Below are 57,114 nucleotides of genomic sequence, written 5' to 3' on the forward strand. Positions count from 1 at the left end.
ATCGTGCCAATGTTGACGTGCGGCTTATTCCGCTCAAACTTGCTCTTTGCCATTGAATGCTTCCTGTGAACATAAGAGGTGGACCCGGCGCCCGGGTTTGGTGTCGCCGTTTAAGGCTTTCCATAAGAATGCGCAAGACATAATTGCGACGCGCGGCCGGACAAGGGGAACACGAAAAATCCCCGCAGAACTGCCTCAGGAGCTGGCGATACCGCAACGTCATTCAGGACGCCACATGACAATCGATATTGCCGCCCGGGAAAGCGGGCGTCATGGTCCGACAAAACAACCGCACTTAAAGGGATGCATCGGAGAAGATATGGAGCGGGTAGCGGGAATCGAACCCGCGTATTCAGCTTGGAAGGCTGCTGCTCTACCATTGAGCTATACCCGCGGGGTGGTCCGATCCGGCGACAGAATGGTGGAGGGAGTTGGATTTGAACCAACGTAGGCTGAGCCAACGGATTTACAGTCCGTCCCCTTTAACCACTCGGGCATCCCTCCAGTTTTCCGTCTGGATCTACTGACCAAGCTCGTCAGATCGAGGTGCTTTCGGTGCCCCGCGATCTGCGCCGCGTATATGACTGCCCCGCTCCCGTCTGTCAACACGAGGTTTTTGGAAAAATGACGAAAAAAACGACCGCTATGCACAGGGACCTCGACCACGCGGGGGCTTTGCCGAACGGATCGGCGTCGCTATAAAGCGCCATGAGCAAGGACAGCAAACAAGACAAATCCGGCCGCGACAGCCATTATGCCACGCTGAGGCGCGCCGTGCGCGACGCCAAGCGCGACCGCGGCGAAATCCCGATGCCGCCGCAGAGGCGGCAGAAATCCAACAAGGACTGGAAGCCGCCACAGCTTCAGCCGGATCAGGTCTTTCTTTACGGCCTGCATACCGTGCGCGCCGCGCTCGACAACCCCGAGCGTGAGTTGATCAAGCTGTCGGTAACACAGAACGCGTTCGCTCGTCTCGACATCGGCGAAGCGCCCGCCCTTCCCTTCCCGGTCGAATTCGTCTCGCCGCAGGATATCGACGGGGTGCTTGGCCCGGAGGCCATCCATCAGGGCGTCATGCTGGAAACCCGGCCTTTGCCGCTTCGCAGGCTGGAGGCACTGAAGGATAGCCCGCTGCTTCTCGTTCTCGACCAGGTGACCGACCCGCACAACGTCGGCGCGATCATGCGTTCGGCGGTGGCCTTCGGTGCCGGCGCGGTGATCACCACCCAGAGACATAGCCCGACCGAATCCGGTGTCCTCGCCAAATCGGCGTCCGGCGCGCTCGAACTCATACCTTATATACAGGTGACCAACCTCGCCGATGCGATCGGCGCGCTGCACCAGCTCGGCTTCCGGACGATCGGGCTCGATTCGGAGGGCCCCGCTCCGCTTGAAGACACGTTTGTCGGTGACCGTATTGCACTCGTGCTCGGCTCGGAAGGCAAGGGATTGCGCCAGAAGACCCGCGAGACCGTGTCGGCGCTCGCTAGGCTCGACATGCCCGGCGCAATCAAATCGCTCAACGTCTCCAATGCGGCGGCGATCGCCCTTTATGCCACACGCCAGCACCTCGTCCGACTGTCCGTGAATGGTTCAAACGCTTCGAGGGCGTCGTGATGTCCATGCTGGCTACGTTCGAAAGAGCCGCGTTTCTTGCGGGAAAGGCCATCCTGGATATCTACAGGGCGGGACCGGATACTCGTTACAAGGCCGATCGCTCGCCGGTCACCGAGGCGGACGAGGAAGCCGAGAGGATCATCCTCGCCGAACTCGCCAGGGATTGTCCCGACATTCCGGTGATCGCGGAGGAATCAGTGGCCGCAGGTCGCGTGCCTTCGATCGAAGGGCGCTCCTTCATCCTGGTCGATCCGCTTGATGGGACAAAGGAATTCATCAACAGACACAAGGATTTCACCGTCAACATCGCCCTCATCGAAGAAGGCAAGCCTGTGCTCGGAGTGGTTTATGCTCCCGCTCTGCATGTCGCCTATCTCGGCGGACATGGGAGCGCCATGAAACTCATCGTCGGCGATGACCTGACCAGCAGCCGACAGCGGATTTCGGCCCGGCCCGTCGAAACGCCCCCGGTCTGCGTCGCGAGCCGCTCCCACGGTTCCGTCGAAACAGAGACTTTCCTCAAGCAGTCCGGCGCATCGGATATCCGCTCTATCGGCTCTTCACTGAAATTCTGCCTGCTTGCGGAAGGGGCTGCCGATCTTTATCCCCGCTTTGGACGAACCATGGAATGGGATACGGCGGCCGGCGATGCGGTGCTGCGTGCAGCCGGCGGATCGACCCTGGACCTTAATGGAGAACCGCTCCGCTACGGCAAGACCGGACAACCCGGCATGGCGGATTTTGCCAATCCCGATTTCATCGCCTGGGGCAGACGTCAGAACCCCTGCTAGCCGGTCACGCTTATGAACAACCCGTCGAAGGCTTTCATATCAAAGTCATATAGCCGGTCGATGTCCGGCCAAGGACGTCGCTGCGCCGGCAAATGCAGTTTCAGTTGATCGGCAGGAATCCAAGTGGAATTAATCCTGCTCTGAATGATGCGTTGCAATAAAAGCTGGATGCGGTAGGAAAAGCTTAAAATCAGGGCAGATGTTCTGCTCGACCGTGATGAGGATTGCAAATGCGTATTGTGATGGTTGGTTCGGGTTATGTCGGCCTGGTTTCGGGAGCCTGCTTTGCGGACTTCGGACATGATGTGGTTTGCGTCGACAAAGCCGTGGAAAAAATCGAGGCGCTGAAGAAAGGCGTCATCCCGATCTTCGAGCCCGGATTGGACGCGCTGGTCGAATCGAACGTCAAGGCGGGGCGCCTTTCCTTCACCACCGATCTCGGTCAGGCAGTCGCCGACGCCGACGTCGTCTTCATCGCGGTCGGTACCCCGTCCCGCCGCGGCGACGGCCATGCCGACCTTGGTTACGTCTATGCCGCAGCGCGCGAAATCGCTGCAGCGATGAGGGGTTTCACCGTGGTTGTCACGAAATCCACAGTACCGGTCGGCACCGGCGACGAGGTCGAACGGATCATCCGGGAAACCAATCCGGATGCGGATTTCGCCGTCGTCTCCAATCCGGAATTCCTGCGCGAAGGGGCCGCCATCGAGGATTTCAAGCGCCCGGACCGTATCGTCGTCGGCCTTTCCGACGAGCGCGCCCGTGGGGTGATGACGGAAGTCTACCGGCCGCTCTACCTCAACCAGTCGCCGCTCCTCTTCACCAGCCGCCGCACCTCGGAACTCATCAAATATGCCGCGAACGGGTTCCTGGCGATGAAGATCACCTTCATCAACGAGATGGCGGATCTCTGCGAGCGTGTCGGCGCCGACGTGCAGGATGTCTCCCGCGGCATCGGCCTCGACGGCCGCATCGGCTCGAAGTTCCTGCATGCTGGCCCGGGCTATGGCGGCTCATGCTTCCCGAAGGATACGCTGGCGCTTGCCAAGACCGCGCAGGACTATGACAGCCCTGTCCGCCTGATCGAAACGACGATTGCCATCAACGACAACCGCAAGCGCGCCATGGGCCGCAAGGTGATCGCCGCTGCCGGCGGCGACGTTCGGGGCAAGAAGGTGGCCGTGCTGGGACTGACCTTCAAGCCCAATACGGACGACATGCGCGACAGCCCGGCAATCGCCGTCGTGCAGACGCTCAAGGATGCGGGCGCGATCGTCTCCGGCTACGATCCTGAAGGCATGGAAAACGCCAAACAGCTCATGGAGATCGAGTTTGCGAGCGGTCCGTATCAGGCCGCCGAAGGCGCCGATGTCACGGTTCTCGTCACCGAATGGAACGAATTGCGCGCGCTCGACCTTGAGCGCCTCAAGTCCGTCATGAAGACCCCGATCCTTGTCGACCTGCGCAATGTCTATCGTCGGCCGGAAGTCGAAGCTCACGGCTTCACCTATTCCGGCGTCGGAAAGGTGAAATAGCAGAAGCCTATTTCTTCGGGACGGCCAGTTCCGCCCTAAATTTGTCGCCGCGCTCCCTGATGGCATCGAACATGCCTTGGAGCGCGGCGAAATTTCCCCGCTCCTCGGTGCATACCCGGTCCTGATAGAGCGGCAGGTCCACGAAATCCTGGTCGTTGAACCAGTAGATTTCGGTCTCGCCATTGGAGCGGGACTGTTCGATCGGTCTTTCCCCATCAAGATAGACGTGAGGTTGGAGAATCCGGTGGCGCTCGACTGCGACCTTGATGAACTTGCGCTCGAATGCCTCAGCCGTCTTCATCTTCCAGACGCCGATAGACACCCAGTTCCTGCAGTTGCCAAGCGGTGCAGTGCTCCCGCCCTTGTAGCGCCATCCCTCGATCAGAGAACGAAACCGGTCCTGCCCGCCACCGGAGAACCCGAGTTTGAAGACATATGCCGCAGGGTCGAGAGCATGAGCCTTGCGGGCCACGCATTCGGAAAACAGTACGTAGATGAACGGTCCTGCTAGGTTTGCAAAAGGCGAGGAACTGGTCGCGTATTTGATAAGTTCACATTGTCGGCACGGCATGTCGGGATGGTGAGAATTTTGCCGGCCCTTGTCAATCGACTGCAGAGGTCCCGCCTGAATGCCACGATGTCACTCGGCGGGGACACGATCCATCTGAGAGCCGTAGTAGCGCCTGCCCATCCACAGCGCGAACTGAACGAGGATGATCAGGACCGGCACTTCCACCAATGGACCGATGACAGCGGCGAAGGCCACCGGCGACGCGAGACCGAAGGCCGCGATGGCGACGGCGATCGCCAGTTCGAAGTTGTTTCCGGCTGCGGTGAATGCGACTGCGGTGGTCCGCGGATAATCCGTATTGATCGTCTTCGCCATGAAGAAGCTGACCGTGAACATGACCAGAAAATAGATGGTCAGCGGGATGGCGATCAGCGCGACGTCGAACGGCAGCCGGACGACGTCGCCGCCTTTCAGGCTGAACATCGCAACGATCGTGAAAAGAAGCGCGGCCAGCGTGATCGGGCTGATCTTCGGAAGGAACGCCTTCTCGTACCACTCCCTGCCCCTGACAGCTGTCAGGATGCGTCTCGACAGGTAGCCCGCCAGGAACGGGATGCCGAGATAGATGAGGACGGCTTCTGCGATCGTCCAGAACGAGACGTCGATGACGCTGCCCTCCAGCCCGAACAATGGCGGAAGGAAAGAGAGGAAGAACCACGCGTAGACGCTGAAGAACAGGATCTGGAAGATAGAGTTAAAGGCGACCAGACCCGCGACATACTGGTTGTCGCCGCGCGCGAGCTGGTTCCAGACGAGCACCATGGCAATGCAGCGCGCAAGACCGATCAGGATCAGTCCGGTCATGTATTCCGGGTAGCCGCGCAGGAAGACGACGGCCAGAATGAACATGAGCACCGGACCGATGATCCAGTTCTGGACGAGGGAAAGAAGGAGGATCCGCTTGTCGGCAAAGATCTGATGCAGTTCCTCGTAGCGAACCTTCGCGAGCGGCGGATACATCATCAGGATGAGGCCGATCGCGATCGGAATATTGGTCGTGCCCATGGACATGCTGTTCAGCCAGGCCGGCAGGCCTTCGAAAACCGTGCCGAGGATCAGCCCGAGAGCCATGGCGGCGAATATCCAGACCGTCAGATAGCGGTCGAGGAACGAAAGACGTATCGTAGGGCGAGCGGGCTGCATGGCAAAGCCTCTTTCTGAAAAGTTCGGGGTGACGGCGGCGGGAGCCGGGTCAGGAAACCCTGCGGCCTTCCGCGTCGACGACGGCTTCGCCATCCTCCTTGGCGAACGCCCCTTTTTGAGGCATCGGAAGAATGTCCAGCACGACTTCCGAAGGACGGCAGAGCTTGACACCCATCGGCGATACCACGATCGGGCGGTTGATCAGGATGGGATGCTCCATCATCGCGTCGAGGAGTTGTTCGTCGGTCAGGGTTTCATCCTGGAGCCCCAGCTCGGCATAAGGTGTGCCCTTTTCGCGCAGAAGATCCCGGACAGGGATATCCATTCGCGCGATCAATTGCATCAGCAATGCCCGGCTCGGCGGCGTCTTCAGATATTCGACGACGTGCGGTTCGATGCCGGCGTTCCGGATCATTGCGAGTGTGTTTCGTGACGTCCCGCAATCAGGATTGTGATAGATGACGATGTCGATCGGTTCGGTCATGCGACGTCAGCCCTCTTCGACGTGGAGCCTTCCATCTGGCCGATCTCGCGGAGCTTCGTGGTCAGGCTCATGCGCTCCAGGCTCTCGACCGGAAGCGCGGCAAAGGCTGCGATGCGGAGCTTCATGTAACGGAGGGTCTGGCCGAAGGCGACGCGCTTTTCCGCATCCGTCCCTTCCAGGGCGGCAGGATCTTCCAGCCCCCAATGGGCGGTCATCGGCTGGCCAGGCCATGCCGGGCACGCCTCGCCCGCAGCGTTGTCGCAGACGGTGAAGACGAAATCGAGTTCCGGCGCACCGGGGACTGCGAATTCATCCCAGCTCTTGGAGCGAAGGCCTTCGGTCGGATAGCCATGCCCCTGAAGCGTCTCGATTGCGAGCGGGTGAACCTGCCCCTTCGGATAGCTTCCGGCCGAGTACGCGTTGAACTTTCCCGCACCATCCTTCTTCAGGATGCTTTCAGCGATGATCGAACGGGCGGAGTTTCCGGTGCAAAGGAAAAGCACGTTGAATGTGGTCTTGGTCATGATGACACCTTCTGCGGAGGGCAACAGGGGGAAAGTTCGGCAATCAGCGGTTCGCAGAGTTCAGCCCTGCCGCCGCAGCAGTCCTTGACAAGGTACAAGGTCAGATCGCGCAGCGCGGCGATGTCGGCCCTGTAGACCATCAACCGGCTCCTTCGCTCGGCATGGATGAGGCCGGCACGGGCAAGGACACTCAGATGCGAGGACATGGTGTTCTGCGGCACGGCCAGCATTTTCGCGACGTCGCCGGCAGGAATCCCGAGCGGTTCGTGCTGAACGAGCAGATTGAAGGCCTGAAGCCGCGTCGGCTGGGCCAGCGCCGCAAGGGCGAGAATGGCTTTTTCCTGTTCCATATATCCAGATTACTCGATATATGGATGAAGTCAATGGAATATCGACAAGAGCGGTGCGAAGCTCGCTTCTGTCCAGTTTAACTCCGTCGTCTCTCAGCTGACATGATGTGGGCGATCCTGAGTAAGATCGCAGCTGGCGGCGATACCGCCCCTCGCCGCTTCGCACCATGGATGGGAGGCCATCAAACCTGCCCCTTCAGGCTGCGGTCCGTTCCAGAAACTCCCGTATTGCCGCAACGACAACGCCATTTGCTTCAGCATGCACCGCATGGTTCGCCCCCGGCACTTCGAGAAGCTCGCCCCTGGGGGTCCGCTCGGCGATCAACCGGGAATGGTTGGGAGGGCAGATCCAGTCTTCCGCACCGCAGATAACCAGCGTCGGCACAGGGATGTCCTTGAGGCGATCACGCAGGTCGTAGAGCCGTTCCTTGAAGAGCGCATTATGAGTTTCCGCATGCAGGTGCATGGTGCGGGTCCGTTCCAGCGCGGCATCCGGATCGAACTTCTCATAATAGAGCGGCTGCAGAGCGAGCCAGATGAGACGAAGCTCCGTATCGTCCTTCACCTTGTCGGAAAACATCTTGTCGAGCATCGAAAGCGAGGCGCTCGTCGCCTTGTGGAGGCGCTCCTTGAACACCACCATAGCGTCGTCCTCGTGATGATAGCTCGCCGCCGTGCCGCGCAGGATCAGCCGGGACAGGTTGTGCCCATATTTGACGGCATAGGTCAGCGCGATCATGCCGCCGAAAGAACCTCCCTCCAGGATGATCTTGCGGCCGCCGCACAGGTTCACGCGAAAGGCTTCGACGTCATCTGCCAATTGCTCGAACGTATAGGGCGGCGTCAGGCTGGTCTCGCCGCATCCGCGCTGGTCGTAGGCAATCAGGCGGTAGTTGTCCGACAGCGGCTTGTAGGCGTTGAATTCGCCGCGCCGATCGCCGATGCCGCGTCCGCCATGAAGTGCGATGATGGCTTCCGCATCCGGATCACCGATATCGTCGTAAACGAAGGTGGCGTTGTTCAGGGTCACTGTCGGCATGGATTGTCCTCGATCTGGCAGGAAGGCATCCCGCGCCGTGCAAGCGCGGGATGCCGGATCATCAGTTGGCGGGCTTCATGTCGAAGGCGCGGACCCAATCGTCGCCGCGCGGCGTCCAGGTAATGCGCTTGGAAAGCCCAAAGGTTGCCGGCTGCGTGTAGAGGAAAAGCGCAGGCGCTTCATCGCACATTACCTCGGTCGCCTTCTTGTAGGCCTCCTGGCGCTTGGACTTGTCCATGGTCGAACGGCCGTCCGCCAGCGCCTTGCCGAAATCTGCATTATCCCAATAGGCGTACATGTTGCCCGGCGCGAACAAGGTCAGGAGACCGTCGGCATCGATCGTCGGCCAAGCCTGGCTGAGCAGGCTCAAGGGGGCAAGATCCTTCGTCTTCAGATACTTGTCCATGTAGGCGCTGAACTGCATCTCGACGATCTTTGTCTTGACGCCGATCTCCTCAAGCTGGCTTGCGACGGCCTGCACCACCTCCCCGCCGTTGAGATAGGTTCCGCTCGGAACATCGAACTCGATCGGTTCGGAAGGGGCGCCGCCTGCCTGCTCCAGCAGTTCGGCCGCCTTGTCCGGATCATAGGGATAAGGTTTCAGGTCCGGGTTGAAGCCGAAATAGGTCTTCGACATCACTTCGCAACGGGCGATCTCGGCCTGTTCATCGAAGATGGCCTTGACGATGCCTTCCTTGTCGACGGCGTAATTGAGGGCCTGCCGGAACAGCCTGTTGTCGAGCGGCGGCTTTGTCGTGTTGAACTTGATGAACACGGTGCGCGTGCTCGGCACGGCGCCGGCCTGGGCGCTGCCATTGTCCTTGATGCGCTGGATTTCGGTGGTGGGGATCGAGTTCACGAAGTCGACTTCACCGGCAAGAAGGGCCGCGACGCGGCTCGCCGGTTCGGGGATGACACGGATGACAACCTGATCGAAATCAGGCTTATCGCCCCAGTATTGCGGATTGGCATTGAGCGTGAAGCTTTCGCCCGGCTTGACGGAACTCAGCACGTAAGGACCGCCCGACGCCGCCTCGGTTGCCGGCTTGTGCTCCGCCGCCCATTTCGGCGGAAGCAGGAAGAACATCGAGAGCTGCTCGATCATCGCCGGATAGGGCGCGCTCGTCTTGATCTCCAGCTCCGTCGGGCTGATGACCTTGACGTCGGAGATCAGCGCAAACCACGCCTTGATGCGGGCGTTGAGCGCCGGGTCGCGGACGCGGTCGAAATTCCACTTCACCGCTTCCGCATCGATCTTCTCTCCGTCGTTGAACGTAGCGTCCGACCGCAGCGTGATCCGCCAGGTCAGGTCGTCAACGCTCTTCCATTCGGTGGCCAGCGAGGGCACGATCTTCATGTCCGGCGCGCGCAGCACGAGCGACGGATAGATATGGCTGAGCAGGCTCAGGTCGGTGCCGACCGATGCCGTCATATGCGGATCGAAAGTGTTGATCGTATTGGTAATGCCGATCGTCAGCGTCTTGCCCTCGGCCAGCGCCGTGGTCGACATCAGGGCGCTCAGCGAAAAGGCGGCAATCGCCGCAGATATCATTTTCCTGTCCATGTTCCGTCTCCTTCTGGTTTCTCGAATGTCTTTCTTTTTCATGCCGTTATGTGCATCCGCAAGGAACGGACTTTCCTCTATCGCGTATCCTTGAGAATAAGCGGATCGAACTTGCCCGTATCGAGGAAGGTCTCGATCATCTGCCTGTGCGGCTCGATGTCGATGCCGTTTTCCCTCAGCCAGTCGGGGTTGTAGTAGGTGGAAGTGTAACGGTCACCGCTGTCGCAGATCAGCGAGACCAGCGAGCCCTCCTCCCCGGCCGCCATCATGCAGCCCGCAATCCAGCACAGCCCGAAGAAATTGGTGCCGGTCGAACCGCCAACCCGCCGGAACAGCCGCTCCGACAGGACGTGCATGGCCGCAATCGACGCCGCATCCGGGATCTTGATCATGTGGTCGATGACGCCCGGAATGAAGGACGGTTCGACCCGCGGCCGTCCGATCCCCTCGATGCGCGAGGGCCTCTCGCAGGTAACGTTCACGTCGCCGGAGCAATACGCATCGTAGAAGGCGGAATATTCGACATCCACGACGCAGAGCCTCGTCGGGAAATTCCGGTAGCGGATGTAGCGCCCGATCGTCGCTGAGGTGCCGCCGGTGCCGGCACTCATCACCACCCAGGCCGGATGCGGATGGCGCTCCGCCTGCATCTGCTCGAAGATACTTTCGGCGATGTTGTTGTTGCCGCGCCAGTCGGTCGCCCGCTCCGCATAGGTGAACTGGTCGAGATAATAGCCCTTAGCCTCCTCAGCCAGGCGCTGGGCGACGTGATAGACCTCGCCGGGGCTTTCGACGAAATGGCAGCGCCCGCCGAAGCGCTCGATCGCCTCGATCTTCTGGCTGCTCGTCGAGCGCGGCATCACCGCGATGAAGGGCAGGTCCAGAAGATGCGCGAAATAGGCCTCGCTGACCGCGGTCGAGCCGGACGAGGCTTCCACCAGCGTCGTGCCCTTCCGGATCCGGCCGTTGCAGATGCCGTAGAGGAAGAGCGAACGGGCAAGCCGGTGCTTCAGGCTGCCGGTCGGATGGGTCGACTCGTCCTTCAGGTAGATCGAGATGCTCTTCAACCCCTTGAAGACCGGGTTGACCAAATGGGTGTCGGCCGAGCGGCGGCCGTCGCCCTGCAATATCCCGATCGCGTGCCGCGCCCAGTCGCGATCCTCGCTTTCGGGCAACCGCATCACCGGCGGGCAGGACGGGCAGGATTGCGTATCCGACATGGGTCAGGCCTTTGCAGGAATGGCGATGACGGCTTCGACCTCAACCTTGGCGCCCTTCGGCAGGGCCGAGACCTCGAAGGTGGCGCGCGCCGGATAGGGCGCGGAGAACGCCGCCCCGTAGGCTTCGTTGATCGCCGCGAAACCGGAAAGATCGGTCAGCAGGATCGTGGTCTTGATCGTCTTCGACAGATCAGTGCCGGCCGCTTCGGCTATCGCAGCAATGTTCTTCAGGCATTGCTTCATCTGCTCGACGGCATCGTCGGAATTGAAATTGCCGGTCGACGGATCGATCGGAAGCTGCCCCGAGACGAACAGCAAATCTCCATGTCGGACAGCCTGCGAATAAGGCCCTATCGCGGCTGGGGCATTCTCGGTCGATATGGCGTTCATGGTGTTCTCCTTGTTCATGTTATCGGCCGTCAACCGGCGTGGAATGGCCAAGCGTGTGCATCAGGCGGTTGGCCCAGCCGAAGATCGCTGCGGAATGGATAAGGTCGACGATCTCGGCTTTCGACAAGCCGTGGTCGCGCAGCGTCTGCACCTGATCCTGGCCGACATGCGAGGGCGTCTCCGACAGCGTCCTGCAGAAATCGACGATCGCGTGGATCTTCGGCTCGAACGGACCGTTGAGGCCTCGCATGTAGATTTCCTCGACCACGTCGGAACGGTCGGAAAGCTCCACGTAGCGGCGTGCATGAACGGAGGCACAATAGACGCAGCGGTTGACGGCGGACGCGACCAGCGCGCCGAGTTCCCGTTCGGCCCGATCGAGTCCCCCCTTGGCATACATGATGGCATTGAAGAGCTTCGTCCGTGCCACATAGGATTCCGGGTCGTGCGCGAGCGTGCGCACATAGGGCGACACCTTGGTGTTGGAAGGCGTCACCTGCATGGCCGCAAGCTGGTCCTCCGTGGCGGTCGCCACATCGACCGGCTCGATATAGGGCGCCCAGGCGAGCGCCTTGACCTTGAAACGCGACGCACTCATGCCACCCGCTCCAACGCTTCCAGGCCGACGATCACCCGGGCCTCGAAATTGACGAAAGCGATCAGTTCCGAGAGCGCGATGATCTGCGGGTTCGAAAGTCCGGCGGCTTCGAGACGCTCGATATCGGCCCTGGTGTTGTTACGCGGCGTTTTGGTGACGAGATCGGCATGGCGGACAAGCGCCTGTGTGAAGATATCCGCACCCGTCGGAAGTTCGACAGCAGAGGCGATCGCCGCCAGCGTCTCGTCGCTGCCGGCCTCCTCCAGCATCAGGTCATAGGTCCGCGCCAGATCATTCCGGCCGATCAGCCGCGCCATGCGGGCGGCAAGCGCTGCGCGCATCGCGTGGCCGATGTCGAATCCATGGTTGGGCTCCAGCACCGTCTGACGGCACAGTTCCGTCCCTTCCACATAGTCCGGCCGCTCGCGGCGGATCCGGTACAGTTCGGAACCCGGCTTTATCCCTGACAGGATATCAATCTGATCCATGCATTCAGTCCTCATGCTGTTGTTCCGGTGCCGGCCCGCGCCATGCGCGGATCGAAACCAGGCAGGAATTCGGTGCGGTCGCCTGAGACAGGCGGGAAGCGGCCGTGATCGGCGTCAGCGTATTCGGATTGCCGCCATGATCGATCCCGTCGCTATCCGGGCGGAACCAGCCGCCGGTCGGCAGCACGGCCACACCTGGCATCAGATCCGCATCGATCGTCACGGCTGCGATCGTACGACCCCGGTCGTTGTAGAGTTCGCAAAGATCGCCATCCTCGACGGCGAGCCCCTTTGCATCCACGGCGCTCAACGTGAACCGTTCGTACCCCCGCAACTTGGCGCTTTGGCTGGCGGGACCATATTCAAGCTGTCCATGCAGGCGGTGCGCAGGCTGTGGCGAAAGAAGATGGAACCGGTGTTTTGACGCAAGCGGCGCGCCGAGCCATTCCTCCGGCTCCCTCCAGGCGGGATGCAAGCCGATATCGGGATAGCCGAATTTGCCGATCGTGCCGGAGGCGATCTCGATGCGGCCGCTCGGCGTCTTCAACGGCGCACTTTCGGGGTCCTTCGCGAACCGCCGGAAATGATCGGCGGGCGCCGGCGCCTCCTCCCCTTCGTCAAGGGCCGCAAAGCCCCGCAGGCGGAAGGACTGGAAGTCGGGCAGTTCGGGATAGCGTTCCCGATAACCTTCATAGATATGAGCCAGCCAGTCGTCGACGCAGCGGTTTTCATCAAACGCTTCGCGGCAGCCAAGCCTGTCGGCGATCAGGCAATAGGCCTCGTGATCCGTAAGCACCCCTTCCGGCGGTTCCATGACGCGCCGGCTGTAGACCAGCCAGTTGTCTCGCGAAGAGGCTGCGACGTCATCACGCTCGAATGGAAAGGCCGAGGGAAGCACGATATCCGCCATCTTCGCCGTCGCAGTCCACATGTTCTCGGTGACGATCACCGTTTCCGGGCGCCGGAAGGCTTCCGCAAGGCGGTTGAGGTCCTGGTGATGATGGAACGGATTGCCGCCCGCCCACCAGACGAGCCGGATATCGGGCAGTTCGAGGGCCTGGCCGTCGTAGTCGATCCGACCGCCCGGATTTTCAAGAAGCTCGGTTGTGCGCGCGACCGGTATGAAATGGCTCACCGGATTGCGCCCCTGCTCGAATGCCGGCCCCTTCAGCCGGCGCACCGGCTGGCCCACGGCATTGACAGCGGTCAGGCCGAAGGCAAAACCGCAGCCCTTCCTGCCCACATGGCCGGCCATGGAAGCAAGCGTGATCGCCGCCCAGAACGGCTGTTCGCCGAAACGGGCGCGCTGCAGCGACCAGGCAACGTTGATCAGGCTGCGATGGTCGTGCAGGTCTTCGGCGATTTCGATGATCGTCTCGGCCGGCACGCCGGAGATTGCCGACGCCCAGGCCGCGTCCTTGGCAATGCCGTCCCCCTCCCCGACCAGACAGCTTTCGAACTCTCCGAAGCCCGTGGTGCAGCGCTTCAGGAACTCGCAATCGAACAATCCCTCGGTCAACAGCCTGTGGCACATGCCGAGCATGACGGCCGCGTCCGTGTTCGGGCGGATCGGGACGTGCCGGACATTCGGGCCCAAGGGCGCATCGCTTGCCGCCGGGCTGAATACGACGATGCGAACGCCCCTTTCCTGGCAGCGGCGCAGCCATTCGACCGCGCGATGGCTGCCGGTGCCGCCCGCCTCGACCTGCGCATTGGTCAGCCGGAAGCCGCCGAAGCCGACGAGCAATTCACAGTTCTCCAAAATGTCGCTCCAGGAGGGCGATGTATCGCAGGCGTCCTTGTACTCGCTCCCCAGAATATGCGGCAGCAGTACACCGGCCGCACCGTAGGAATAGCTGTTGACCGAGGAGGTGAAGCCGCCGGCGAGATTGAGAAGCCGCTTGAGCTGGCTTTGCGCATGATGGAAACGGCCAGCGCTCGCCCAGCCGTAGGAGCCGCCGAAGATCGCCTGGTTCCCGTGGGTGGAGCGAACACGCCTCAATTCATCGGCGATCAGGCCTGTGACTTCGTCCCAGCCCACCGCGACGAATCCCTCCCTGCCCCGACCGACGCCCGTGCCGGCCAGCGGGCCATTTTCCAACCAGGAGCGCCGAACCATGGGCGCACGGATGCGCTCGGGATGATCGGCAAGATCGAGATAGCCAAGCCCTATTTCCGAGGGATCGGGATCATGCCGGAAAGGCAGGAGCCGCGGTTTCCCGTTCGCGTCACAGCCGACCTCATAGGTTCCGAAATGGGTCGCGAACAGGTGCATGGCGCTAACCTCCGAGGACGAAGTGCCGATCCCCGACCGCCCGTAGCGAGGCTTCCTCGGGCGGCAGGTTGGCATTGACATCAAAAGCGATGGGTCGGCGATTGCGCTCGATATCCGGGTCGGGAACCGGGATCGCCGAAAGGAGCGCCTTCGTATAGGGATGCTGCGGGTTCTCGAAGATCGCCTCGCAGGGGCCGATCTCGACGATACGGCCGCGCAGCATCACCGCGACCCGATGGCAGAGGTAGCGGATCATCGAAAGATCGTGGGCGATGAAGAGGTAGGTCAGCCCCAGCTCGTCCTGCAGGTCCTGGAACAGGTTGACGATCTGCGCCTGGATCGACACGTCGAGCGCGGTGATCGGCTCGTCCGCGACGATGAAGGCCGGATTGAGCGCAATCGCCCGGGCGATGTTGACGCGCTGCCTCTGCCCGCCGGAAAACTCGTGCGGATAGCGCTTCATGAACGAGGGGTCGAGGCCGACCTTCTTGAAGAGCGATGCGACCCGGTCCTGCCGCTCCGACCGCGTCCCGGCAAGCCCGTGCACGTCGAGCGGTTCGGCGACGAATTCACCGACCGTCATGCGCGGATTGAGCGAGGCATAGGGATCCTGGAAGATGATCTGCATGTCGCGCCGGTAGGGCTTGAGCATCGTCTTCGACAGGCCGGTGATGTTCTTGTCCTTGAAGAGGATGTCGCCGCTGGTTGGCGCCTCGAGCTGCAGCAGCACGCGTCCGGTCGTGCTCTTGCCCGAGCCGGATTCGCCGACGAGGCCGAGCGTCTCGCCGGCCGCAATGTCGAAGCTGACATTGTTGACGGCCTTGAGCGCGACCGTCCGGGACCCAAACAGCCCCCCTTCGCCACCATAGGTCTTGCAAAGCCGGTTGACGGAAACGAGAGGGGTGGCGTGAAGCTCGGTCATGCCTGTGCCTCCATGCGCGCAAGCTCGGCACTCAGGTCGTACCAGGCCGCCACCCGATGGCCGGGAGTGCTGTCGGCAGCATCGACAAGCGGCGGCGTTTCCAATCTGCACCGCTCCGTGGCGAAGGGATTGCGCGGCGCGAAAGGATCGCCGACCGGCTCCTTCGTCAGATCAGGTGGATTGCCGGGAATCTGGTAGAGCCGGTTGATACCGCGCCGGCCGCCATGTGGCAGCGATTTCAGGAGACCCCAGGTGTAGGCGCTGCGCGGATCGTGGAAAACGGAGCGGACCGGGCCACGCTCCATGATGCGGCCGCCATACATGACCTGCACCGTATCGGCCAGTCCGGCGACCACGCCCATGTCGTGGGTGATCCAGATGACGGTCGTGCCGATCTTGCGTTTCAAGTCGCGGACGAGATCGAGGATCTGCGCCTGCACGGTGACGTCGAGCGCCGTCGTTGCCTCGTCGGCGATCAGCAGCTTCGGATTGCAAGAGATGCCGATGGCGATCATCACTCGCTGGCGCATGCCGCCAGAAAATTCATGCGGATACTGCCGGGCACGGCGGGCGGCATCGGGAATGCCGACCAGTTCGAGAAGTTCGATCACCCGCGCCCGTGCCTGGCTCGTCGACATGCCGAAGTGCCGGCGCAGCGGCTCGGCAATCTGCCGCTCGATCGTCAGCACCGGGTTGAGCGAGGTCATCGGGTCCTGGAAGACGAAGCCGATCTCCTTGCCGCGCACCTCGAAAAGCTCACGCTGAGAGAGCTTCAGCAGGTCGCGGCCGTTAAACATCACCTCGCCGCTGACGATGCGGCCCGGCGGGGTGGCGATCAGCCCGACCATCGAAAGCGCATGCACGCTCTTGCCCGAACCGGATTCACCGACGATGCCGAGGGTCTCGCCCTCTTCAAGGATATAGGACACGTCGTTGACGGCATGCACCGTGCCGGACGGCGTGTCGAACGCGACGGTAAGATTGCGGACCTCGAGCAGCGGAGCCATCGGACGCTCAGACCTCCAGGTAGCCGCCAGCGGAGCGGGTCAGGTATTCGCGGCCGGTTTCGGTCATGAGAACCGTGTCGGAAATCTGTGTGGCGCAAACGCCGGGCACACGGATATTGGGCTCGAAGGTGAAGATCATGCCCGGCTCCAGCACCAACGGAGAATTGGCGTCGAGCGAGGAATGCTCATGGGCGCCGAGCCCGATGCCGTGGCCGATGCGGCCGGGAATATTGGCGCCATAGCCGCGCTTTTTCAGGCCCTCACGGGTCTTCTCGAACAGGTCCCTGTAGGGTGTGCCGGGCCTGATGATCGCGTCGACCTCTTCGCGGATTTCGAGGATGGCGTCGAGCGCCCGCCTGTTGACCTCCGGCAGCGGGCCCATGGCCACTGTCCGCTCGTTTTCCGCATGGATCCCGTTGGCGATCGTCCAGATGAGAACAGAGACCGCCTCGCCGCGCTGCGGCTTGCGCTGGGTGGGGTTGTCGCAATTGAAGAACATGCGCGGGCCGGAGAGCACCCAGGTCCAGAGGCCGTTCTGAACGCCGCCCTCCAGGGAGCCAAAATCGCAGACTTCCACATCGGGATAATTTTCCGCCCAGAGCCTGTTCATCGCGTGCATCGAGGCGACGGCGACGTCCCGCTCCGTTCCGCCTGCCGCCAGCGTTTCTACAGCAGTATCCATGCCGAGATCGGCGATCTTCGCGGCGATGCGCGCCTGGGCGATCTCGTCCGGATCCTTGATCAGCCGGCAATGGTCGATGAGATGGCTGACATCGGTGAATGTCGCGTCCGGCAAGGCCTTGCGAAGCTGGCCGAGCCGCTGGATCGAGACGAACTCCTCCTCGATCCCGACCGTCTTTGCGGCAACGCCGAGGTCGCCGAGGATGGAGGCGAGCGCATCCTGCCAGTTCGGCCCCATCGTCACCTTGGTGGACCATGCGCCATAAAGGCGGATGTCCGGCACCCAGGCGCTCGCCCGGCCGTGGTCGTCGCGCAGCGCATGCACGAGCATGATCGGATCATGGTCGCGCGTGAGGATCGCGATCACCGGATGCGAATAGATGATCGGGTTGAAGCCGGTGAAATAGAAGCTGTTTTCCGGCTTGAAGGAAATGATGACATCGACGTCCTGTTTCGCCATGCCCGCCTTGAGGCGTCCGACGCGGGGCGGCAGGCTGGATGGGGATATCTTGTTCATCGCATGGTCCTCAATTTCGGATCGAAATAGTCGCGCAGCCAATCCCCCAAGAGGTTGACGCTGAGCACGGTCAAAAGGATCGCGACGCCCGGGAAGGTGACGATCCACCAGGCCGTCGAGATGTAGACGCGGCCATCGGCCAGCATGCGGCCCCAGCTCGGGTTCGGCGGCTGGACGCCGAGGCCGAGGAAGGACAGCGCCGCATCCATGATGATGATGCGGGCGAGCTCCAGGGTCGCGATCACGAGCGCCGGCGTCAGGACGTTCGGCAGGAGATGCTTGATCATGATGCGCCAGGTCCCTGCCCCAATCGCATGCGCGGAAAGGATGAATTCCCTCTCCCGCAGTGCCAGAACCTGGCCGCGGATGATGCGCGCGTAGCGCAGCCAGCTCGTCAGCGCGAGCACGACGACGAGGTTGGTGGTGGACGGCCCCAGCGCCGCGATCACCAGAAGCGCGAGCAGCATCAGAGGCAGCGCCAGCTGGATGTCGACGATGCGCATCAGCACCCGGTCGACCATGCCGCGATAATAGCCGGCGACAATGCCGAGAAGCGTGCCGACGATACCGCCGAGAACGACGGCGGCCGTTGCGATCGTCAGCGTCACCCGGCTCCCGTAGACGATGCGCGAGAGGATGTCGCGGCCGAGCTCGTCGGTGCCGAGCGGATGGGCGCCCGGCGAAAAAAGCCCCGTCCAGGTGGGTGCCGCCATGCGGGCGACGAGGTTCGAGCGCGTCGGGACCGGCAGACCGAGATAGGGCGCAAGCAGCGCGGCCAGAACGAAGACCACGACGAGAACAAAGCCGAACAGCCCGGCGCGGCTTTTCAGGAGGGCGAGGAAGAAGGACTTCATGAACGCCCCCCTTATTGCCGGCTGATGCGCGGATCGAGCACGCCGTAGAGCAGGTCGACCAGCAGATTGATGAGGATGAAGATAGCGGCGACAAGAGCGACACCCGCCTGAATGACCGGGAAATCCTGGGCCTGGATCGCCTGCATGATGATGCGTCCGACGCCCGGCCAGGCAAACACCGTCTCGATGACCACCGAACCGCCGAGCAACTCGCCGGCGATGATGCCGATCATGGTGACCACAGGGATCAGCGCGTTGCGGGCGATATGCCAGAAGAATACCGTGCGCGGCAGGAGGCCCTTGGCGCGGGCCGTGCGAACGTAATCCTCGCGCATGATGTCGAGCAGCGACGACCGCAAAAGCCGGGCAATGGAGGCGGAGACGAACACCGCGAGCGTCAGTCCCGGCAGGACCAGATGGGCGATCGTGCCCGAGCCGCCGGTCGGCAGCCAGCCGAGATCGACCGAAAAGACGAGGATCAGCATGATGCCGAGCCAGAAAACGGGTGTCGCCTGCCCCAGCAGAGCGGCGATCATGACGATGAATTCGGAGATGGTGCCGCGCTTCAAGGCTGCAACTGCACCGGCGGCGCCGCCGATCAGCGTACCGAACAGCAATGCGGTCCCGGCAAGCTCGATGGTCGCCGGCATGCGTTCGAGAACCACGTCCATCGCGGGACGAGTATGCTGGAAGGAGATGCCGAAATCTCCACGCAGCATCGCGAACATGGACAGGGCATATTGTTCGAGGATCGGCCGATCGAGGCCGAGGGAGACCCGCAGCGCGTCGATCTCCTGCTGGTCGGCTCCAACCGGAAGCAGCAGCACCGCGGGGTCGCCCAGCACGCGGCTGACGAAGAACACGATGGTCACTACGCCCCAGATGGCGAGCAGCGCTTCTCCGAGCTTGACTGCCAGGTAGCGGTTCATGGGCAAGGCCCCGCAGCGGCAAGAACCGTGTCTCTCATTCCGCTGCACCCTTTTCGAGATCGTCGAGCATCGCGGCGGAATCGGTCCACTCGTCGCCAAGCAATTCCGGCGTCTCGTACGCCACCAGGTTGGCGAAGTGGACCTCGCGGTCCGCGACGAAGAGGCTGCGGGCGATGCCGCGCGCCAGCCGGCGTCCGCCATCACTGACGGCCGGGATATCGCCCGACAGCTTGCCGTGGCTGAGCGATGCCGGATAGTTGAAGCAATGAACGAGGCGCAGCGACGGGCAGCTTCCCGGTACCTTTTCCAGGAATTCGAAATCGGGACCGAGATAGGGCGAAGTCGCGAGCTCGCCGTTCTCCATGCCCTCGGCGGGCGCATAGGTGTCCTGCCAGAACCGGATGAAGGGCGCGAAATGGTGAAGTTCCGGCCGCTCATCGAGATCCACCCGGAAGCCTGTCGCGAAGATCACGAAGTCGTATTCCAGGTCGCCACGGCTGGTCTCGACAATCACCCCGTCGCCCTTTTCACGCAGGCCGGTCAACCCGGTCGCCAGAAAGAAACGGCCGTTCGGATGACGGGAGACCCGGAGCGTGGAATCCCGCGGCGGCGGCGTCTGGGCGCCCAGCACATAGTCCATGAACTTCCACTTCCAATCGTCGCTCAAGCCCGCAAAGCCCTGCACGACGCCCTGGCTGGAAATGCCGGTGAACTTGTTGATACGCGGCATCTCCTTGCGGCGGATGATCATGTCGACGCCGGCGGCCCCTGCTTCGAGGGCGGTCGCAGCATTGTCCATGGCCGAGGCCCCGGCACCGATCACGGCGACGCGCTTTCCCTTCAGGGCAGCAAAGTCGATGTCATCGGCCGAATGCGCCCAGAACCTGCGGTCCACATGGTGCGCGAAGTCCGGCACGTAGCCGCGGCCGAGACCGTCGCGGCCGGTTGCAAGCACGACATGCCGTGCGTAGAGCCGCTCATCCTTTCCGCTTGCGAAGTCGGTCGCATCAAGCGCGATCAGGTCGTCATTGACCGGCGTCATGCCGGTGACGGCGACGCGGTTTCGAACCGGCAGGTCGAGCACCTTGCGATACCAGACCAGGTAGTCCATCCATTGTTCTTTCGGGATTTTGCCAAGCGCCTCCCAGGTGTCCTGGCCGAACTGCGCCACATACCAGGCGCGAAAGGTCAGTGACGGCAGGCCGAGGGCCGGGCCCGTCAGTTGCTTGGGCGAGCGGAGCGTCTCCATGCGGGCGAATGTAACCCATGGCCCTTCGAGCCCCTGCGGAGCCCGGTCAAGGCAGACGACGTTGTGGATACCGAGCATCTTCAGCGATGCGGCCGCCACGAGCCCGCACATGCCGGCGCCGATGACGACGGCGTCATAGACACGCTTGCCGTCATATTCGGTCGCCGGCACCCACTCCTTGGGAGGAAGCTCGAGGAGCGAAAGGTCGTCGGCCAGTCTGCTTTCGAGACCTGCCAGACCCGTCGCCGGCTGCTTGGCTTGGACGTTCAAGATCAATGCTCCTGTGCATGCTGGCCGGCGCCGAACGTGGCATCGGCAACGCGTTCGATATGACCCGGATCATGCGCGATGAAACCGGGCATGCGGGCGGCTGAAATCCTGATGATCAACTGGATGAGCTCAAGGACGCCATCCGGAAGCGGCCTGGAAGCCGCCGAGAAAATCCCCCAGAGAAACGGGACGTTCATGTCCAGGGGGCGGATTTCGACATTCTTCAGCTCGACGCCATAGGCGGTGGCGGGCTCGACGATCGCGATGCCGAAGCCGGTCGACGCGAGCTGCAACGCATTGAGCGCAGCATTGGTGTCCACGATGCGCGATGGCCGGACACCGGCAACCTCAAGCGCCTGGTTGACGCGGCGGCGCAGGCGAAAGGGGTTCGCCATGGTGATCAGGCAGCGATCGGCGAAATCATCCATGGAAATCGTCGGCTTGGCGGCCAGAGGATCATCCACCGCGACCGCCGCCACGCAGGGCGATTGGAAGAGGCCATGCACTTCAAGACCGGGATGCTCGACCGGCAGGGATGCGACACAGAGATCAGCCGTGCGGGCAAGCACGGACTGGACCGCAGCCTCGGCCGAAATGCTGCGCAGATGGATGTTCCGTGGAAGCAGGCTTTCCGGCATTTCGGCCAGCGCCAGCGGAAGGAGACCGCTCGCAAACGCCGGGATCGCGGCGATCTCGATGGGGCCTAGCTCTGTGGACGCGATTGTCTTCGCCCGCTCCTGGAGCTGGCCGATCCCGGTCAGGAAACGTTCAGCATCGGCATGGAAGGCAATCGCCTTGGACGTGGGTGTGATGCGCGGGCCATTCCGTTCGAAGAGCGGAAACCCGACCGAAGCCTCCAGTTCCTGGACAAGCCGTGTCACCTGGGATTGCGAGCGATCCAGAAGGCGCGCCGCGGCGGTGATGCTGCCCGCCGACATGACCGCCAGAAAGACTTCGAGCTGCTTGATTTCCATCGCCAACCCATAATGCGCAAATTGCAGCATTGATCTATGTCAATTCGTTTAATGCATAATAAGGTTTGAGGCAATAGAAGATCCCGCCTAAAAAATGTGCTTTCGGGATTCGATGTTCGAGCGTCAGCCCTGCTTTCGAAGGCCTCCGTGGATCGCTTGACGCGTTCAAGCGGACGTGCCCGGCGCAGCCATACTGGTTACGCCCAAGCAGCTCGCGTTCGTTTCAAGGCTAAATGTCACCGTCTGGCGACAGCCATCATCACGCCTATATGCTCGGCAGGCTGTCGTGCTTGATAAATCTGGTCAGCTTCGATGCCTGGTGCTCGATCGCATCGATCAATCGCCGGACGGTCGCCGACAGCGGAAGTCCCGTCGCCGTGATCACGCCCCAATGGAACGGGACATGGAAGCTCAGGGGAATGACGGAGACGTCCTTGATCGGCAGCCCGCTCAGAGTAACCGACTCGACGATCGCCACTCCAAGCCCCGCCCGCGCCAGCGAAAGCGAAACATAGGTGGCGTTGCTGTCGATCACACCGCCGGGCTCGATGCCATGCTCGGCAAATGCGCGATCAATCCGCATCCGCAGCCGGTACGGATTTGCCGAGGCGATCAGCCGGCGGCCGTGCAGATCGGCCGGTTGCAGCATATCCTTCCCCGCCAGTTCGTCGCCAGCGGCCACGATGGCCACGCATGGCACCTCCCCGATCCAGTGGACGTCGATACCCGGATTGTCGAGCGGCAGGCTGGCGACGCCCACATCGGCCGTCCGCGCCAGAACCGCCTGGACGACATTCTCCGAAGCGATGCTTTGCACATGGACGTGTTCGGGAAAGAGTTCCTTTGGCAACTCCTGCAACGCAAGCGGGATCACACTCGCGGCGATCGCCGGAATCGATGCAAGTTCCACCGCCTTCGCCGGAGCAGTCTCGATCTGCCGGGCCCTTTCGCTGATGGTGCGCAGCCCGCTGAGGAACAGCTCTGCCTGAGAGAAAAAGGCGACCCCCTGTTCGGTCGGGGCGATCCGCGGTCCATTGCGATGCAGCACCGGAAAACCCAGTTCCTGCTCCAGTTCCTGAATGAGCCTCGTCACCACCGGCTGGGATTTTCCAAGCGCCTTGGCAGCACCCGTCATACTGCCGATGGACATCACGGCCACGAAAGCCTCCAATTGCCGCGTATCAAGATATTCCGGAGGCATAACGTTTCCCGTCTTCGCCCTTACGAGTGACATTCCAGCATTCGTCGACGTGGTTGGTATAGCCATCTTATCCTTGGCGGACCAGTCCGGTTCAGAACGGGCGCTTATCGGTGTGAACGGTCGTGCGATCCTTTTCACGCGCCCGCGGTGCTCCAAAGCGCGGTGCGCCCATCGAAGGGGTCGGCGATGACGCGAAAATCACCGGCGTCCATATGCAGCACCTCCGGCTGCGAGGCAGAATAGCGAGGCCAGTCACCGGCCGGCGACTTCGGCATCTCGTCGCGCATGAAGGAAACCCAGACGTCGTGAACAGCCGCCGCGAAATCCGGCCGCGTGACGGCCTGCCGCGTTGGCAGATGGCTGACATCCATGCCGCGCCGGTACCAGACCTCGCCGACTTCGGCGCCGTGCGGCGCTCCGAGTTCGTCTGTCCCGATCGGCCCGTAGAGGTATTTGTAAACGGGCTGGTGGACCGCATGCAGTCGGGCGAAGCGCGTCGCCGGGTTCTGGAAGACCAGATCGCCCCCGACGGCGCGCCAGATGCCGCGCGGAGAATGATCCGGCAACGCACGCCGATAGCGCTCGACGATCCCGGCCCCGGTCAGCCCCATCGGCCGCACGCGTTCGTGCAGCAGGCTTGCGGCGATCTCGAAATCCATGTCCGGCTGCGCCGTCGCATGGGTCACGTATTCGCCGGTCGTGCAGCCGATCATCATCGGCACGGCGATGGTTTCGCCATCCGCTGCGGCGGCTTCCGGGTGTCGCGGAAGCGAGATGCCGTCGATGACCGGGACGAAGGGGACACCCAGCATCGAGGCCGAGCCGTCCCGCTCGAAGTCATGCCGTTCGTAGGATTCGTTGCAGAGATCGCGCTGCGCGACGAGCAGGGTCTCGAAGGGCATGTCGTGAAGCTCGGCTTCCGTCACCTGCAGATAGTCGAGCATGCGACGATTGAGCTTCTGCGCATCGTCCATAGTGGAAATGCCGGTGCTCGCCCCGCTTTGCGGCATCGCCCTGGCGAAGAGACCATGCGCCGCGGGCATGGCCATGACCGCCGCAATCGCGAAGCCACCGGCAGAACGGCCCGCAAAGGTGACGCGCTTCGGGTCACCGCCGAAGGCTTCGATATTATCGCGAACCCATTGAAGCGCGGCGATCTGGTCGAGCAGGCCGCGATTGTCCGGCGAACCGTCGTTCAGATGCAGGAAGCCGAGCGCGCCCAGCCGATAGTTGACGGTGACTTCCACAATGCCACTGGCCGCAAAGGCGCCGCTTTGCAGAACGGCCTCGTTCGCCGAACCGACGGCATAGCCGCCGCCATGGATCCAGACGAGTACCGGAGCGGAACCGGTTACCGACGGCGTCCGGATATTGACCGTCAGGAAGTCCGTGCCGAACTCCAGTTTCGATGCGGCCGCCTTGCCTACGGGACCATAGGTCGGGATCTGCGGACAGACTGCGCTGAGTGTCCTGGCAGAGCGGATGCCGGACCACCGGGGCACCGGCTGCGGCGCCGCAAAACGCCGTTCCGGCGTGATCGGCGCGGCATAGGGAACCCCGAGAAAGACGTGATATCCGTTTTCCCGAAAACCCTCGACAGGACCACCCGTTGTTTCGACGATTGTCATGCCGGCCTCATATCGCCCTGCGCAGGCCGACCAATCTTTCGACCGCGACCACGACGCCGATGGAGATCAGGATCAGGATGACGGAAAGGGCGGCGATCTGCGGATCGGTGGAATATTCGAGATAGTGATAAATTTCTGTCGGCAGCGTGGACGCCTTGACCGAGACGATGAAGAGCGAAATCGTCGCCTCGTCGAAGGAGATCAGGAAGGCGATCACGGCACCGGCGATCAGGCCGGGACGCACCAGCGGCAGGGTGATGCGCCAGAAGACCAAGGCCGGAGACGCCCCGTGCACCAGTGCGGCCTCCTCCACACGCGTGTCGACGGCCATCAGGCTCATGGTGATCGTTCGTACCGTGTAAGGGATCGTGATGCCGAGATGGGCAAGTACGATGCCGGGGTAGCTGTCGAGCAGCCCTATCGGCGCGATCACCAGCATGATGCCGACGGCCAGCACGATATGCGGCACGAGGAAGGGCGCGAGGATGAGGAAATTCACCGCCGCCTTGCCGCGGAACTTGTAGCGCACCAGCGACAACGACAGGAGCATGCCGGCCGAAACCGACACGATGCCGACAATCGCGCCGATCGCCAGGCTCCGCCAGAAGGCCGAGATGAACTTCGCATTCTCGAATACCTTCACATAGGACCCGAACGAGAAGCTTTCCGGCGGAAAAGCGAGATACTGGCGCGTGTCGAAAGAGATGATGAAGACGATGACGATCGGCGCCAGCAGGAACAGATAGAGCAGCGTAATCAGCGTATTCCAGGCGACGCGGCCGAGGATCGAGGGGTTCTGCATGGCCTGCCTCACACTTCGAGCGCGCGCAGCGCACGCTGGTAGAGAAGGATGATGCTGCTGAACAGCACGAGCAGCATGACCGAAAGCGCCGCAGCCAGCGGCCAGTTGAGCGTCACCGTCGCCTCGTTGAAGACTTCCGTGCCGAGGACGAAGACGCGCCCTCCCCCCATCAGTCGCGGCGTCACGAAGGAGGAGATCGCCAGCACGAAGACGAGGAGCGCCGCCGTCAGCACGCCGGGCAGGCTGAGCGGCAGGACGATGCGCGTGAACACCTTGAGCCGGTTGGCGCCGAGCATCGCGGCCGCCTCCTCCAGTTGAACGTTCAGTCGGCCGAAGCCGCTGAGCATGGCGAGGATCGCATAGGGCATCAGGATTTCGATCAGTGCGACGGTGGCGCCGAAGCTGTTGTTGGTGAGACGAATGACGCCATCGGTCAGCGACAGCGCCTGCAGCGTGCTGTTGATGACGCCCCGGTCTCCGAGGATCACCATCCAGCCGTAGGTCCGGACGACGGACGACGTCAGCAGAGGTGCCACCGCGAGCGCCGTCAGCACGCCCCGGAAGCGGCTTTGCGTCCGGGCCAGGAAAAGCGCGATCGGATAGGACAGGATGACGGCGAAGATCGCGACGTTGAAGCCGAGAACCAGCGTATTCCAGGCTACTCGCCAGTAGAACGGATCGAACAGAACGGTGGTATAAGCTTCCGATGTCCAGTCGCCGCCGCTCAGCGCCCCGACGGCCGAAGAGGCGAAGGAGGCACGGAACAGCCAGAGGAGCGGCAGCAGGAAGGTGATGACCAGCGCGACGAGGCCGGGCAGAAGCAGCATGAGGAGGATGCCCCGCGAGGCGGCCGGCGCGCCTCCTGCAGGCGCTGTCACGGCGGCGCTCATGCAGCCTCCCGACCGATGAGGGTCACGTCTTCAGGGGCGACGGTCAGGGTGACCTGATCGCCCTTCTGCGGCAGGACACCCGCATGCGTTGGCAGATCGGCCTGCAGCAGACGGCTGCCGCAGCGCACGCTCAGCGTCAGGATCTGGCCGCGATAGACGATGTGCTCGACGGTGCCGGTAAAGCTGTTCGGCTGGCCGGCCTCTCCTGCAAGAAGCAACCGGTGGGGCCGGACCATCAGCCTGACTGGCGATCCGACAGCGGCTTCGCCGACAAAACGAAGCAGCGGCAGGCCGTCGACAGCCGCCATGCCCGGCCCGGCGACCTTGCCTTCGAAAAAGGTTCCGGCACCGATGAAGGAGGCGACGAAATCGGTCTGCGGCCGGTCGAAGATTTCGCGCGGGGTTCCGATCTGCTCCAGCCTGCCTGCCGACATCACCGCCAGACGGTCGGCCATCGAAAGCGCCTCGTCCTGGTCGTGGGTGACGAAGATGGCGGTCACGCCGGTGCGTGCCTGGATGTCGCGGATTTCGTCGCGCATCTCGTCGCGCAGTTTCGCATCGAGGTTCGACAGCGGCTCGTCGAGCAGCAGGAGTTCCGGCTCGATCACCAGCGAACGGGCGATCGCCGCACGCTGCTGCTGGCCACCGGAAAGCTGGCTGACCTTGCGCTCGCCAAAACCGGCGAGCTTGACGAGGTCGAGTGCCTTCCTGACGCGCTCCTCGCGCTCGGCCCTGCCGACCTTGCGCATTTCGAGGCCGAAGGAGATGTTCTCCGCGACCGTCATGTGGGGAAACAGGGCATAGGCCTGGAAGACCATGCCCATGTTCCGCTTGTAGACGGGAATGGAGGAAACGTCCCTGCCGTCGAGCTTGATCGCCCCCGATGTCGGGGCGATCAGACCGGCGATCATGCGCAGGATCGTCGTCTTGCCGCAGCCGGAAGGCCCGAGCAGGGCCAGCATCTCGCCGCGCGGCAGCGAGAAGCTGACGTGATCCACGGAAGGCTTCTGGGCGCCTGGATAGGTCTTCACGAGATTTTCGATGATGACGTGATGATCAGCCATGACGGCCAGTTCCCTCAAGACAGATCAGTTGAGCGCGATGACTTCGCGGTTGATGCGCTGGATCCAGGCGGAATATTTCTCCGCGACAAAGTTCCAGTCGAGCGACATCTGGGCGGCCTGGGCCTCCTTGGAGCCGTAGATGCGCGCGGCAACCGCGTCCGGCAGGGTCACCTTGGTATTGACCGGTCCATAGAAGCTCTTCTCGGCGAAGGTCGCCTGTGCCTCGGTGCCCAGCGCATAGTTGATGAAGAGCTGTGCCGCCTCGGCATTCTTGGAGTTTTCAACGAGACCGATCGTATTGGTCTGGCCGATCGAGCCTTCCTTCGGCGCGGCGACAGCAATCTTGCCGCCTTGGGTGTCGTGCAGGTATTGCGCGCGGCCGTTCCAGCAGATGGAAAGGTCGACTTCGCCGCTCTGGACGACGGCGTAGCAATCCGGCGCCGGCTCCCAGGTCGAGACATTCGGGGCGATTTCCTTGAGCATGTCGATCGCCGGATCGACGGTGTCCTTGTAGTCGGCGCCCTTCAGCTTGTCGAGGATCGGCAGCAGGATGACGCCGCGCGTATCGCCGAGCTTTGCGGCGATCCTGCCCTTGTATTTCGGGTCGGTCAGGTCGTTCCAGCTTGTCGGCGGCTGCTTCACGCTGTCGGTATTGTAAAGGATCGCCAGATTGTCCTGCGAGAAGGCGACCGCCTTGTCGCCGTCGAGGCGGGCCCAGTCCGGCATTTCGGCAAGGCTCGGGACCTTGGCCGGGTCGAGCTTGGCGAAAATGCCGCTCTTGTTGGCCTTGATGGCGACCGAGACGTCGATCAGGGCCACGTCGATCTTCGGATCGGCCTGCTGAAGCGTCAAAAGGGCGAGCGTCTCTGCGGAATTCTTGCTCTGCTGGTACGTCACCTCGATGCCGGGATATTTCTCCTTGAAGGCAGCGATGATGAATTTTTGGTAATTGTCGGCGAAAACGCCGGAAAAACCGACGACGTTCACCGTTCCCTTGATCGAGGCATCCTGGGCCTGGGCCGCGCCGGCAAATGCGGCAAGGCCGGCTGCAAGAATGCCGGCGCGAAGGAACATCCGCGAAATTCCGTTTTGCATGCGTATCGTCATGTCCGTCTCTCCAGTTTTAGGCATGGCGTGTGTTCTTATATCCCCATGCAGTTCCCTGATCCCGCAAACGCGGTCTCCCACTCGATAAGCCGAGGCAATTTCTTCCTACCGACAGTCCATGCCGGAGAAGATCAGGCCATCGGTGTCCAGGCCGCGTCGAGCACGCGCAGCCAGTTCCTGCCAAGAAGCTTGAGCACCAGTTCCTCGCCCCAGCCGCGTGCCAGCATGCGGGCCGTCAGGTTCGGCATCTCGGTCATCCGCTCAATTCCCTTCGGCTTCGATATCTTCACGGAACCGAATTCGGTCAGCGTGCGCGCGGTGCCCTTGTCCTTGTTAGCCCAGAGCAGCCAGGGACCGGGACGCGGCCGGTCGAGCGAGAAGTCCGTGCCGATGCCGACATGGTCCTCGCCGACGAGGTCGATCACGTAAGACATGGCATCCAGGTAGTCCTCCACCGTCGCGTCGTTGCCGGCGGCAAGGCCCGGCGCGAACAGGCTGACGCCGATCAGGCCGCCCTTTTCGGCGCAGGCGACGAACAGTTCGTCCGGCTTGTTGCGTTTGACGTCCCGCAGCGCCCGCGGCAGGATATGCGAGATGCAGACCGGCTTTTTCGAATAGGCGATGACGTCGGCGCTGGTCTTGTCGCCCACATGGCTGAGGTCGCAGAGCACGCCGACGCGGTTCATTTCCGCCAGCACTTCCCTGCCGAAGCCGGTAAGCCCGCTGTCGACCTCCTCCAGGTAGCCTGCGCCGGAATAGTTCTGGGTATTGTAGGTAAGCTGCATGATGCCGACGCCGAGATCCTTGAAGATCTCCACGTAGTCGAGCTTGTCTTCCAAAGGCGAGGTGTTCTGCCAGCCGATGATGATGCCGGTCTTGCCTTCCGCCTTGGCGGCATGGATATCGGCGACGGTACGGACCGGCCGGATGATGTCGTCGTTCTCGCGCAGGAAGCGCTTCCACTCGGAAACGTAACCGATACCTTCACGGAAATTCTCCCAGAGAAGGGAGGAGACGTTGACGGTCGTCAGGCCGCCGGCGCGCATTTCCTCGAAGATCGACCGGCTCCACTGGCAGGTCTGGAGGCCATCGACGATGATTGCGTTATCATGCAGTTTTCTTGCGTCGGTCATCACGCCGTTTCCTTGCGCATTTCAATGGTCTTGCCGGCCTTCAGGGCGCGGTCGACGAATTCCAGGCGATCCTGCCCCCAGAAGAGTTCCTTGCCGAGGACGTAGGTCGGCGTCCCGAAGACACCAAGCCGTTCGGCCTCCGCGAGATTGCCGTGCCACTCCGCAACGATATCATCCGGCTGCGGATCGGCGACGAGCCCCGCCGCAGTCTCGCCGGCCGTTGCCCGCGCGATATCGCGGAGGGTGGAGAGGTCGGCGATGTCGCGGTCCTCGGCCCAAAGCGCCCGCTGCACGGCGAACGAGAAGGAAATCGCGTCGAGGCCCGCCTTCTGGATCGCGATCACCGCCTGCGCGGCGGGCTCGATCGTGCGGCAGGGGTAGAATTTCGGTTTCAGGTTAAGCGGCATGCCGAGATGGTCCCGCCAGCGGCGCAGTTCTGCCTCGTGGTAGAGCTGACGCGCATCGGGACGCTTGCGCAGCGGGATGCCGCCATTCGCCTCGATGATGCGGATCGGCCTGAGCCGCACGCCTGCGTCATTCTCACGGGCAATCGCAACCGCCCTTTGGGCACCGAAATAGGCCCATGGCGACGAGATGCCGTAGAAAATCTGAAGCTCCGGACGTCGTTCATCCATTGGCAATGCTCATGTCCTCGTCAACATCCGCATCCGTCCATTCGTCGCCTAGAAGTTCCGGCGTATCGAATGCGAGAAAGCGGTCGAGATGATAGGTCCGGTCCTCCACGAAGAGCGACCGCGCGAGACCCGTCGCCAGGCGCGCCGCGCCATCGCTGATCGAAGGTATCCCGCTGGTGATCTTTCCGTGCGAGGGAACCGCCGGATAGGCGAAGCAGGCGACCCGCGAGACCGAGGCGGCAAGACCGGGATCGAGCCCGGGCTTCGGCAGAAATTCGAAAGAAGGGCCGAGATAGGGCGTCGAACCCACACCTTCATGCTCCCACCCGGCGGGCGGAGTGTAAGCGTCGCGCCAGAGCAGGATCTTGCCGGCGAGCGCGGAAAATTCCGGCCGCTTGCCGAAATCGACCGAGAAACCCGTCGCGAAGATCACCAGATCGGTCCGGTAACGCCCCTTCGGCGTCACCACGTCCACCGCATCGCCGGCCTCGACGAGCTCACTTATCGGGCTTGCCAGATGAAAGAAGGCGTTCAGATGGCGCGAGACGCGCAGCACGCTGTGGCGCGGCGGCGGGATCTGGGCCCGTTCGCCGGCAACCATATAGGTCCACTTGTCCGCATCCGGCAGACCGACATAACCCTGCGTCATGCCCTGGTTGCCGACCCCGGTGAATTTGTCGACGCGCGGGATATCGGCACGACGCACAAAGATGTCGACGCGCGCAGCACCCGCCTCCAGGGCGGCTGCGGCATTGTCCATCGCCGATGCGCCGGCGCCGACGACAGAAACGCGCTTGCCCTTCAAGGAAGCCATGTCGATGACATCGGCGCCGTGTTTCACGAAGCGCGACGGCACGCGGGCGGCGACATCTGGAAGCGTCGGAGCGCCGAGCCCGTCGAGGCCGGTCGCCAGAACCACGCGGCGGGCGAGAACCTGCTCCTTCGCTCCGGCCCTTTCGAAGTCGAGGGCGATCAGGCCAGCTTCGCGAAAGCCGATTGCCGACAGGGTGGCGTCGTTGACCACGTCGAGATCGAGGACCCGCCGATACCAGACGAGATAGTCCATCCACATGGGACGTGGAATGAGGCCCATATCGAGATAGGCCTGAGCGCCATATTGCGCCTCGAACCACGCACGGAAAGTCAACGACGGGATGCCGAGCGCCGGCCCCGCGGCATCTTTGCGGGTACGCAGCGTCTCCATCCGCGCATAGGTGATCCAGGGGCCCTCCCGCCCTTTCGGAGCGCGGTCGAAGGCGCGGACATTGCAGATGCCGACCTTCTTCAAGGCGGCCAGCGTCACCAGCCCGCAGAGACCGCCCCCGATCACAGCCACGTCCAGAACCTCGGCACTATCGACTTCGGTCCTAGGAAGCCAGGCCTTCGGCGGCTGGTTGAGCCACAGGAGATCGAGCTGAAGCCTGCGCTCGAGATCTTCGAGCGAAGCTGGTCGGTGCAAGGATGAACCAGAGAGCGTCACGAGCGACCTATAATTCGGAAAACGAATGACACATTCATTACGATACAAAAACAGAAATGTAAAGCGTCTGATGAAAAACGGGGCACATTCGACCGCCGCCTTAATTGTGAACAATCGGGATCGTTGTAAGGACCTGGCAGCACCGGCATTGCATGCCTTGGGCTTGGCAAGGAAGCACGTCCGGCAGAAGTGCTTGACGGGCCACGCTCGGCGCGGTATCGGTATTTCCATGAATATCGAAATAGCGTCCTCACAGATGGAATCCCTGGGCAACCCGACGCGGCTGCGGATTTACCGCACGCTGGTTCGGGCGGGCTTCGACGGGCTCCCGGTCGGCGGCCTCCAACAGCGGCTGGAGATTCCGGCTTCGACTCTGTCGCATCATTGCAGGAAGCTGATCGATGCGGGACTGGTGACGCAGGAGCGAAACGGAACGACGCTGATCTGCCGGGCAAACTACAAGGCAATGTCGGCGCTGATCGGCTATCTGGCCGATGAGTGCTGTGCGGACGGCCGATGCGAGGACGTGGAGGCGGCCGCGGTGGCCTGATTTTTTTGCCCACATATTTCGAATTAACTAGAAATACGGAAGGAGACAGGTAAATGCCTTCGAAGCTACCCATAGCAGTTATAGGTGCGGGTCCCGTGGGTCTCGCCGCGGCAGCGCAGCTTATGAAGCGCGGCCTCCGTCCACTGGTCCTGGAAAGCGGGCCGTCGGCGGGAACGTCGCTGCGGGCCTGGGGGCACGTGCGTGTCTTCTCGCCCTGGCGCTATGTCATCGAGAACTCGGCCGCCGAACTGCTTCATCGGTCGGGCTGGATTGCCCCGGATCCCGAAGAACTGCCGACCGGGGCGGAGATCGTCGAACGGTATCTCGATCCCCTCGCCCGGCTCGCGGAAATCGCCCCACATGTCGCCTACGGTTCGACCGTGACCGCCGTGACGCGCGAGAACCTCGACAAAGTCACCAGCCGGGGACGCGGCGCTTCGCCTTTCGTGATCCGCTATGTCGATGCCTCTGGTGAAGAGAAGGCTGTCCTCGCCAGCGCCGTCCTCGATGCGTCCGGGACATGGAGACGCCCAAGCCCGATGGGCGTGGACGGCCTTCCGGTTATCGGAGAAAGCAAAGCGGGCGGCAGGATCGCCTATGGGATTCCGGACGTATCCGGCGTCGGCAAGCCGGACTATGCCGCTGCATCGATCCTCGTCGTCGGCAGTGGCCATTCCGCCATCAACGTGGTGCTGGCGTTGCTCGAAGTCCAGAAGACCGCGCCGACCACGGCCATATCATGGGCGCTGCGCCGCAATGGAATCGACCGTCTTCTCGGCGGCGGATTGAACGATCAGCTTCCGGCTCGCGGCGATCTCGGGCTGGCGGCGAAGGAGGCGATCGACAGCGGCCGCGTGAAGCTGCTGGCCCCCTTCGCAGTCCAGTCCGTCCGCGAGAATGGCGGCCGCCTCGACGTGGAGGCTTTGCACGACGGCCGGCATGAGCGGCTTGCCGTCGACCGCATCGTGGTGGCCACGGGCTTCCGTCCCGATCTCGACATCCTGAAGGAACTCCGGCTCGATCTCGATCCGGCCGTGGAAGCCCCCCACCGTCTCGCACCCATGATCGATCCGAACCTGCATTCCTGCGGAACGGTGCCGCCGCATGGCGTGGTCGAGTTGACACAGCCGGAACCCGGCTTCTTCATCGTCGGTTCGAAATCCTATGGACGCGCGCCGACATTTCTCATGGCAACGGGGTACGAGCAGGTCCGCTCGGTCGTGGCGGAACTCGCAGGCGACAGCAACGCCGCCCGCGAGGTGCATCTCGTTCTCCCGGAAACCGGTGTCTGCAGCGTAACCAATCCAGTGCTCGCAGAGGCAGCGTCCGGTGGCTGCTGCGGTGGTCCTGCTCTTTCTGAAGTCGACGCGTGCTGCATCGCCGACATGAAGGCCAAGACTGATGGCAAAGCTGGTTGTGGCTGTGGTACATCCACTGCGGTGGAACGGAACGATGTGGAACCTGCAGAATGACCGAGCGGAAAGCTCCCGCGCGCCTGATCTGGGCGCTCGGCGCAACACAGATCATCGGCTACGGTACCCTTTATTATTCCTTCAGCATCCTCGCGCCGGACATGGCACGAGACTTCTCCATCCAACAAGACAGGCTTTTCGGGCTGCTATCGGTGGCGCTGCTGGTTGGCGGACTGTTCGCACCGAGAGCGGGAAACTGGGCGGACCGGTTCGGAGCCGGCCGGCTCATGGTCCCCGGTTCGCTTGCTGCCGCCATCTCGCTTGGCTGCGCGGCCGCATCGCCGAATGCGACGACGTTCGGTATTTCACTCGTCGCAATGGAGATCGCCTCCAGCTTCGTTCTCTACAGCACGGCATTTGCAGCGATCGTGCAGGTTGGAGGCAGCAAGCCACAGCGCAGCATAACCCATCTGACGCTGATCGCGGGATTCGCATCAACGCTCTTCTGGCCGCTCACGGCAACACTGCATGACTATCTCGGCTGGCGTGAGATCTACCTCGTCTTCGCGATCCTGAATATCGCCGTGTGCCTTCCGATCCATTGGTGGGTCGGGAGACTGCCCCGCGACGTGCCCGAACCACGGGCATCAGTAAATCAATCCGGAGCGATGGCCGTTCAGCCTGAAGCCGGCCCCGCGTTCAGTGGCGTCTTTATTCTGATGCTTGCGGGCTTTGCCCTGGAAGGATTCGTGCTGGCCTCCGTGCTGGTCCACATGGTTCCGCTGCTGACAGCACTTGGGCTTGGCACGGCAGGCCTCATGGTCTCCACCCTCTTCGGTCCCTCGCAGGTCGCCAGCCGCCTCCTGAACATGATCTTCGGAGGGCGCTTGTCACAGACGGTGCTCGCCGTGATCTCCGCGGGATTGCTCGCCGTCGCCCTTATCGTCCTGATGGCGACAAGTCCGTGGCTCCCCGGTCTCATCGCATTCGCGATCCTGTTCGGTCTGGGATCGGGGCTCGCAAGCATCGTCGGGGGAACGCTTCCACTGGAGCTTTTCGGAAGGCACGGTTATGGCGCACGGCTCGGCTGGGTGACCGCCGCACGCCAGTTTTCCTCAGCACTTGCCCCCTTTGCGTTCGCTGTCATGCTGGGAACTTGGGGGGTCGGCCAGGCAGTATCGATCAGCATTCTGGGAGGCGCGGCGGCCGTCGGCCTGTTCGGAGCGATCGCCTTCGCCCGCTACAGAGCAACAAGACCAGCAGCTGGACCTTTCGGTGGTTCGCAGGCCTGACAAGACACGACAAACAGGAGATGCAGGCCCCTCGGCGAAGCCCTAAAGAAAAGCAGCATAGGCCTTCCAACGATCGCGAGAAAATTCAGACGTCGCCGAGGGCGTAGCCCGCTCCGCGGACGGTCCGGATCACCTGGTCAGCCTTGCCCAGGCTGATGCCCTTCCGGAGGCGACCGATGTGCACGTCGACGGCGCGCTCGTCCACGGTTGCACCATCACCCCAGAGCGACCTTTTCAGCTCCGTCCGCGAATAGACCCGTCCCGGATACCGCATCAGGAACTCGAGAAGCCGGAACTCGGTGGGGCCGAGCCTGACTTCCTTCTTCTGCCTGTGGACCCTGTGTGCTTCGCGGTCGAGGGTCAGGTCTCCGACCCTGATCATATGGCTCAGAAGATTCGGATGCATGCGGCGAAGAAGGTTCTTCACCCTTATGGCAAGCTCGACGGAGGGGAATGGCTCTACGAGGCAGTCATCCGCGCCGGCAGCGAGACCCGTCAGCCTGTCGCTCTCGCTTTCCGCCGGAACAAGCAGGACCACGGGCACCCGCATCGTTGCTGGTTCGGTACGAAGTCTTCGGCAGATCTCGATGCCATTCAGCCCCGGAAGGGACGAACTCAGCACCAGTACATCGGGAAGGCTCGAAACCAACCGCTCCATCAGCTCGGAGCCCGCCGAAAGCAGCGTCACGTCGAAACCTTCATCGACAAGGGAGAACCGCAGCACTTCGCGCAGCGTTTCATCGCCATCGATCACCACGACAACTCGCGCTCCCATCGCGGTGCTCTCCCTAGTGTCCTTCCATCGAGTATCCGGCGCCGCGGACGGTGCGGATGACATCCTGCATGTTGGAGAAGTTGAGCGCCTTCCTGAGGCGTCCGACATGCACGTCGACGGTGCGCTCGTCCACATAGATGTCGTGGCCCCACACCCCGTCGAGAAGCTGCGAGCGCGAGAAGACCCGGCCGGGCGCGGCCATCAGGAATTCCAGAAGCCGGAACTCCGTCGGGCCGAGCCGCACTTCGCGGCTCTTGCGATGCACCCTGTGCGTCTCCCGGTCCAGCTCGATGTCGCCGCAGCGCAGGACGCTCGACAGCACTTCCGGACGCGCGCGCCGCAGCATCGCCTTCACTCGCGCCATCAGTTCCGGCGTCGAGAACGGCTTTACGACATAGTCATCGGCGCCGGTCGCAAGCCCGCGGACCCGTTCGCTCTCCTCGCCGCGCGCCGTCAGCATGATGATCGGCAGTCGCTCCGTCTCCGGCCGCATCCTCAGCCGCCGGCAGAGTTCGATGCCGGAAACACCGGGCAACATCCAGTCGAGGATCAGAAGATCCGGCGTGCGTTCCTGAAGCCTGATCTCGGCTTCATCCCCGCGCAGAATCGTCTCCACCTCATAACCTTCCGCTTCAAGGTTGTAGCGAAGAAGCACGCTCAGCGCCTCCTCATCCTCCACGACCGCGATCTTCGGCTGCATTCCGTCTTAGCTCCGTCACCATTCCATCGTCATTCGGCGCCATTATTCCGTGATCGCGCCGAGCGTGTTCGACGTATCGTCCTTCGGACGCTCGCCTTCCGGCTGGGCGCCGGTCGTCATGTAGTAGATCGTCTCGGCGATGTTGGTGGCGTGGTCGCCGATACGCTCGATGTTCTTGGCACAGAACAGAAGATGCGTGCAGGTGGTGATGTTGCGCGGATCTTCCATCATGTAGGTCAAAAGCTCGCGGAACAGCGACGTGTACATCGCGTCGATTTCCTCGTCGCGGATGCGGATCGCCTCCGCCTTCTCGGCCGAACGGCTCGAATAGACGTCCAGCACTTCCTTCAGCTGCGTCAGCGCCAGGTCCGACAGGTGCTCGATGCCGCGCGCGAGCTTGCGCGGCACACCGGTGCCCTGCACCGCGATCACCCGCTTGGCAGTGTTCTTGCCGAGGTCGCCGACCCGCTCCAGATCGGAGGCGATGCGCAGCGATCCGACGATGTCGCGCAGGTCGCCCGCAACCGGCTGGCGGCGGGCGATCGTCACGATCGCCTTGTCGCCGATATCGCGCTCGGCATGGTCGAGGATCACATCGTCGGAGATCACCTTCTGGGCAAGGGCGGCATCGGAATTGACCAGTGCCCGCACTGCATCCGCGCACATCTGCTCCGCAAGCCCGCCCATCTCCGAAATCCGGCGGCTCAGATATTTCAGTTCGTCGTCATAGGCAGACAGGATATGTGTCGAAGACATGGTCTTATCCTCAGATTGTCAGAAAGGGCCCGCAACCGGCGATCAGCCGAAGCGGCCCATGATGTAGTCCTGCGTACGCTGGTCATCCGGATTGGTGAACATCTTGTCGGTATCGTTCTCCTCAACCAGGTTTCCGAGATGGAACATGGCAGTGCGTTGCGATACGCGGGCCGCCTGCTGCATCGAGTGCGTCACGATGACGATCGTGAAGTTTTCGCGCAGTTCGTGGATCAGCTCCTCGACCTTGGCGGTGGCGATCGGATCGAGCGCCGAACAGGGTTCGTCCATCAGGATCACTTCCGGGCTGACGGCAACGGCGCGCGCAATGCACAGGCGCTGCTGCTGACCGCCGGAAAGGCCCGTACCTGGGCTGTCGAGACGATCCTTCACCTCGCCCCACAGTCCTGCCTTCTGCAGGGCCGAAGACACGATATCGTCCAGCTCCGACTTCTTTCGCGCCAGACCATGAATGCGCGGGCCATAGGCGACGTTCTCGTAGATCGACTTCGGGAAAGGGTTCGGCTTCTGGAACACCATGCCGACCTTGGCGCGCAGCTGAACCGGGTCCACCTTGGGATCGTAAATGTTCTCCGAGTCGATCGATATGTTGCCCTCGACACGGCAGTTGGCGATCGTGTCATTCATCCGGTTGATGCAACGCAGGAACGTCGACTTGCCGCAGCCCGACGGACCGATGAAGGCTGTAACGGACCGAGGGCGGATATCGATATTGACATCCTTGATGGCGTGCTTTTCGCCGTAATAAACCTGCACGTTACGGGCGGAAATCTTCGGTTCATTCATGAGTGGAGCTTTCGTCGGCGTCGTCGTCATCGTCGTTGAGATATTATTCATCATTACACACCCCTTTACCAACGGCGCTCGAAGCGGCGGCGAAGAATGATTGCGACCAGGTTCATTAGGATCAGGAATACCAGAAGCACGATGATGGCACCGGACGCACGTTCGACGAATGCCGGGTCGCCGCGCTGCGTCCAGTTATAGACCTGGACCGGAAGCGCCGACGCCGGATCGAAGAAGCCATCCGGCGGACCGGCGGGATATTCGCGCACGAAGGCGACCATGCCGATCAGCAGCAGAGGCGCAGTCTCCCCGAGAGCTCGGGCCAGCCCGATGATCGTCCCCGTCAGGATACCGGGCATCGCCAAGGGCAGAACATGATGGAAGATGGACTGCATCTTCGATGCGCCAACACCGAGCGCTGCGTCGCGGATAGACGGTGGAACGGCCTTGAGGGCGGCGCGAGTGGCGATGATGATCGTCGGCAACGTCATCAGGGTCAGAACAAGCCCCCCCACAACCGGCGCCGATTGCGGCAGACCGAAGAAATTGATCAGTACGGCAAGGCCCAGAATACCGAAGACGATCGAGGGAACCGCGGCAAGGTTCGAGATGTTCACCTCGATCAGATCGGTGAAGCGGTTCTGCGGCGCAAATTCCTCAAGATAGATTGATGCAGCCACGCCGATCGGCAGCGACAGGACGAACACGATCAGCATCATATAGACGGAGCCAATGACCGCAATCCCCAGGCCCGCCGCTTCAGGCCGGGTATCGGAGGCGTCCGGCGCCGTGAAGAAGCTCCAGTTGAAACGGGTCGTCAGAATGCCCGCCTCCTTGAGCTTGTCCGCCAGCATCAGTTGGTCGGGGGACGTATTGCGGTCGAGCTTCGCGCTCTCCATCGTCACGCGCCCCTTGTAATATCCGTCGATACGGCCCGCGGCCAGAAGATCAAAGGAATGGGTCTGGCCAATCACCGACGGATCGGCCATCACAAACCTGCGGAGATCGGCGGGAGCCTCCTTGGAGATCAGCTCGGCGGCGGCCTTTGCGTTCATGCCGTCGATGGTGATGCCCTTCTGCGCCATCGCGTCGCGGAGCGCCTTCTCGATGATGGGCGCATATCCGAAGGTCGAGACCTTCGCGATGTTCTCCGGCTTGCGATCGCCGGCCTTGTCGAGAACGGCAGCGTCGAGATTGACGTTGAGGGTGATGTAGGTCTGCTGGAACGACGACAGGCCGTTCGACAGGATGGACAGCAGGAGGCCGATCAGTGCGACGATACCGATCGCCACGGCGATCTTGCCCATCAGGCGAAACCGGGCCTCCGCATTGTTGCGACGACGGGTTCGTTCATCGAGGGCAAGAAGGGACTTTCCCTTTGCCGGAACGGCTGGGTTGCCGAATACGGTCACGTCGGTCATTCGTACTGCTCCCGGTATTTGCGCACGATGTAAAGGGCCAGCACGTTCAGCCCAAGCGTTATGACGAAGAGGGTCAGGCCAAGCGCGAATGCAACCAGCGTTTCGGGGCTTCCGAACTCCGTATCGCCCGTCAGCTGACTGACGATCTTGACGGTGACCGTTGTCATCGCCTCGAAAGGATTGAGGTCAAGCTTCGCCGCAGCGCCCGCGCCAAGGACCACGATCATGGTTTCCCCGATCGCGCGACTTGCCGCCAGCAGGATTGCACCCACGATACCGGGCAAGGCGGCCGGCAGAACGACCTGTCTGATAGTCTCCGACTGTGTGGCCCCCAGTCCGTAGGAACCGTCGCGAAGGGCCTGGGGCACGGCATTGATAATGTCGTCGGAGAGCGAGCTGACGAAGGGAATGATCATGATTCCCATCACCAGGCCAGCGGTCAACACCGAAGACGAAGAGGTGCCGAGACCGAGCGGCTGCGCCAGCCAATCGCGCAGGAAAGGACCGACGGTGACCAGGGCGAAGAGGCCGTAGACGATCGTCGGGATGCCGGCCAGAACCTCGATCGCAGGCTTGACGATACCGCGCGTCGTCGGCCCGGCATATTCGGAAAGAAAGACCGCGATCATCAAGCCAAGCGGAACGGCGACGATCAAGGAGATGATCGACACATAGAAAGTGCCCCAGAGCAGCGGCAGAATGCCGAGATCGGAGCCTCCGCGGAACTGGGGATTCCACACGGTGGAGAAGAAGAAATCCTGCGCCGGATAACGCTGGAAGAACTCAAAAGTCTCGAAAATCAACGACCCGACAATGCCGATCGTCGTCAAGATAGCGACCAGGGAGGCCCCGAGAAGCAACGACTTGACAAAACTCTCGCTGATGTTGCGCGCACGCAGCTCCGGCTCTATCCGCCGGTAGGCAAGCATGCCGAGAACAACGGCCATTGCGAGAACCACAACCGTCATCATTAGATTGCCGGTCCTGGAGTTCTCCCTGAAGGCCTTCGCCGCCTCGAAGACCTCAGACGGCACGTCGCCGCCCAAGGCCACCCCAACTTCCGCCAGGCGGCCGCGAACATTGTTGAAGTCCAGCGCTTCGATGGGAACATCCGCTCCCCTCTGCCCGTCCCGCGCCAGAACGGCATCGAGACCGCCCGCGATGCGACGTACATCGGACATGACCAGGCTGCGCGCACCGCCCTCCGGGATTACGCTGTCGGGGATCATGCCACTCACGCGGCTCTCGACAATCCCCGGCTGAACAAACAGCCAGGCGACCAGAACGACAAAGGCCGGAACGGCCGTGAACAATGCGACGGTCTGGCCATAATAACCGGGAAGGGAATGGAGCTTGACCCCACTCTTCGCGGCAAGAGCCAGCGCCCGCCGCCTGCCGACCACATGACCCAGTGCCGCAAGCACCGCCAGTATTAGGATAATGATGCCCACGTCCATCTTGCCCGCCACCCATCAAGCGAAAAGAGACCGGCGGCGCGTACGCGCCGCCGGAACGGCGTCTGAATTAGTTCAGCGGCCCCATCGGAGTGCGTGCCTTGACGGCAGCCTGGGTCTTGGCCAGTTCCGGATCGGAAACCAGACCGTAGGCCGCCAGCGGACCGTTCGGGCCAGCCATGTCGTCGGAAACGAAGAACTCGATATAGTCCTGCAGGCCCGGGACCACGTCCAGATGCGCGTTCTTGACGTAGAAATAGAGCGGGCGGGAAACCGGGTACTCGCCCTTGGCGATCGTCTCGACCGAAGGCATGATGCCGGACATCGTGCCTACGCGCAGCTTGTCGGTGTTGTTCTGGTAGAAAGACAGGCCGAACACGCCGATGCCGTTCTTGTTGGCGGCAACGCGGGCGAGCGTCTCGGTGTAATCACCGTCGATATCGATCGAGACACCATCGGTGCGCAGCGCCATGCAAGCCTTGGTTGCTGCGGCCTTGTCACCATTGTTGGCAGCCAGATGAGCGTCGTAGGTGCCGTCTTCCTTGCAGCCGTCGATGATGACCTTTTCATCGAACACTTCACGGGTACCGTGCTTGGTACCCGGAATGAAGGCGAGGATCGGCTGTGCCGGAAGGTCGGCGCGAATTTCGTTCCAGGCCTTGTTGGGGTTGTCGACCAACTTGCCATCCTTCACAACCTTGGCGGCAAGCGCGGCGTGCCAGTCAGCCTGGGTAAAGGCATATTCCGGACCATTGATGTCCGAGGCGAAGACGATGCCGTCGTAGCCGATCCGGACTTCCTGGATTTCAGCAACGCCGTTCTTGGCGCAGAGTTCGATGTCAGCTTTGCTGATGCGCGAGGAGGAGTTGGCGATATCAATGGTGTTCTCGCCCACGCCTTCGCACAGCTTCTTGCGGCCGGCGCCCGAGCCACCGGATTCAACGACCGGAGTGGGGAAGTCGGTGTTTTCACCGAAGGCTTCAGCAACGATCGACGCGTAGGGAAGGACGGTGGAGGAGCCGGCGATCTGGATCTGATCGCGAGCAGTTGCGACGCCCGCGGTGGCCAGCAGAATTGCGGCGACTGCGCAGCTTCCTAGATACTTCTTCATGGATTTTCTCCCGTAGAATTCCGATTGACGCTCTGGCGCCGCCTCCCCTCTACAGGGGCTACATAACAGTTTTGTGACAGTTTTATATCAGTTCTTTAGCGTCGCCGTGACCAACCGGGAAACACGGTCCAGTCGCTTGAAGAATATGCAGCGCACACAAGGGTTTTTCTCAAGAAAATCAGAACCTTGAAGCCGATCAATGAGAATTCGATTCCAAAGACTCATTTCACAGTAAAACTCTTGCCGGCGGCTTATCGAGCTCGGCATGCCGAGGAGACGGAGAACGGCTCGTCGGCCATCGTCGGAATTCCAGTCATCGCCGCTCATCCCTCCATCTGATCGCCATGAGCGGTAAAGAACCGTATCGCCGCCACATGAGAACTGCAAGCGTGCGGTAACGCTGTCCTGTCCCGGCACGCAGCCTGTGGGTATTCACGATACGTTAGCCATGTTCTTCGCTAACGGAACTGGAACCATAGAGCGGCGTGCCGGACAGTCCCGACGCCGCAGGTCCGCCCCCACGGATACCCCCCCCTGCGGCGGCTCGGCGTACGCTGCCCATGGCATACGCCGAGCCCACTATATCCAGCCTCACTCAAGTAGCCACACCTAAAATATCGGTATCCGATTTGATGAGGGGCCGCATGATCTACGAATGGGATATTCAACGAGTCGCCGAAGCGCGCGCCAAGAAATACGGCGCGACACTCACCCTCGCCGCCATCGCTCTGCTTCTTTATGTCTGGTTCACCTAAATTTGCGCAGCGGCCGGCATGAGCTCGTTTCCTTCGCGATGGAGAGAAGCCCATTCGTCTAGTCGCCAGCCTCGCGAGCCGGTTTCGATGCTCCGCCAGCGGGCGCCACAACAGGCTTGGGAACACTCTCTGACTGGCAAACTGGCGGCTCTAGAGCACTCCGGGTGGTCGGCTCACCGCCAAGGTTGCTTTGCCCCTGCTCTGCATTTCTATTGGCCGCGCATTTCTCTGGGGCAGAGGTTCCGATGAGATGCAGACGGCCGGGATAGGTGGAGCCCCCCGGCCGTCCTTGTTTCAGATTCGGTGAGCATGCCAATCGTGGCTGAAATCACCCGATCAGAAGCCGTTTACTACGGCCGCTAAAGCAAAGCCGACAACGCCACTAAGCACCGGATAAATTGTCCAGCGGGCGCGATAGATACGATCTTTCATGGGAACCTCCAACAACTGCGCCCTCCGAACAAGAACCCCGCGGCGCCGTTCCTGCAATCCGACCTTTGCCCGCCCCAATCAGACCTTGGGCCCAACAGATAGACCTGCATCATTTTGTTCAATGATACTTTATCCCGGACGAAGGCGTCCGTCCGAGATCAATTGCACTTATCTTTTGTGGCAGTCGCTGCGGCCGTTTCACCACCCTTTTGTTGCGAGACAACGTCCTGGTTAGATGTAGCAAGATTGGGGCTCTCACCCATCGGCATTGCTCGGCCATCTTTTTGAGGAGCATTGCCGCCAGCATCTGCGCTGGTCGTTGTCGTCCCGGTCGGAGACTCCGTCCGCGTTCCCGTAACGGCGCCGCTTTCCAAGGGGGCTTGAGTACCATCCTTGGCGATGCCGCTGCGCGCTTCCTTATTCACAGACCCGGTTACGTCCACACAGTCTGCAAAGCTCGGCTGGAACGTGAAAGCAGCAACCCCGATGGAGACTGAAAGCAAAGAAATTGTCTTCATGACGCTTCCTCCTGGTTATAGAAGCAGAACAACGCAGATCACTCCACGGTTCCTTAGAAGTATCTGAAGGCACCATTTTGAAGGATGCGATCGGGAACGTTCATGGACGGCAAGAGTTAAGCCTGTACTTTCCTAGTCACTCCACTTGGCCCGCTCTATAACGGGCCATTTTTTTTGCATCCGGCCGTCAGCAGATGGGTCTGCCGCAAGTTCCTCTCATCCAGCTTGGGGAGCTTCTGCTTCCTGTAAGCCGTGTAGCGGGCCTGAGCGTTTGCCCCCAGCCTAAGCTCGTTACCTGTTTCAACAATTCGAGTGACGGGTAGCGGCAAAATCGGACGACTGTGCCCGGACATTTCGTCCCGCCTCGGCACTTTCGATTTTTCATTCTGCTGCCCTCCGCCGTGCTTCCAGTTCCAGCCAACCGAGCGTGGCTTTCATCATTGGGGGATGACGGCGGTGTCACCGACCTCGTACGTTTCGAGCGCGTCTCGAGAGCGGCGCTGGCCTCCATCCGGCACTCCGCAGGCGGCTCCCATGTCTCACGAACATCGAGCGATCCTTCGCAGAAGTACAGGGCTTTGTCGTCGTCCAGGGATTTCGCGAGGTAAGCGTTCCATTCCGCCTTATGGTATCGATCGCTTCGAGGAGGGTACAACTGGTCATGACCGCACCGCCTTTCAGCGAATTTCCGGTAACGTTAAAGCCGTATTGAGTACCCCACAGAGAGATATGCTTGGATAAATCACCAGCGCTGGCTGCGGTTTGGGAACCGAAGGAAACTCCGCTGCTGTATCCGCCAATTCCTCGCTGAATATCGTGGGCCTTGCCATTCTCTCACTGATGCTCGCCTGAGGAGCTGCCTTGCATTTTCTGTAGCACTTTTATCCTTGGCGCGACACATTAAATGTGCTACACAAAATCATGGAGATCACTTACGATGAACACAAGCGCCTGACCAATATCGAAAAGCACTTCGGCCTCGACTTTGCCGATCTCGATATGGATTTCTTCGAGGCCTCCACCATCATCCCCTCACGGGAGGATCGGCTTAAGGCCATCGGTGAATTCAGGGGCATGATCGTCATCGCCGTGATCTTCACGCCGCTTGGCTCCGAAGCCATCTCCGTCATTTCAATGCGGCCGGCAAGCAGCAAGGAAAGGAAAGTCCATGGCTACTAAGTTTTCATCGAAGAGGCCCCTCACCAAAGAGGAAGAGGCCGAAATCCAACGGATGATTGCATCCGACCCGGATGCGCCGGAAGCGACCAATGAGGAGCTTGCGAAGGCGAAGCCGTTCCGGGAAGCCCTGCCCCATCTTGCCGCAAGTATCGACCGGGAGAGGGCTAGACGCGGGAGACCTCCGATTGAGAAGCCTCGCAAGCATGTATCTCTGCGTCTCGATCCGGATATCATCGACCATTACAAGGCAACGGGCAAAGGCTGGCAGAGCCGAATGAACGAAGCGCTGCGCAAAGCCGCAGGCCTCTAGCCCTCCTCGATGGGCGGTGGTTAGGCGATGGCGAGCCCTTTCAAACTTAAAGCCACTTCGCGTTGCTATATCGGTCGTCTCGAACACCCGGCCGCCGTTCAGCATGATCGAAACGATCGGATCTTTCTGCCTGCGCTGTCTGGTAGCGATAAGCGGCATTCTCGTGGCCCTCTGATCTCCATTTCGAGGGACAGAAGAACACGGTTTTCAAACTGCGAGAATTGAAAGTGTCAGGTAATATTTTGCTTCCCTGCCGAATTAGAACAGGGGCGAAAGGAAATTCCCCCAAAACAGTCAATGCGGTAGTCGTCGGCCCTGCAATTCACGCGTCCGAGCAATCCGATCCCTAAGAGAACTTTCCATCTCATCAGCGGGATAGCCCAGTGGAGCATAGGCGCGAACATCAAGACATTGTTGGAATAGGCGAGCGAGATGATCGTATTCGTTTTGTGGGAGCGTGGAAAGATCGAAGGAGTTGTACCCCCAACAGAAGGCATTTCTCATGTTTACCATATATTCTGCTTCACCTGCTTCAGAGATGCCGAACTGGATCATATGATATATTAGGCGCCCCGCCGCACCCCATACGTCTTTCTCATTTCGAACCGTGAGAACTCCCGTCTTATTGCCCAATCACGTCAATTCGTTCCTTATCTGATTCCGAAAAGGGTCAGCGATAGAGCCATCTATCGCTGACGACGTCAGGAGGCTTATTAGGGCCTGACTGTGACGCTCGATCGCTTCAAGGGTGGCTTTCTGGCTGACTTTGCTATTCGGCTTGAGGTTGCTCCGCAGGAAGCGATTCGCCGCCGCCTCCAAAGACGCGACCACGGCAGCCTCAGCACCGCCGGCCGTCATCATCACTGTATCGTACTGCTCCAGCAACGCTTTGCAGGGCGGGGTCAGCTCAATCAGCTTTTCGCTGAGATCAGCATCGAACCGGAACTGAGTGGATAGAAATTTCTGGAGTTCGGAGGTGGTCTCGACCACTGCTTTTGCCCCCATTGTGCCCCCGAGATTTTCCGAGAGGTGTGGAAGCAGCGAAAAAGCCTGAAATGACTGGTGCCCCCGGCAGGGTTCGAACCCGCGACCCCCTGATTACAAATCAGGTGCTCTACCAACTGAGCTACAAGGGCACTTTCGAAACGGGGAGTTAGCAGATTTTTCCTTCCTGTAAAGGGAAAAACGTCGCGATCAGATCAACCTTCCATTCCGCTCGCGCCGCCGCGGCACGTTCCAACGACGCAAGGCGCTTGTCCGGAACCCGGTTTTTCCTGTACCTAAGACCGTCCCGCCGGCACGGCCCTCCTCACCGGGCCGTGTTAGCTCACCTGGTTAGAGCATCCGTTGCGCGCCGCGTCAGTCGGCGACACCGTTAAAGGTCCTTTCATGTCGCCCCAGCCGAAAAAGCTCGCCTTCATCGCTTCCGCAACACCGGAGGCGCAATCCGGCCTCGAAGAGCTCGTGCGCCTCTATGGCAACGTCCCGACTGCGGAGGCCGATGTGATCGTGGCGCTCGGCGGCGACGGTTTCATGCTCCAGACGCTGCACGAGACGATCAATACGGGAAAGAGCGTCTATGGCATGAATTGCGGCTCGGTCGGCTTCCTGATGAACGATTACCGCACTGAAAAGCTCGACGAGCGGATCGGCGACGCGATCGAGAACGAATTCCATCCGCTCAAGATGACGACCACCAACGAGGACGGCTCGACATCCGTCGCACTTGCCATCAACGAGGTCTATCTCTTCCGGCAGTCATATCAGGCGGCGAAGCTGAAGGTCGTGATAGACGGCCATGTGAGGCTGGAAGAACTCATCTGCGACGGCCTGATGATCGCGACGCCGGCTGGCTCCACCGCCTACAATCTCTCCGCCCATGGCCCAATTCTGCCGCTCGAGGCGCCGCTGCTTGCCATGACTCCGGTCTCGGCATTCAGGCCGAGGCGCTGGCGAGGCGCACTGCTGCCGAACCATGTCTGCGTCGACATCGACATCCTCGAACCGGAAAAACGCCCCGTCAACGCGGTGGCCGACAATGCGGAAGTCAAGTCGGTCCTGCATGTACGCGTGGCGCAATCGACGGACATTACCGCGCGCATCCTCTCCGATCCAAACCATTCCTGGTCCGACCGAATTCTCGCCGAACAGTTCAATAACTGAAATCTCAGCGCTTGCGGGCGAATGCGCGCAGAAAAGTACGCGTCGCATCCGACGCCATGCGATCGATTTCCGATTCCGGCGTCTGTCGGCCGATCTGCTGATCGTAGCGCAGGTCGGTTGCCAGAAGCGCCATATACTGACGAGCCGCCAGTCCCGGATCGTCGATTTCGAGATACCCTGCATGGGCAAGCTGGGCGAGTCGCGCGGCAATCGCGGGATATTTCTTGCCCGGTCCGTATTCCTTCCAGGTCTCGAAAAGCCCTGGGAAGCGCGCGCCTTCCGTCTCCACCAGCTTGCGCAGCCAACGACCGTTCGGATCGCACAGTGCCTTGCGCAAGAGCTGCGCCGAAAACAGCGCCAGCTCCTTTTCGAGATCCTGTGGTGCGACGGGAAATGTATCGAGCACGCGGAAGAAACCGGCGCTGGAGCGATCGGTAATGTCCGATACCACGACCTTGAACAAATTATCCTTGTCGCCCAACTGGTTATAAATCGTCTGGCGCGAGACCCCTGCCCTTGCCGCAATCGCGTCGATGCTTGCGCCGGCAAAGCCCTGCTCGGCAAAAACATCGGCCGCGGCATTCAGGATCGCCTGGCGCTTGTTCTGTGGCGCCGGCCATATCCCGGCTTCGTGCGTGAGTTCGGCAGACGAATTTTTCATGACATGACCATACAGGCACTTGACCAATTGGACAATTGTGTCCAAAATGTTTTACATGATTGCCTGAGCCTATTTCCCCGCCCGCGGCCGGCTTTCATATTCATCTCCCATAATCGTCTTCCGCCCTGTCGTATCACGGCAGATGTGGTGACGGGAAAGGTTTTTTCCAATGCAAAGCAGAGTACCGTCGCATGCCCTATCGCTCGGGCTGCTCTCCGCTATCGGGCTTTTCGCCCTCGACATGTATCTCCCGGCTCTTCCCACCATCAGCGCCAACCTCAACGCCGACAGCCACGCGGTGCAGGCGAGCCTCATTTCCTTTTTCGCTGCAATGGCGGTATCGCAGATCGTCTATGGTCCCCTTTCCGACATGTTCGGCCGCAAGCGGCCGCTCTATGTCGGCCTGATGCTTTATGCCATCGGCGCGATCGGCTGCGCGCTGTCGCCTTCGATCGACTGGCTGATCGCCTTCCGCTTCCTGCAGGGCACGGGCGCCTGCGCCGGCGTCGTCATCTCGCGCGCCATCGTCCGCGACCTGCATACCGGCCCTGCCGCCGCCCAGCTCATGTCGCGGCTGATGCTGGTCTTCAGCGTTTCACCGATCCTGGCGCCGCTTGCCGGCAGCATCGTCACCGTCTTCGGCGACTGGCGGCTGATCTTCTGGGTCATGGTCGGCGCGGGCGCTCTCGGTCTCGTCGTCGCGACGTTTTTCCTGGAGGAGACGCGTCTGCCCGCGGCACGCAGCGAAAGCAGTATCGGCAGCGCGCTCCGATCTTATGCGACCCTGCTTAAGGATCCTTATTATCTCGGGCTCGTCTTCATCGCCTCCTTCGGCATGTCGAGCTACATGATCTATGTGGCCAATTCCTCCTTCGTGCTGATCGAGCACTACGGGCTTTCGCCCTCCTTCTACAGCGTCGTCTTCTCCTGCAACGCAGTCGCCTTCATCGGCATGTCGCAGCTGAACGGCTGGCTTTCCCGCAAGATCGGGCTCCGGAAGGTGATCCGCGGTGCTGTGCTCGGCTATGCGGCGATGATGGTCACCCTTGCATTCGTCACGTCGCTCGGTATCGACAGGCTGGACGTGATGGCGGCCTTCCTGTTCGGCGGCTACGGCTTCCTCGGCATGATCATCCCGACGGCCGCCGTACTGGCACTGGAACATCACGGGCGGATCGCCGGCACGGCCTCGGCGATGATGGGTACGATCCAGTTCGTGACATCCGCCATCGTCGTCGGCGTTGGTGGCCTGTTCGTCGACGGCACCTCGCTGCCGATGATCACGATCATCGCGATCTGCTCAACGATCGTCTTCCTGCTGTCGCTGGTCGTGCTGCGCAGCCGTGCCGGCGCCATGGCCGCGGCGGAATAGAAGGCGAATCTTTCGAAGCAGTACGGCCGGGGCCAATGAAGCCCGGCCGTTTTGATTCCCTCAAGGGCAGGTTCGCCTGATACCCGCCGCAAGGTGTTCGGCGTACCGCCGATGCAGCCGATAAACACCTTCATCAAGAGGTGCCCTCCGCGACAAACCGTGGGCTGCCTGGCACAAGCTTCCCTACCGGATCAGAGCCGGCAGCAACGACAGGAGAAGAAGCGCCGCGAAAATTATGTTGACGATCCGGTTGGCCAGAGGATCGCGAAACAGACGTGTCAGCGTGGCCCCGGCAGACAACCAGGCCAGATTGACTGCCGCGATCACGAGCGTCAGCACAGCTATCTTGAAGAATGCGTCCGTTGCAGGATCGGCGACGGCCAATGTGAAACCGGAAAACAAGGCGCCCATCGCGGCATAGGCCTTCGGATTAACGAGCGACAGGAAGACACCGCCTGGAAAAGTCGGAGCCCTCCCCGCTGCGGTTTCCTCGCCAATCGGCGGCGCAGTCGCTATTTTCCAGGCGAGGTAGAGAAAATAGACGACCGCCAGGAGCGCCAGAACCTGAAGCATATTGGGGATGGCCAATACCAGACTGGTCAAGCCTGCGGCGACAGCGCTCATCACGACAATCATGCCCGCAAGCAATCCGACCATATAGCCGAGACTGCGGCGTGCCCCGAAAGCGGCCCCTGCCGCTGCGATGCTCAGCGTATTCGGCCCGGGACTACCGGTCAGAGCGAAGGCGGCACCGAGGAAGGTGACTATGTTGTCCATGACCGGTCTCCCATCGAGAAACCGGTAGCATGACGACAAATCCCATGTCTTGAACGAACGTGCAGCGACAGATGCCGTGCACAAAAAAGCCCTGCGGACAGGGCTTTTTTGGATCAGCTTGAAATCATTTCGTCAGTCTACGTCGGCAACGGCAACGTCGGGCTTGCCACTGATGCGGTGCGCAAGCGCGGCTTCCATGAATTCGTTCAGGTCGCCATCCAACACATCGCCCGGCGCCGTGCTTTCCACGCCGGTGCGCAGATCCTTCACGAGCTGGTAAGGCTGCAGCACGTATGAGCGAATCTGATGACCCCAGCCGATATCGGTCTTGGATGCCGCTTCCGCATTCGCTGCGTCCTCGCGCTTCTTCAGCTCCGCTTCATACATGCGCGCACGCAGCATTTCCCACGCCTTGGCACGGTTCTTGTGCTGCGAACGCTCCTGCTGGCAGGCGACGACGATACCGGTTGGTATGTGCGTGATGCGCACCGCAGAGTCGGTCGTATTGACATGCTGGCCACCGGCGCCCGACGAACGGTAGGTATCGATGCGGCAATCGCTCTCGTTGATCTCGATGTTGATCGAGTCGTCGACGACCGGATAGACCCAGGTGGACGAAAAGGACGTATGCCGGCGCGCATTGCTGTCATAGGGCGAGATGCGCACCAGGCGGTGAACGCCCGATTCGGTCTTCAACCAGCCATAGGCGTTGTGTCCCTTCACAAGGATCGTCGCGGACTTGATGCCTGCCTCTTCGCCCTCGTGGACTTCCAGCACCTCGACCTTGAAGCCGTTCTGCTCGGCCCAACGGATGTACATGCGAAGCAGCATGTTGGCCCAGTCCTGACTCTCGGTGCCGCCCGCTCCGGAATGGACTTCCAGGTAGGTGTCGTTGCCGTCGGCCTCGCCCGACAGCATTGCCTCGACCTGGAGCCGGCCCGCCTCGGCCTTCAGTGCCTTCAAGGCATCCTCGGCTTCGCGGACAACCGATTCGTCGCCCTCTTCCTCGCCGAGTTCGATGAGCTCGATATTGTCCTTGAGCTGCTGTTCGAGGACTTTCACACCGCTGATGCCGTCCTCGAGCTGCTGGCGTTCACGCATGAGCTTTTGCGCTTCAGCCGCATCGTTCCAGAGGTTTGGGTCCTCTGCCTTGTTGTTCAACCAGTCCAGCCGTCTTACCGCCTGGTCCCAGTCAAAGATGCCTCCTCAGCAGGCTTATGGCCTGCTTGATTTCGTCGACTACATTGATGATTTCCGCACGCATTGCGCTTGCTCTTACCCGCTATGTTTGGAATTTAAGGGTGCCGTGGACATAGTTGCACCGGACCCGGATGTAAAGCCCGAGTCCGATATACGACCTATCGAGAATACGATCAGAAGAGACCCGGCATGCCCGAAGTCACGGCCTGCTGGGCCTGGGGCGAATTGTTGAAAATCTGGTCCTGGGTCATATATTCGCCCTCGCCGATGACCTGGAAGACATCGGCCGGTCCCGTGCCGGGCTTGAAGGCCTCGACGATCGTATCCGGCTCGCCTTCCATGGCCGCCATGCCGGTCTTGCGGTTGACGGCGATGAACTGCATGCCTTCCGGCACATGGAACTTTTCCGCCGGCATCAGCTTGGCGGCCTCCGCCAGGAATTGACCGAAGATCGGCGCGGAGAGCGAACCACCCGTACCGCCGCGACCGAGGGGCGCCGGCGTATCGAAGCCGAGATAGAGACCGGCGACCAGGTTCGGCGTGAAGCCTACGAACCAGGCGTCCTTCTCGTCGTTGGTGGTCCCGGTCTTGCCGGCGACGGGACGGTCCTTCACCGGGATCTTGCCTGCGGCCGTACCGCGAGCAACAACACCTTCCATCATCGATGTGATCTGGTAAGCGGTCATCGGGTCGAGAACCTGCTCGCGATTATCGATCACGGTCGGCTCTTCCTGGTTCGCCCAGTCGTTGGCGTTGCAGCCCTCGCAGGTGCGCTCCTCATGACGGAAGACCGTCTTGCCGTAGCGATCCTGAATGCGGTCGATGACCGTCGGCTTGATCTGCTTGCCGCCATTGGCGATCACGGCATAGGCCGAGACCAGACGCATGACCGTTGTCTCGCCGGAACCGAGCGACATGGCAAGCACGGGCAGCATCTTGTCGTAAATGCCGAAACGCTCGGCATATTCGGCAACCAATTCCATGCCCATGTCCTGGGCCAGGCGCACGGTCATCTGATTTCGGGACTTTTCGATGCCTGTTCTGAGCGTGGATGGGCCGGCCGACTGGCCGCCATAGTTTTCCGGCCTCCATACCTGGCCGCCCGTAACGACCTCGATCGGCGCGTCGAGAATGACAGAGGCCGGCGTGTAGCCGTTATCAAGCGCTGCCGCATAAACAAAAGGTTTGAACGACGAACCGGGCTGACGCATCGCCTGCGTGGCGCGGTTGAATTCCGACTGCGCATAGGAAAAGCCGCCGACCATGGCGAGCACACGCCCCGTATTGGGATCCATCGCCACGAAACCGCCTTGCACTTTCGGCGGCTGGCGCAGCCGGTAGGTCTTTGCCGCTTCATCAATCGGCTCGACATAGACGACATCGCCCGGCTTCAGCACGCCCTCCGGCGACTTCGCCGTCTTGCGTGCGCCGGATGCGTCACGGAAGGCCCATTTCATGTCGTCGGCGGCAATCGTCCCCGTTTCACGAGCGGGATCGACCTTACCGTTCGAATCGGTAGATGGCTGCAGGCCGACTGAAACTGATTGCGCCGAAACGTCGGTAACGACCGCAAGCTTCCATTCCGGCACGTCGCGGAGCGACGGCAGCTTGGCAAGTTCCGGCCCCCAATCGCCCGTCATGCCGATCTGGGAAATCGGGCCGTGGAAGCCGCGACGCTCGTCATAATCGAGAAGACCGTTCTGGAGGGCATGGCGCGCGATGATCTGCAGATCGGGATCGAGCGAGGTGCGGACCGAAAGCCCGCCTTCGTAGAGCGCCTTGTCGCCGTAACGGTCGATGATCTGGCGGCGGACCTCTTCTGAAAAAAAGTCCGAAGCGAAAAGATGAGTGCCGCTGCGGCGCGGCTTGACGCCGAGCGGCTGTTTCTTGGCATCGTCCGCATCGGCCTGAGTGATGTAACCGTTCTCCGCCATGCGATCGATGACCCAGTTGCGGCGCTCGACCGCCTGCTTTTCCCGGCGGAAGGGATGGTAATTCGCCGGCCCCTTCGGAAGGGCTGCCAGATAGGCGGCCTCCGCCGTCGTCAACTCCGTCACCGACTTGTCGAAATAGGTGAGCGCAGCCCCCGCAATGCCGTAGGAATTCAGGCCGAAGAAGATCTCGTTCAGGTAGAGTTCGAGGATTTTGTCCTTCGAATAGGTCTGTTCGATGCGGAAAGAGAGGATAGCCTCCTTGACCTTGCGGTCGATCGTCTGGTCGGAGGTGAGCAGAAAGTTCTTCGCGACCTGCTGGGTGATGGTCGATGCGCCTTCCGGACGGCGACCGGAGCCGAGGTTCTGCAGATTGGTGATGATTGCGCGACCGAGGCCGGTGATGTCGATGCCGGGGTGATTGTAGAAATTCTTGTCTTCCGCAGACAGGAAGGCAGCCTTGACACGGTCCGGCACCGCCTGGATCGGCAAAAAGAGCCGCCGCTCCCGGGCGTACTCGGCCATCAGTGCGCCGTTGCCGGCATGAACGCGGGTGGCCACCGGCGGCTCGTAGGAAGCCAACACCTCGTAATTCGGCAGATCCTTGGTCATCCCGCTGAGATAAATACCCACGCCGGCAGCCACGACCAAAAACAGGACGCAAGCCAATCCAAAGAGATAACCAATCAATCTGACCATATCGCAGCTACCGTTCGGCTTTCCTTCGGCGCGTGAAACACACCATCGCACGGATTGAGGCGTTTTGCACGGTGATTACATGAGCGCAAGGCAAAAGCGGATCAATCGTCCGTCATCCATTGCATTTGATATTCGTCGAGTAACCGCCCGAATGTGAGTAAAATAGGGCTTGAGCCGCCAAATCCCATCCCACCGCGACCAACGGCCCGACATTGCCGCCGCTTGTGGCAGTGCAGCCACGCGAGCCGCGCATCAGCCTCCGTTTGCCAGCGCACGATCCCGATAGCGCCGGACGGCATCGGCAAGTCGACCGGTGACCTTTTCCCGCCAGCCTTCGTCCAGCAGCAACTTCTCATCCTCCAGGTTGGACAGGAAACCGAGCTCCAAAAGTACGGACGGAATGTCGGGCGCCCGCAGCACCTGGAAACCGGCGTAACGATGCGGATTGTTGATGAGTCCGACCTGGCCTTCGAAGGACTCAACGACATTGTTGGCGAGTGCAATCGAGAACGCCTGCGTCTCCCGGCGCGTCAGGTCGAGCAGAATATCGGCAACCTCCGGAGGGCCGCTCTTGATACTGTAGCCGGCAAGCTCGTCGGACAGGTTTTCGCGGGCGGCGAGATTTTCCGCCATCCGGTCGGAAGCCTTGTCGGAAAGCGTGTAGACGGTCGCACCGCGGATATCCTTCTGCGCCAGCGTGTCGGCATGCAGGGAGACGAAGAGATCCGCACGCCCCTGGCGCGCGAGCGTGACGCGTTCGGAAAGCGACAGGAAGGTATCGTCATCGCGCGTCAAGAAGGCCTTGATACCGTTGATCTCGTTCAACCGCTCGGCGAGCATCTTGGCAAAGGCAAGCGTGATCGTCTTTTCCGGTGTATTGGTCCCCGCCCCTGCCGCACCGGCATCAATCCCCCCATGCCCGGCATCGACGGCCACCGTGAAGACATTGTCATGCTCGGCTAGCCCGAGCGCATCAGAGACCGCTTCGATGGGCATTTCCCAGCTTTGTGTCTTGACGAGATTGGCAAAGGTATCTTTCGACGTCATTTCGGCGTCGAGTACCAGGCGATAGCTACCGTTGTCGTTCGGCTGCGCTTCGGCAAGCACAAGCTTCACTGGCTTCTTGGCCGTCAGCACAATACGGGCGCTCGATTCGTCCATCGTGCCGTAGCGAATGTCCTTGAAGAGGCCGCGGGCCGCGAGTTCTTCGGCGGGAAACCCGAAGGCGGTCGCCGGCAGATCGACGATCACCCGCTCCGGCGCCGTGAGGTAATGGACCGAAAACTCCGGCTTCTTTTCAAAATCGATGACAATGCGGGTGCGCGCATCGTCGCCGGCGACCCGCGCGCTGAAAGCAAGAAGCGGTTGCGTCGCCGCCGCGTGCGCGAAGGCGGGCATGAATGCTGCGACAAAGCCGATCAGAAGCGGCAACACAACAGCGATTCGCGCCCAAATGTCTTTCGGGTCCGCGCCGCAGGCTTCCACTGCACTTACCTTCACGCCCGCCCTCAAACAGAAACCTGCATTCAAAGCCCCCGGCGCCCCTCGGTTAACCCGCATCAAACTGTCCGATCCGGAAGGCATTTGCACGTCGAAAGATGCGAATCAACCGCCTGCTCCTTGCCATCCATAGGAAACCTAATTCCATCCAGAATATGGCGAACTTGGCTTTTCCCTTGCTATTGTGACAGATAAACCATACAACGCGCATGAAGGTTAAAGTGTTGACGGGATAGTCTGCCGATTGGCTGCCAGCCGCAACGAGGACCCGGCGCCGAAGACCGACAGTCATCCGCCGTCGCTACACTTTATTCCTGATACTCGATCTATCCGGCGGTGGCCGGAACAATCCGGGGTGGCGTGCCACCCACCGCTCATAACCGAGCACATTCATCGGGCCCGAGGGCCTTTGGTATCGTCATTCTCGTTTGGTTTTTGATGTCGCGGCACAATTTTCAGTACCTGGGAAGATCAAGGGAGCAAGGAGCCCCGTCATCTTTCCGGTTGCCGCTACAATCGCGCCCGACGGGAACATCTTTATCCGGCGCAACGACCGTTTTGCATGACGGGTCAGTCCTCACCAAGGACTTTCCTGCACGCCCCCGGCAGCGCCGAGGAGCAGAATTTCAATGGCAGACAAAATGCTTATCGACGCGTCTCACGAAGAGGAGACGCGCGTAGTCGTCGTTCGCGGCAACCGCATCGAAGAGTTCGATTTCGAATCACAACATAAGAAGCAGATACGCGGCAATATCTATCTGGCGAAGGTGACGAGGGTCGAACCCTCCCTGCAGGCCGCTTTTGTTGACTACGGCGGCAACCGCCACGGTTTTCTGGCTTTCGCCGAGATCCATCCCGACTATTATCAAATACCGCTGGCCGACCGTCAGGCCCTAATGCAGCAGGAGGCGGAGGACCAGCGCAAGATCGCCGAGGCCGAATCTGCCGATCCGGTGATCGATCTCGCCAACGAGGAACAGCCGGACATCGGCATCGCCGCCGGACCGGGCGAGAGTGAACAACCGGCCGAGACGGTTGCGGAAGAAGCCGAGCCGGTCCAAGCAGAGGCAGCAACCGGCGAAGAGGCGGAAAAGCCGAAGGCGAAGCCGAAGCGCAGTCGCTCCCGCAAGAAGGTGGTGGAAGCTGTCGCCGAAGACACAACGTCCGAGGGCGAAACGGCCACCGTTTCCAATAGCGACGACGAAGGCTCCACGCCCGGTGAAATGGCCGCCATGGTCGATACCGATACGATCTCGGAAGATGTCGATAGCCGTCATCGTCGCGATGACGACGACGATGACGACGGCCATGAGAAGGAAGTGATCGAATCGGTCGGCGCCGAAGATGCAATGGAAGAGGTTCCGGACCGCGTTGTCCGCAAGCCGCGCAAGCAATACCGCATCCAGGAAG

53 protein-coding genes and 3 tRNA genes (1 of these 56 only partly in view) are annotated in these 57,114 nt (G+C 61.4%); 11 read left to right on the forward strand and 45 right to left on the reverse strand.

What is annotated here, in order from left to right; all coding sequences use genetic code 11:
• Window positions 1-320: 320 nt before the first annotated feature.
• Both JL39_RS11135 and JL39_RS11140 read right to left on the reverse strand, forming a co-directional pair.
• A tRNA-Gly gene (locus tag JL39_RS11135) sits at window positions 321-394 on the reverse strand.
• A gap of 25 nt (window positions 395-419) precedes the next feature.
• A tRNA-Tyr gene (locus tag JL39_RS11140) sits at window positions 420-504 on the reverse strand.
• Window positions 505-708: 204 nt separating this feature from the next.
• On the opposite strand from JL39_RS11140, the gene JL39_RS11145 reads away from it, so the two are divergent.
• From JL39_RS11145 to JL39_RS11155, 3 genes are all read left to right on the forward strand, one after another.
• Entirely contained in the window at window positions 709-1,617 is a 909-nt protein-coding gene (locus JL39_RS11145; protein WP_037149950.1) for an RNA methyltransferase, read from the forward strand.
• A 5-nt stretch (window positions 1,618-1,622) separates the two neighbouring features.
• Entirely contained in the window at window positions 1,623-2,408 is a 786-nt protein-coding gene (gene cysQ / locus JL39_RS11150; protein WP_037150268.1) for a 3'(2'),5'-bisphosphate nucleotidase CysQ, read from the forward strand.
• A gap of 230 nt (window positions 2,409-2,638) precedes the next feature.
• Entirely contained in the window at window positions 2,639-3,943 is a 1,305-nt protein-coding gene (locus tag JL39_RS11155; RefSeq protein WP_037149953.1) for a UDP-glucose/GDP-mannose dehydrogenase family protein, read from the forward strand.
• 7 nt (window positions 3,944-3,950) lie between these two features.
• On the opposite strand, the gene JL39_RS11160 is transcribed toward JL39_RS11155, so the two are convergent.
• From JL39_RS11160 to JL39_RS11295, 28 genes are all read right to left on the reverse strand, one after another.
• Window positions 3,951-4,415: a hypothetical protein gene (locus JL39_RS11160; RefSeq protein WP_037149956.1), complete on the reverse strand. Its 465-nt coding sequence runs from the start codon at window positions 4,413-4,415 to the stop codon at window positions 3,951-3,953.
• 168 nt (window positions 4,416-4,583) lie between these two features.
• Window positions 4,584-5,657, reverse strand: coding sequence for an ACR3 family arsenite efflux transporter (gene arsB / locus JL39_RS11165; protein WP_037149959.1), 1,074 nt, complete (start codon window positions 5,655-5,657; stop codon window positions 4,584-4,586).
• Window positions 5,658-5,706: 49 nt separating this feature from the next.
• Window positions 5,707-6,141 carry an arsenate reductase (glutaredoxin) gene (gene arsC / locus JL39_RS11170; protein ID WP_037149961.1) on the reverse strand — a complete coding sequence of 145 codons (435 nt, stop codon included), beginning with the start codon at window positions 6,139-6,141 and terminating at the stop codon, window positions 5,707-5,709.
• Window positions 6,138-6,665: an arsenate reductase ArsC gene (locus tag JL39_RS11175; protein WP_037149964.1), complete on the reverse strand. Its 528-nt coding sequence runs from the start codon at window positions 6,663-6,665 to the stop codon at window positions 6,138-6,140. Before JL39_RS11175 ends, arsC begins: the two co-directional genes overlap by 4 nt.
• A complete protein-coding gene (locus JL39_RS11180; RefSeq protein ID WP_037149968.1) occupies window positions 6,662-7,015 on the reverse strand; it encodes a helix-turn-helix transcriptional regulator in 354 nt (117 codons plus the stop codon). Before JL39_RS11180 ends, JL39_RS11175 begins: the two co-directional genes overlap by 4 nt.
• 196 nt (window positions 7,016-7,211) lie before the next feature.
• The gene (locus JL39_RS11185; protein ID WP_037149973.1) at window positions 7,212-8,054 is read right to left on the reverse strand and encodes an alpha/beta hydrolase; all 843 of its coding nucleotides are present in this window, start codon (window positions 8,052-8,054) and stop codon (window positions 7,212-7,214) included.
• 61 nt (window positions 8,055-8,115) lie between these two features.
• The gene (locus JL39_RS11190) at window positions 8,116-9,618 is read right to left on the reverse strand and encodes an ABC transporter substrate-binding protein (RefSeq protein WP_037149976.1); all 1,503 of its coding nucleotides are present in this window, start codon (window positions 9,616-9,618) and stop codon (window positions 8,116-8,118) included.
• Window positions 9,619-9,695: 77 nt separating this feature from the next.
• On the reverse strand, window positions 9,696-10,838 hold the full coding sequence (locus JL39_RS11195; RefSeq protein WP_037149979.1) for a PLP-dependent cysteine synthase family protein: 1,143 nt from the start codon (window positions 10,836-10,838) through the stop codon (window positions 9,696-9,698).
• Window positions 10,839-10,841: 3 nt separating this feature from the next.
• Window positions 10,842-11,228 (reverse strand): RidA family protein, encoded by a 387-nt coding sequence (locus JL39_RS11200; protein ID WP_037150271.1) that lies wholly within the window; start codon window positions 11,226-11,228, stop codon window positions 10,842-10,844.
• Window positions 11,229-11,247: 19 nt separating this feature from the next.
• The gene (locus tag JL39_RS11205; RefSeq protein WP_037149982.1) at window positions 11,248-11,826 is read right to left on the reverse strand and encodes a peroxidase-related enzyme; all 579 of its coding nucleotides are present in this window, start codon (window positions 11,824-11,826) and stop codon (window positions 11,248-11,250) included.
• A complete protein-coding gene (locus tag JL39_RS11210) occupies window positions 11,823-12,314 on the reverse strand; it encodes a hypothetical protein (RefSeq protein WP_052182819.1) in 492 nt (163 codons plus the stop codon). Before JL39_RS11210 ends, JL39_RS11205 begins: the two co-directional genes overlap by 4 nt.
• Window positions 12,315-12,318: 4 nt before the next feature.
• Window positions 12,319-14,589 carry a molybdopterin-dependent oxidoreductase gene (locus tag JL39_RS11215; RefSeq protein WP_037149985.1) on the reverse strand — a complete coding sequence of 757 codons (2,271 nt, stop codon included), beginning with the start codon at window positions 14,587-14,589 and terminating at the stop codon, window positions 12,319-12,321.
• A gap of 4 nt (window positions 14,590-14,593) precedes the next feature.
• Window positions 14,594-15,511 carry an oligopeptide/dipeptide ABC transporter ATP-binding protein gene (locus tag JL39_RS11220; protein WP_037149988.1) on the reverse strand — a complete coding sequence of 306 codons (918 nt, stop codon included), beginning with the start codon at window positions 15,509-15,511 and terminating at the stop codon, window positions 14,594-14,596.
• A complete protein-coding gene (locus JL39_RS11225; protein ID WP_037149990.1) occupies window positions 15,508-16,518 on the reverse strand; it encodes an ABC transporter ATP-binding protein in 1,011 nt (336 codons plus the stop codon). Before JL39_RS11225 ends, JL39_RS11220 begins: the two co-directional genes overlap by 4 nt.
• A 7-nt stretch (window positions 16,519-16,525) precedes the next feature.
• Window positions 16,526-17,716: a Xaa-Pro peptidase family protein gene (locus JL39_RS11230; RefSeq protein ID WP_037149992.1), complete on the reverse strand. Its 1,191-nt coding sequence runs from the start codon at window positions 17,714-17,716 to the stop codon at window positions 16,526-16,528.
• The gene (locus tag JL39_RS11235; RefSeq protein ID WP_037149995.1) at window positions 17,713-18,570 is read right to left on the reverse strand and encodes an ABC transporter permease; all 858 of its coding nucleotides are present in this window, start codon (window positions 18,568-18,570) and stop codon (window positions 17,713-17,715) included. The genes JL39_RS11230 and JL39_RS11235 overlap by 4 nt, the downstream gene beginning before the upstream one ends.
• A gap of 11 nt (window positions 18,571-18,581) precedes the next feature.
• Window positions 18,582-19,499 carry an ABC transporter permease gene (locus JL39_RS11240; protein ID WP_037149997.1) on the reverse strand — a complete coding sequence of 306 codons (918 nt, stop codon included), beginning with the start codon at window positions 19,497-19,499 and terminating at the stop codon, window positions 18,582-18,584.
• A 34-nt stretch (window positions 19,500-19,533) separates the two neighbouring features.
• Entirely contained in the window at window positions 19,534-21,018 is a 1,485-nt protein-coding gene (locus JL39_RS11245) for an NAD(P)/FAD-dependent oxidoreductase (protein ID WP_081952796.1), read from the reverse strand.
• A 2-nt stretch (window positions 21,019-21,020) separates the two neighbouring features.
• Window positions 21,021-21,992 (reverse strand): LysR family transcriptional regulator, encoded by a 972-nt coding sequence (locus tag JL39_RS11250; protein WP_200883941.1) that lies wholly within the window; start codon window positions 21,990-21,992, stop codon window positions 21,021-21,023.
• A gap of 265 nt (window positions 21,993-22,257) precedes the next feature.
• Window positions 22,258-23,226: a LysR family transcriptional regulator gene (locus JL39_RS11255; protein WP_348270563.1), complete on the reverse strand. Its 969-nt coding sequence runs from the start codon at window positions 23,224-23,226 to the stop codon at window positions 22,258-22,260.
• 101 nt (window positions 23,227-23,327) lie between these two features.
• Window positions 23,328-24,821, reverse strand: a complete 1,494-nt coding sequence (locus JL39_RS11260; protein WP_037150006.1) for a carboxylesterase family protein — start codon at window positions 24,819-24,821, stop codon at window positions 23,328-23,330.
• Window positions 24,822-24,828: 7 nt separating this feature from the next.
• The gene (locus JL39_RS11265; protein WP_037150009.1) at window positions 24,829-25,623 is read right to left on the reverse strand and encodes an ABC transporter permease; all 795 of its coding nucleotides are present in this window, start codon (window positions 25,621-25,623) and stop codon (window positions 24,829-24,831) included.
• Between the two features lie 8 nt (window positions 25,624-25,631).
• Window positions 25,632-26,513 (reverse strand): ABC transporter permease, encoded by an 882-nt coding sequence (locus JL39_RS11270; RefSeq protein WP_052182820.1) that lies wholly within the window; start codon window positions 26,511-26,513, stop codon window positions 25,632-25,634.
• Complete coding sequence (locus JL39_RS11275; RefSeq protein WP_037150012.1) at window positions 26,510-27,577, reverse strand: ABC transporter ATP-binding protein; 1,068 nt, start codon at window positions 27,575-27,577, stop codon at window positions 26,510-26,512. Before JL39_RS11275 ends, JL39_RS11270 begins: the two co-directional genes overlap by 4 nt.
• A gap of 24 nt (window positions 27,578-27,601) precedes the next feature.
• The gene (locus JL39_RS11280; protein WP_152601106.1) at window positions 27,602-28,684 is read right to left on the reverse strand and encodes an ABC transporter substrate-binding protein; all 1,083 of its coding nucleotides are present in this window, start codon (window positions 28,682-28,684) and stop codon (window positions 27,602-27,604) included.
• Between the two features lie 131 nt (window positions 28,685-28,815).
• Window positions 28,816-29,817 (reverse strand): dipeptidase, encoded by a 1,002-nt coding sequence (locus JL39_RS11285; RefSeq protein ID WP_037150014.1) that lies wholly within the window; start codon window positions 29,815-29,817, stop codon window positions 28,816-28,818.
• On the reverse strand, window positions 29,817-30,452 hold the full coding sequence (locus tag JL39_RS11290; protein ID WP_037150017.1) for a 2-hydroxychromene-2-carboxylate isomerase: 636 nt from the start codon (window positions 30,450-30,452) through the stop codon (window positions 29,817-29,819). Before JL39_RS11290 ends, JL39_RS11285 begins: the two co-directional genes overlap by 1 nt.
• A complete protein-coding gene (locus tag JL39_RS11295; RefSeq protein WP_244446874.1) occupies window positions 30,445-31,911 on the reverse strand; it encodes an NAD(P)/FAD-dependent oxidoreductase in 1,467 nt (488 codons plus the stop codon). The genes JL39_RS11290 and JL39_RS11295 overlap by 8 nt, the downstream gene beginning before the upstream one ends.
• A gap of 250 nt (window positions 31,912-32,161) precedes the next feature.
• Here JL39_RS11295 and JL39_RS11300 point away from each other — a divergent pair, with 250 nt between their 5' ends.
• The 3 genes from JL39_RS11300 to arsK are packed head-to-tail and all read left to right on the forward strand — an operon-like array spanning window position 32,162 to window position 35,186.
• Window positions 32,162-32,482, forward strand: a complete 321-nt coding sequence (locus tag JL39_RS11300) for a metalloregulator ArsR/SmtB family transcription factor (RefSeq protein WP_037150282.1) — start codon at window positions 32,162-32,164, stop codon at window positions 32,480-32,482.
• Between the two features lie 53 nt (window positions 32,483-32,535).
• A complete protein-coding gene (locus JL39_RS11305; protein ID WP_037150024.1) occupies window positions 32,536-33,954 on the forward strand; it encodes an FAD-dependent oxidoreductase in 1,419 nt (472 codons plus the stop codon).
• The gene (arsK, locus tag JL39_RS11310) at window positions 33,951-35,186 is read left to right on the forward strand and encodes an arsenite efflux MFS transporter ArsK (RefSeq protein WP_037150027.1); all 1,236 of its coding nucleotides are present in this window, start codon (window positions 33,951-33,953) and stop codon (window positions 35,184-35,186) included. The genes JL39_RS11305 and arsK overlap by 4 nt, the downstream gene beginning before the upstream one ends.
• Window positions 35,187-35,271: 85 nt before the next feature.
• Here the strand turns inward: arsK and JL39_RS11315 are convergent, their stop codons facing one another.
• The 8 genes from JL39_RS11315 to JL39_RS11350 all read right to left on the reverse strand — a co-directional run bounded on the left by JL39_RS11315 (window position 35,272) and on the right by JL39_RS11350 (window position 43,912).
• Entirely contained in the window at window positions 35,272-35,961 is a 690-nt protein-coding gene (locus JL39_RS11315) for a winged helix-turn-helix domain-containing protein (RefSeq protein WP_037150030.1), read from the reverse strand.
• Window positions 35,962-35,974: 13 nt separating this feature from the next.
• Window positions 35,975-36,661, reverse strand: coding sequence for a phosphate regulon transcriptional regulator PhoB (gene phoB / locus JL39_RS11320; protein WP_037150033.1), 687 nt, complete (start codon window positions 36,659-36,661; stop codon window positions 35,975-35,977).
• A gap of 42 nt (window positions 36,662-36,703) precedes the next feature.
• A complete protein-coding gene (gene phoU / locus JL39_RS11325; RefSeq protein WP_037150036.1) occupies window positions 36,704-37,417 on the reverse strand; it encodes a phosphate signaling complex protein PhoU in 714 nt (237 codons plus the stop codon).
• A gap of 42 nt (window positions 37,418-37,459) precedes the next feature.
• Entirely contained in the window at window positions 37,460-38,251 is a 792-nt protein-coding gene (gene pstB, locus JL39_RS11330) for a phosphate ABC transporter ATP-binding protein PstB (RefSeq protein WP_037150284.1), read from the reverse strand.
• A gap of 35 nt (window positions 38,252-38,286) precedes the next feature.
• Entirely contained in the window at window positions 38,287-39,642 is a 1,356-nt protein-coding gene (pstA, locus tag JL39_RS11335) for a phosphate ABC transporter permease PstA (protein ID WP_037150039.1), read from the reverse strand.
• Window positions 39,639-41,099, reverse strand: coding sequence for a phosphate ABC transporter permease subunit PstC (gene pstC / locus JL39_RS11340; RefSeq protein ID WP_037150042.1), 1,461 nt, complete (start codon window positions 41,097-41,099; stop codon window positions 39,639-39,641). The genes pstA and pstC overlap by 4 nt, the downstream gene beginning before the upstream one ends.
• Before the next feature lie 67 nt (window positions 41,100-41,166).
• Complete coding sequence (locus JL39_RS11345; protein WP_037150045.1) at window positions 41,167-42,207, reverse strand: substrate-binding domain-containing protein; 1,041 nt, start codon at window positions 42,205-42,207, stop codon at window positions 41,167-41,169.
• Window positions 42,208-43,552: 1,345 nt separating this feature from the next.
• The gene (locus JL39_RS11350; protein WP_052182821.1) at window positions 43,553-43,912 is read right to left on the reverse strand and encodes a hypothetical protein; all 360 of its coding nucleotides are present in this window, start codon (window positions 43,910-43,912) and stop codon (window positions 43,553-43,555) included.
• Between the two features lie 921 nt (window positions 43,913-44,833).
• On the opposite strand from JL39_RS11350, the gene JL39_RS11360 reads away from it, so the two are divergent.
• Complete coding sequence (locus JL39_RS11360; protein WP_037150051.1) at window positions 44,834-45,091, forward strand: BrnT family toxin; 258 nt, start codon at window positions 44,834-44,836, stop codon at window positions 45,089-45,091.
• The gene (locus tag JL39_RS11365) at window positions 45,081-45,401 is read left to right on the forward strand and encodes a BrnA antitoxin family protein (RefSeq protein WP_037150054.1); all 321 of its coding nucleotides are present in this window, start codon (window positions 45,081-45,083) and stop codon (window positions 45,399-45,401) included. Before JL39_RS11360 ends, JL39_RS11365 begins: the two co-directional genes overlap by 11 nt.
• Before the next feature lie 633 nt (window positions 45,402-46,034).
• On the opposite strand, the gene JL39_RS30515 is transcribed toward JL39_RS11365, so the two are convergent.
• Window positions 46,035-46,406 (reverse strand): hypothetical protein, encoded by a 372-nt coding sequence (locus JL39_RS30515; protein ID WP_052182822.1) that lies wholly within the window; start codon window positions 46,404-46,406, stop codon window positions 46,035-46,037.
• Window positions 46,407-46,461: 55 nt separating this feature from the next.
• Window positions 46,462-46,537 (reverse strand) — tRNA-Thr (locus JL39_RS11370).
• A gap of 253 nt (window positions 46,538-46,790) precedes the next feature.
• Between JL39_RS11370 and JL39_RS11375 the strand changes: the two genes are divergently transcribed.
• Window positions 46,791-47,564 carry an NAD kinase gene (locus JL39_RS11375; protein ID WP_037150056.1) on the forward strand — a complete coding sequence of 258 codons (774 nt, stop codon included), beginning with the start codon at window positions 46,791-46,793 and terminating at the stop codon, window positions 47,562-47,564.
• Window positions 47,565-47,568: 4 nt separating this feature from the next.
• Here the strand turns inward: JL39_RS11375 and JL39_RS11380 are convergent, their stop codons facing one another.
• Window positions 47,569-48,225 (reverse strand): TetR/AcrR family transcriptional regulator, encoded by a 657-nt coding sequence (locus JL39_RS11380; protein WP_052182831.1) that lies wholly within the window; start codon window positions 48,223-48,225, stop codon window positions 47,569-47,571.
• 169 nt (window positions 48,226-48,394) lie between these two features.
• On the opposite strand from JL39_RS11380, the gene JL39_RS11385 reads away from it, so the two are divergent.
• Window positions 48,395-49,597: a multidrug effflux MFS transporter gene (locus JL39_RS11385; protein WP_037150059.1), complete on the forward strand. Its 1,203-nt coding sequence runs from the start codon at window positions 48,395-48,397 to the stop codon at window positions 49,595-49,597.
• Window positions 49,598-49,780: 183 nt separating this feature from the next.
• On the opposite strand, the gene JL39_RS11390 is transcribed toward JL39_RS11385, so the two are convergent.
• The 4 genes from JL39_RS11390 to JL39_RS11405 all read right to left on the reverse strand — a co-directional run bounded on the left by JL39_RS11390 (window position 49,781) and on the right by JL39_RS11405 (window position 55,602).
• Window positions 49,781-50,374, reverse strand: coding sequence for a LysE family translocator (locus tag JL39_RS11390; RefSeq protein ID WP_037150061.1), 594 nt, complete (start codon window positions 50,372-50,374; stop codon window positions 49,781-49,783).
• A 132-nt stretch (window positions 50,375-50,506) separates the two neighbouring features.
• Window positions 50,507-51,638 (reverse strand): peptide chain release factor 2 gene (gene prfB, locus JL39_RS11395; protein ID WP_161784755.1). Its coding sequence is split into 2 segments (ribosomal slippage): window positions 50,507-51,568 and window positions 51,570-51,638, totalling 1,131 coding nucleotides; the frame shifts between segments, so codons are not numbered across the junction.
• 109 nt (window positions 51,639-51,747) lie between these two features.
• Window positions 51,748-54,204, reverse strand: coding sequence for a penicillin-binding protein 1A (locus tag JL39_RS11400; RefSeq protein WP_037150067.1), 2,457 nt, complete (start codon window positions 54,202-54,204; stop codon window positions 51,748-51,750).
• Between the two features lie 252 nt (window positions 54,205-54,456).
• A complete protein-coding gene (locus JL39_RS11405) occupies window positions 54,457-55,602 on the reverse strand; it encodes an N-acetylmuramoyl-L-alanine amidase (RefSeq protein WP_152601112.1) in 1,146 nt (381 codons plus the stop codon).
• 731 nt (window positions 55,603-56,333) lie between these two features.
• On the opposite strand from JL39_RS11405, the gene JL39_RS11415 reads away from it, so the two are divergent.
• Window positions 56,334-57,114, forward strand: the 5' end (the start) of a protein-coding gene (locus JL39_RS11415; protein WP_037150076.1) for a ribonuclease E/G. It continues 2,123 nt past the right edge of the window; the window shows 781 of its 2,904 coding nt (coding positions 1-781); the start codon lies at window positions 56,334-56,336; its stop codon lies beyond the right edge, outside the window.

Source organism: Rhizobium sp. YS-1r, assembly GCF_000757525.1.
Classification (GTDB): Bacteria; Pseudomonadota; Alphaproteobacteria; order Rhizobiales; family Rhizobiaceae; genus Neorhizobium; species Neorhizobium petrolearium.

Bases quoted from the DNA above. Each gene is read 5' to 3' on its own strand.
- JL39_RS11145 (WP_037149950.1), top strand. From the start codon at position 709: ATGAGCAAGGACAGCAAACAAGACAAATCCGGCCGCGACAGCCATTAT.
- cysQ (WP_037150268.1), top strand. From the start codon at position 1,623: ATGCTGGCTACGTTCGAAAGAGCCGCGTTTCTTGCGGGAAAGGCCATC.
- JL39_RS11155 (WP_037149953.1), top strand. From the start codon at position 2,639: ATGCGTATTGTGATGGTTGGTTCGGGTTATGTCGGCCTGGTTTCGGGA.
- arsB (WP_037149959.1), bottom strand. From the start codon at position 5,657: ATGCAGCCCGCTCGCCCTACGATACGTCTTTCGTTCCTCGACCGCTAT.
- arsC (WP_037149961.1), bottom strand. From the start codon at position 6,141: ATGACCGAACCGATCGACATCGTCATCTATCACAATCCTGATTGCGGG.
- JL39_RS11175 (WP_037149964.1), bottom strand. From the start codon at position 6,665: ATGACCAAGACCACATTCAACGTGCTTTTCCTTTGCACCGGAAACTCC.
- JL39_RS11180 (WP_037149968.1), bottom strand. From the start codon at position 7,015: ATGGAACAGGAAAAAGCCATTCTCGCCCTTGCGGCGCTGGCCCAGCCG.
- JL39_RS11185 (WP_037149973.1), bottom strand. From the start codon at position 8,054: ATGCCGACAGTGACCCTGAACAACGCCACCTTCGTTTACGACGATATC.
- JL39_RS11190 (WP_037149976.1), bottom strand. From the start codon at position 9,618: ATGGACAGGAAAATGATATCTGCGGCGATTGCCGCCTTTTCGCTGAGC.
- JL39_RS11195 (WP_037149979.1), bottom strand. From the start codon at position 10,838: ATGTCGGATACGCAATCCTGCCCGTCCTGCCCGCCGGTGATGCGGTTG.
- JL39_RS11200 (WP_037150271.1), bottom strand. From the start codon at position 11,228: ATGAACGCCATATCGACCGAGAATGCCCCAGCCGCGATAGGGCCTTAT.
- JL39_RS11205 (WP_037149982.1), bottom strand. From the start codon at position 11,826: ATGAGTGCGTCGCGTTTCAAGGTCAAGGCGCTCGCCTGGGCGCCCTAT.
- JL39_RS11210 (WP_052182819.1), bottom strand. From the start codon at position 12,314: ATGGATCAGATTGATATCCTGTCAGGGATAAAGCCGGGTTCCGAACTG.
- JL39_RS11215 (WP_037149985.1), bottom strand. From the start codon at position 14,589: ATGCACCTGTTCGCGACCCATTTCGGAACCTATGAGGTCGGCTGTGAC.
- JL39_RS11220 (WP_037149988.1), bottom strand. From the start codon at position 15,511: ATGACCGAGCTTCACGCCACCCCTCTCGTTTCCGTCAACCGGCTTTGC.
- JL39_RS11225 (WP_037149990.1), bottom strand. From the start codon at position 16,518: ATGGCTCCGCTGCTCGAGGTCCGCAATCTTACCGTCGCGTTCGACACG.
- JL39_RS11230 (WP_037149992.1), bottom strand. From the start codon at position 17,716: ATGAACAAGATATCCCCATCCAGCCTGCCGCCCCGCGTCGGACGCCTC.
- JL39_RS11235 (WP_037149995.1), bottom strand. From the start codon at position 18,570: ATGAAGTCCTTCTTCCTCGCCCTCCTGAAAAGCCGCGCCGGGCTGTTC.
- JL39_RS11240 (WP_037149997.1), bottom strand. From the start codon at position 19,499: ATGAACCGCTACCTGGCAGTCAAGCTCGGAGAAGCGCTGCTCGCCATC.
- JL39_RS11250 (WP_200883941.1), bottom strand. From the start codon at position 21,992: ATGGAAATCAAGCAGCTCGAAGTCTTTCTGGCGGTCATGTCGGCGGGC.
- JL39_RS11255 (WP_348270563.1), bottom strand. From the start codon at position 23,226: ATGTCACTCGTAAGGGCGAAGACGGGAAACGTTATGCCTCCGGAATAT.
- JL39_RS11260 (WP_037150006.1), bottom strand. From the start codon at position 24,821: ATGACAATCGTCGAAACAACGGGTGGTCCTGTCGAGGGTTTTCGGGAA.
- JL39_RS11265 (WP_037150009.1), bottom strand. From the start codon at position 25,623: ATGCAGAACCCCTCGATCCTCGGCCGCGTCGCCTGGAATACGCTGATT.
- JL39_RS11270 (WP_052182820.1), bottom strand. From the start codon at position 26,513: ATGAGCGCCGCCGTGACAGCGCCTGCAGGAGGCGCGCCGGCCGCCTCG.
- JL39_RS11275 (WP_037150012.1), bottom strand. From the start codon at position 27,577: ATGGCTGATCATCACGTCATCATCGAAAATCTCGTGAAGACCTATCCA.
- JL39_RS11280 (WP_152601106.1), bottom strand. From the start codon at position 28,684: ATGACGATACGCATGCAAAACGGAATTTCGCGGATGTTCCTTCGCGCC.
- JL39_RS11285 (WP_037150014.1), bottom strand. From the start codon at position 29,817: ATGACCGACGCAAGAAAACTGCATGATAACGCAATCATCGTCGATGGC.
- JL39_RS11290 (WP_037150017.1), bottom strand. From the start codon at position 30,452: ATGGATGAACGACGTCCGGAGCTTCAGATTTTCTACGGCATCTCGTCG.
- JL39_RS11300 (WP_037150282.1), top strand. From the start codon at position 32,162: ATGAATATCGAAATAGCGTCCTCACAGATGGAATCCCTGGGCAACCCG.
- JL39_RS11305 (WP_037150024.1), top strand. From the start codon at position 32,536: ATGCCTTCGAAGCTACCCATAGCAGTTATAGGTGCGGGTCCCGTGGGT.
- arsK (WP_037150027.1), top strand. From the start codon at position 33,951: ATGACCGAGCGGAAAGCTCCCGCGCGCCTGATCTGGGCGCTCGGCGCA.
- JL39_RS11315 (WP_037150030.1), bottom strand. From the start codon at position 35,961: ATGGGAGCGCGAGTTGTCGTGGTGATCGATGGCGATGAAACGCTGCGC.
- phoB (WP_037150033.1), bottom strand. From the start codon at position 36,661: ATGCAGCCGAAGATCGCGGTCGTGGAGGATGAGGAGGCGCTGAGCGTG.
- phoU (WP_037150036.1), bottom strand. From the start codon at position 37,417: ATGTCTTCGACACATATCCTGTCTGCCTATGACGACGAACTGAAATAT.
- pstB (WP_037150284.1), bottom strand. From the start codon at position 38,251: ATGACGACGACGCCGACGAAAGCTCCACTCATGAATGAACCGAAGATT.
- pstA (WP_037150039.1), bottom strand. From the start codon at position 39,642: ATGACCGACGTGACCGTATTCGGCAACCCAGCCGTTCCGGCAAAGGGA.
- pstC (WP_037150042.1), bottom strand. From the start codon at position 41,099: ATGGACGTGGGCATCATTATCCTAATACTGGCGGTGCTTGCGGCACTG.
- JL39_RS11345 (WP_037150045.1), bottom strand. From the start codon at position 42,207: ATGAAGAAGTATCTAGGAAGCTGCGCAGTCGCCGCAATTCTGCTGGCC.
- JL39_RS11350 (WP_052182821.1), bottom strand. From the start codon at position 43,912: ATGAAGACAATTTCTTTGCTTTCAGTCTCCATCGGGGTTGCTGCTTTC.
- JL39_RS11360 (WP_037150051.1), top strand. From the start codon at position 44,834: ATGGAGATCACTTACGATGAACACAAGCGCCTGACCAATATCGAAAAG.
- JL39_RS11365 (WP_037150054.1), top strand. From the start codon at position 45,081: ATGGCTACTAAGTTTTCATCGAAGAGGCCCCTCACCAAAGAGGAAGAG.
- JL39_RS30515 (WP_052182822.1), bottom strand. From the start codon at position 46,406: ATGGGGGCAAAAGCAGTGGTCGAGACCACCTCCGAACTCCAGAAATTT.
- JL39_RS11375 (WP_037150056.1), top strand. From the start codon at position 46,791: ATGTCGCCCCAGCCGAAAAAGCTCGCCTTCATCGCTTCCGCAACACCG.
- JL39_RS11380 (WP_052182831.1), bottom strand. From the start codon at position 48,225: ATGAAAAATTCGTCTGCCGAACTCACGCACGAAGCCGGGATATGGCCG.
- JL39_RS11385 (WP_037150059.1), top strand. From the start codon at position 48,395: ATGCAAAGCAGAGTACCGTCGCATGCCCTATCGCTCGGGCTGCTCTCC.
- JL39_RS11390 (WP_037150061.1), bottom strand. From the start codon at position 50,374: ATGGACAACATAGTCACCTTCCTCGGTGCCGCCTTCGCTCTGACCGGT.
- JL39_RS11400 (WP_037150067.1), bottom strand. From the start codon at position 54,204: ATGGTCAGATTGATTGGTTATCTCTTTGGATTGGCTTGCGTCCTGTTT.
- JL39_RS11405 (WP_152601112.1), bottom strand. From the start codon at position 55,602: ATGCCCGCCTTCGCGCACGCGGCGGCGACGCAACCGCTTCTTGCTTTC.